General features: G+C 69.9%; 58 protein-coding genes and 1 riboswitch (2 of these 59 cut by a window edge). Of the genes, 26 read left to right on the top strand and 32 right to left on the bottom strand.

What is annotated here, in order from left to right; translation table 11 throughout:
* Together QSK26_RS35135 and QSK26_RS35130 are read right to left on the bottom strand one after the other, a co-directional pair.
* Positions 1–587, bottom strand: partial view of an IS3 family transposase gene (locus QSK26_RS35135; protein ID WP_285779647.1) — the 5' portion only. Its footprint begins 373 nt before the window's first position; 587 of the gene's 960 nt are visible here — the first part of the coding sequence; it begins with the start codon at positions 585–587; the stop codon falls past the left edge of the window.
* Positions 535–861 carry a transposase gene (locus QSK26_RS35130; protein ID WP_285779646.1) on the bottom strand — a complete coding sequence of 109 codons (327 nt, stop codon included), beginning with the start codon at positions 859–861 and terminating at the stop codon, positions 535–537. The genes QSK26_RS35135 and QSK26_RS35130 overlap by 53 nt, the downstream gene beginning before the upstream one ends.
* Positions 862–1010: 149 nt before the next feature.
* On the opposite strand from QSK26_RS35130, the gene QSK26_RS35125 reads away from it, so the two are divergent.
* The 5 genes from QSK26_RS35125 (at position 1011) to QSK26_RS35105 (ending at position 8465) form a co-directional block, all read left to right on the top strand.
* Positions 1011–2447 carry an HNH endonuclease gene (locus tag QSK26_RS35125; RefSeq protein WP_502888783.1) on the top strand — a complete coding sequence of 479 codons (1437 nt, stop codon included), beginning with the start codon at positions 1011–1013 and terminating at the stop codon, positions 2445–2447.
* A gap of 152 nt (positions 2448–2599) precedes the next feature.
* Positions 2600–4828 carry a serine/threonine-protein kinase gene (locus QSK26_RS35120; protein ID WP_285779644.1) on the top strand — a complete coding sequence of 743 codons (2229 nt, stop codon included), beginning with the start codon at positions 2600–2602 and terminating at the stop codon, positions 4826–4828.
* A gap of 351 nt (positions 4829–5179) precedes the next feature.
* Positions 5180–6427, top strand: coding sequence for an aminotransferase class III-fold pyridoxal phosphate-dependent enzyme (locus tag QSK26_RS35115; RefSeq protein ID WP_285779643.1), 1248 nt, complete (start codon positions 5180–5182; stop codon positions 6425–6427).
* Between the two features lie 260 nt (positions 6428–6687).
* On the top strand, positions 6688–7812 hold the full coding sequence (locus QSK26_RS35110; protein WP_285779642.1) for a sensor histidine kinase: 1125 nt from the start codon (positions 6688–6690) through the stop codon (positions 7810–7812).
* Positions 7809–8465, top strand: a complete 657-nt coding sequence (locus QSK26_RS35105; protein ID WP_285779641.1) for a response regulator — start codon at positions 7809–7811, stop codon at positions 8463–8465. The genes QSK26_RS35110 and QSK26_RS35105 overlap by 4 nt, the downstream gene beginning before the upstream one ends.
* Here the strand turns inward: QSK26_RS35105 and QSK26_RS35100 are convergent.
* The gene (locus tag QSK26_RS35100) at positions 8438–9064 is read right to left on the bottom strand and encodes a DUF2306 domain-containing protein (protein ID WP_285779640.1); all 627 of its coding nucleotides are present in this window, start codon (positions 9062–9064) and stop codon (positions 8438–8440) included. The genes QSK26_RS35105 and QSK26_RS35100 overlap by 28 nt on opposite strands.
* A gap of 163 nt (positions 9065–9227) precedes the next feature.
* On the opposite strand from QSK26_RS35100, the gene QSK26_RS35095 reads away from it, so the two are divergent.
* Complete coding sequence (locus tag QSK26_RS35095; RefSeq protein ID WP_285779639.1) at positions 9228–10214, top strand: NAD(P)-dependent alcohol dehydrogenase; 987 nt, start codon at positions 9228–9230, stop codon at positions 10212–10214.
* Between the two features lie 102 nt (positions 10215–10316).
* Here QSK26_RS35095 and QSK26_RS35090 read toward each other — a convergent pair whose 3' ends face one another.
* The 3 genes from QSK26_RS35090 to QSK26_RS35080 form a co-directional block, all read right to left on the bottom strand.
* Positions 10317–11045 (bottom strand): TylF/MycF/NovP-related O-methyltransferase, encoded by a 729-nt coding sequence (locus QSK26_RS35090; RefSeq protein WP_285779638.1) that lies wholly within the window; start codon positions 11043–11045, stop codon positions 10317–10319.
* A gap of 158 nt (positions 11046–11203) precedes the next feature.
* Complete coding sequence (locus tag QSK26_RS35085; protein WP_285779637.1) at positions 11204–12103, bottom strand: CHRD domain-containing protein; 900 nt, start codon at positions 12101–12103, stop codon at positions 11204–11206.
* A gap of 86 nt (positions 12104–12189) precedes the next feature.
* Complete coding sequence (locus tag QSK26_RS35080) at positions 12190–13575, bottom strand: FAD-binding oxidoreductase (RefSeq protein ID WP_285779636.1); 1386 nt, start codon at positions 13573–13575, stop codon at positions 12190–12192.
* A gap of 153 nt (positions 13576–13728) precedes the next feature.
* Here QSK26_RS35080 and QSK26_RS35075 point away from each other — a divergent pair, with 153 nt between their 5' ends.
* A complete protein-coding gene (locus tag QSK26_RS35075; RefSeq protein ID WP_285779635.1) occupies positions 13729–14841 on the top strand; it encodes a helix-turn-helix transcriptional regulator in 1113 nt (370 codons plus the stop codon).
* Between the two features lie 121 nt (positions 14842–14962).
* Entirely contained in the window at positions 14963–18034 is a 3072-nt protein-coding gene (locus QSK26_RS35070) for a DEAD/DEAH box helicase (RefSeq protein ID WP_285779634.1), read from the top strand.
* A gap of 48 nt (positions 18035–18082) precedes the next feature.
* On the opposite strand, the gene QSK26_RS35065 is transcribed toward QSK26_RS35070, so the two are convergent.
* Together QSK26_RS35065 and QSK26_RS35060 are read right to left on the bottom strand one after the other, a co-directional pair.
* Positions 18083–18823 (bottom strand): ABC transporter permease, encoded by a 741-nt coding sequence (locus tag QSK26_RS35065; protein WP_285779633.1) that lies wholly within the window; start codon positions 18821–18823, stop codon positions 18083–18085.
* Positions 18820–19710 (bottom strand): ATP-binding cassette domain-containing protein, encoded by an 891-nt coding sequence (locus QSK26_RS35060; protein ID WP_285779632.1) that lies wholly within the window; start codon positions 19708–19710, stop codon positions 18820–18822. Before QSK26_RS35060 ends, QSK26_RS35065 begins: the two co-directional genes overlap by 4 nt.
* A 119-nt stretch (positions 19711–19829) precedes the next feature.
* On the opposite strand from QSK26_RS35060, the gene QSK26_RS35055 reads away from it, so the two are divergent.
* A complete protein-coding gene (locus QSK26_RS35055; protein ID WP_285779631.1) occupies positions 19830–20009 on the top strand; it encodes a hypothetical protein in 180 nt (59 codons plus the stop codon).
* A 72-nt stretch (positions 20010–20081) separates the two neighbouring features.
* Here the strand turns inward: QSK26_RS35055 and QSK26_RS35050 are convergent, their stop codons facing one another.
* Positions 20082–20828, bottom strand: coding sequence for a hypothetical protein (locus QSK26_RS35050; RefSeq protein WP_285779630.1), 747 nt, complete (start codon positions 20826–20828; stop codon positions 20082–20084).
* A 217-nt stretch (positions 20829–21045) separates the two neighbouring features.
* Between QSK26_RS35050 and QSK26_RS35045 the strand changes: the two genes are divergently transcribed.
* The 4 genes from QSK26_RS35045 to QSK26_RS35030 are packed head-to-tail and all read left to right on the top strand — an operon-like array spanning position 21046 to position 24454.
* The gene (locus QSK26_RS35045) at positions 21046–22131 is read left to right on the top strand and encodes a serine hydrolase domain-containing protein (RefSeq protein WP_285779629.1); all 1086 of its coding nucleotides are present in this window, start codon (positions 21046–21048) and stop codon (positions 22129–22131) included.
* Positions 22132–22141: 10 nt separating this feature from the next.
* A complete protein-coding gene (locus QSK26_RS35040; RefSeq protein WP_285779628.1) occupies positions 22142–22720 on the top strand; it encodes a hypothetical protein in 579 nt (192 codons plus the stop codon).
* A 7-nt stretch (positions 22721–22727) separates the two neighbouring features.
* Entirely contained in the window at positions 22728–23399 is a 672-nt protein-coding gene (locus QSK26_RS35035) for a response regulator transcription factor (protein WP_285779627.1), read from the top strand.
* A complete protein-coding gene (locus QSK26_RS35030) occupies positions 23396–24454 on the top strand; it encodes a HAMP domain-containing sensor histidine kinase (protein ID WP_285779626.1) in 1059 nt (352 codons plus the stop codon). Before QSK26_RS35035 ends, QSK26_RS35030 begins: the two co-directional genes overlap by 4 nt.
* Positions 24455–24768: 314 nt before the next feature.
* Here QSK26_RS35030 and QSK26_RS35025 read toward each other — a convergent pair whose 3' ends face one another.
* The 3 genes from QSK26_RS35025 to QSK26_RS35015 all read right to left on the bottom strand — a co-directional run bounded on the left by QSK26_RS35025 (position 24769) and on the right by QSK26_RS35015 (position 27033).
* The gene (locus tag QSK26_RS35025) at positions 24769–24978 is read right to left on the bottom strand and encodes a DUF397 domain-containing protein (RefSeq protein ID WP_285779625.1); all 210 of its coding nucleotides are present in this window, start codon (positions 24976–24978) and stop codon (positions 24769–24771) included.
* Positions 24979–25096: 118 nt separating this feature from the next.
* Positions 25097–25960, bottom strand: a complete 864-nt coding sequence (locus tag QSK26_RS35020; RefSeq protein ID WP_285779688.1) for a helix-turn-helix domain-containing protein — start codon at positions 25958–25960, stop codon at positions 25097–25099.
* A gap of 755 nt (positions 25961–26715) precedes the next feature.
* On the bottom strand, positions 26716–27033 hold the full coding sequence (locus tag QSK26_RS35015; RefSeq protein WP_285779624.1) for a type II toxin-antitoxin system Phd/YefM family antitoxin: 318 nt from the start codon (positions 27031–27033) through the stop codon (positions 26716–26718).
* Positions 27034–27122: 89 nt separating this feature from the next.
* On the opposite strand from QSK26_RS35015, the gene QSK26_RS35010 reads away from it, so the two are divergent.
* The 4 genes from QSK26_RS35010 (at position 27123) to pgi (ending at position 30878) form a co-directional block, all read left to right on the top strand.
* Complete coding sequence (locus QSK26_RS35010) at positions 27123–28037, top strand: hypothetical protein (protein ID WP_285779623.1); 915 nt, start codon at positions 27123–27125, stop codon at positions 28035–28037.
* Between the two features lie 105 nt (positions 28038–28142).
* Positions 28143–28490 (top strand): PadR family transcriptional regulator, encoded by a 348-nt coding sequence (locus tag QSK26_RS35005; RefSeq protein ID WP_502888781.1) that lies wholly within the window; start codon positions 28143–28145, stop codon positions 28488–28490.
* Complete coding sequence (locus QSK26_RS35000; RefSeq protein WP_285779622.1) at positions 28487–29101, top strand: HAAS signaling domain-containing protein; 615 nt, start codon at positions 28487–28489, stop codon at positions 29099–29101. Before QSK26_RS35005 ends, QSK26_RS35000 begins: the two co-directional genes overlap by 4 nt.
* 142 nt (positions 29102–29243) lie before the next feature.
* Positions 29244–30878, top strand: a complete 1635-nt coding sequence (gene pgi, locus QSK26_RS34995) for a glucose-6-phosphate isomerase (protein ID WP_285779621.1) — start codon at positions 29244–29246, stop codon at positions 30876–30878.
* A gap of 83 nt (positions 30879–30961) precedes the next feature.
* Here pgi and QSK26_RS34990 read toward each other — a convergent pair whose 3' ends face one another.
* The 9 genes from QSK26_RS34990 to QSK26_RS34950 form a co-directional block, all read right to left on the bottom strand.
* A complete protein-coding gene (locus QSK26_RS34990; protein WP_285779620.1) occupies positions 30962–32452 on the bottom strand; it encodes a sensor histidine kinase in 1491 nt (496 codons plus the stop codon).
* A gap of 328 nt (positions 32453–32780) precedes the next feature.
* Positions 32781–33803, bottom strand: coding sequence for a serine hydrolase domain-containing protein (locus tag QSK26_RS34985; protein ID WP_285779619.1), 1023 nt, complete (start codon positions 33801–33803; stop codon positions 32781–32783).
* Positions 33796–34695: an N-acetylmuramic acid 6-phosphate etherase gene (gene murQ, locus QSK26_RS34980; protein ID WP_285779618.1), complete on the bottom strand. Its 900-nt coding sequence runs from the start codon at positions 34693–34695 to the stop codon at positions 33796–33798. The genes QSK26_RS34985 and murQ overlap by 8 nt, the downstream gene beginning before the upstream one ends.
* 45 nt (positions 34696–34740) lie before the next feature.
* Positions 34741–35583: a GNAT family N-acetyltransferase gene (locus tag QSK26_RS34975; RefSeq protein ID WP_285779617.1), complete on the bottom strand. Its 843-nt coding sequence runs from the start codon at positions 35581–35583 to the stop codon at positions 34741–34743.
* 16 nt (positions 35584–35599) lie between these two features.
* Complete coding sequence (locus tag QSK26_RS34970) at positions 35600–36604, bottom strand: ABC transporter ATP-binding protein (RefSeq protein WP_285779616.1); 1005 nt, start codon at positions 36602–36604, stop codon at positions 35600–35602.
* Complete coding sequence (locus tag QSK26_RS34965) at positions 36601–37605, bottom strand: ABC transporter ATP-binding protein (RefSeq protein WP_285779615.1); 1005 nt, start codon at positions 37603–37605, stop codon at positions 36601–36603. Before QSK26_RS34965 ends, QSK26_RS34970 begins: the two co-directional genes overlap by 4 nt.
* A gap of 4 nt (positions 37606–37609) precedes the next feature.
* The gene (locus QSK26_RS34960) at positions 37610–38518 is read right to left on the bottom strand and encodes an ABC transporter permease (protein WP_285779614.1); all 909 of its coding nucleotides are present in this window, start codon (positions 38516–38518) and stop codon (positions 37610–37612) included.
* Positions 38515–39528: an ABC transporter permease gene (locus QSK26_RS34955; RefSeq protein WP_285779613.1), complete on the bottom strand. Its 1014-nt coding sequence runs from the start codon at positions 39526–39528 to the stop codon at positions 38515–38517. The genes QSK26_RS34960 and QSK26_RS34955 overlap by 4 nt, the downstream gene beginning before the upstream one ends.
* A complete protein-coding gene (locus tag QSK26_RS34950) occupies positions 39525–41330 on the bottom strand; it encodes an ABC transporter substrate-binding protein (RefSeq protein WP_285779612.1) in 1806 nt (601 codons plus the stop codon). The genes QSK26_RS34955 and QSK26_RS34950 overlap by 4 nt, the downstream gene beginning before the upstream one ends.
* A gap of 266 nt (positions 41331–41596) precedes the next feature.
* Here QSK26_RS34950 and QSK26_RS34945 point away from each other — a divergent pair, with 266 nt between their 5' ends.
* Positions 41597–42076, top strand: a complete 480-nt coding sequence (locus tag QSK26_RS34945) for a hypothetical protein (RefSeq protein ID WP_285779611.1) — start codon at positions 41597–41599, stop codon at positions 42074–42076.
* A gap of 4 nt (positions 42077–42080) precedes the next feature.
* Here the strand turns inward: QSK26_RS34945 and QSK26_RS34940 are convergent, their stop codons facing one another.
* The 11 genes from QSK26_RS34940 to QSK26_RS34890 all read right to left on the bottom strand — a co-directional run bounded on the left by QSK26_RS34940 (position 42081) and on the right by QSK26_RS34890 (position 48331).
* Positions 42081–42764, bottom strand: a complete 684-nt coding sequence (locus QSK26_RS34940; RefSeq protein WP_285779610.1) for a TenA family protein — start codon at positions 42762–42764, stop codon at positions 42081–42083.
* Positions 42755–42850: riboswitch (TPP riboswitch) on the bottom strand. It overlaps the preceding gene by 10 nt.
* A 9-nt stretch (positions 42851–42859) precedes the next feature.
* Entirely contained in the window at positions 42860–43162 is a 303-nt protein-coding gene (locus tag QSK26_RS34935; protein WP_285779686.1) for a gas vesicle protein K, read from the bottom strand.
* The gene (locus tag QSK26_RS34930) at positions 43083–43385 is read right to left on the bottom strand and encodes a gas vesicle protein (protein WP_285779609.1); all 303 of its coding nucleotides are present in this window, start codon (positions 43383–43385) and stop codon (positions 43083–43085) included. Before QSK26_RS34930 ends, QSK26_RS34935 begins: the two co-directional genes overlap by 80 nt.
* Complete coding sequence (locus tag QSK26_RS34925) at positions 43372–44169, bottom strand: GvpL/GvpF family gas vesicle protein (RefSeq protein ID WP_285779608.1); 798 nt, start codon at positions 44167–44169, stop codon at positions 43372–43374. Before QSK26_RS34925 ends, QSK26_RS34930 begins: the two co-directional genes overlap by 14 nt.
* On the bottom strand, positions 44159–44524 hold the full coding sequence (gvpJ, locus tag QSK26_RS34920; RefSeq protein WP_285779607.1) for a gas vesicle protein GvpJ: 366 nt from the start codon (positions 44522–44524) through the stop codon (positions 44159–44161). The genes QSK26_RS34925 and gvpJ (QSK26_RS34920) overlap by 11 nt, the downstream gene beginning before the upstream one ends.
* 31 nt (positions 44525–44555) lie before the next feature.
* Positions 44556–44927 (bottom strand): gas vesicle protein GvpO, encoded by a 372-nt coding sequence (gvpO, locus tag QSK26_RS34915; RefSeq protein ID WP_285779606.1) that lies wholly within the window; start codon positions 44925–44927, stop codon positions 44556–44558.
* 26 nt (positions 44928–44953) lie between these two features.
* Complete coding sequence (locus QSK26_RS34910; RefSeq protein WP_502888780.1) at positions 44954–45178, bottom strand: gas vesicle protein GvpG; 225 nt, start codon at positions 45176–45178, stop codon at positions 44954–44956.
* Complete coding sequence (locus QSK26_RS34905; protein ID WP_285779604.1) at positions 45178–45963, bottom strand: GvpL/GvpF family gas vesicle protein; 786 nt, start codon at positions 45961–45963, stop codon at positions 45178–45180. Before QSK26_RS34905 ends, QSK26_RS34910 begins: the two co-directional genes overlap by 1 nt.
* Before the next feature lies 1 nt (position 45964).
* Complete coding sequence (gene gvpJ, locus QSK26_RS34900) at positions 45965–46336, bottom strand: gas vesicle protein GvpJ (RefSeq protein WP_285779603.1); 372 nt, start codon at positions 46334–46336, stop codon at positions 45965–45967.
* Positions 46337–46458: 122 nt separating this feature from the next.
* Positions 46459–47856: an SRPBCC family protein gene (locus QSK26_RS34895; protein WP_285779602.1), complete on the bottom strand. Its 1398-nt coding sequence runs from the start codon at positions 47854–47856 to the stop codon at positions 46459–46461.
* Between the two features lie 25 nt (positions 47857–47881).
* Entirely contained in the window at positions 47882–48331 is a 450-nt protein-coding gene (locus tag QSK26_RS34890) for a hypothetical protein (protein WP_285779601.1), read from the bottom strand.
* Positions 48332–48572: 241 nt separating this feature from the next.
* On the opposite strand from QSK26_RS34890, the gene QSK26_RS34885 reads away from it, so the two are divergent.
* From QSK26_RS34885 to QSK26_RS34850, 8 genes are all read left to right on the top strand, one after another.
* Positions 48573–50318 (top strand): MFS transporter, encoded by a 1746-nt coding sequence (locus tag QSK26_RS34885; RefSeq protein WP_285779600.1) that lies wholly within the window; start codon positions 48573–48575, stop codon positions 50316–50318.
* 24 nt (positions 50319–50342) lie between these two features.
* A complete protein-coding gene (locus QSK26_RS34880) occupies positions 50343–50843 on the top strand; it encodes a MarR family winged helix-turn-helix transcriptional regulator (protein ID WP_285779599.1) in 501 nt (166 codons plus the stop codon).
* Between the two features lie 18 nt (positions 50844–50861).
* A complete protein-coding gene (locus QSK26_RS34875; protein ID WP_352244453.1) occupies positions 50862–51227 on the top strand; it encodes an FmdB family zinc ribbon protein in 366 nt (121 codons plus the stop codon).
* A 27-nt stretch (positions 51228–51254) separates the two neighbouring features.
* Positions 51255–51920: an AmiS/UreI family transporter gene (locus tag QSK26_RS34870; protein WP_285779597.1), complete on the top strand. Its 666-nt coding sequence runs from the start codon at positions 51255–51257 to the stop codon at positions 51918–51920.
* A gap of 67 nt (positions 51921–51987) precedes the next feature.
* Positions 51988–53235 carry a formamidase gene (gene fmdA / locus QSK26_RS34865; protein WP_285779596.1) on the top strand — a complete coding sequence of 416 codons (1248 nt, stop codon included), beginning with the start codon at positions 51988–51990 and terminating at the stop codon, positions 53233–53235.
* Positions 53236–53254: 19 nt separating this feature from the next.
* Positions 53255–54193 (top strand): MBL fold metallo-hydrolase, encoded by a 939-nt coding sequence (locus tag QSK26_RS34860; protein ID WP_285779595.1) that lies wholly within the window; start codon positions 53255–53257, stop codon positions 54191–54193.
* A gap of 147 nt (positions 54194–54340) precedes the next feature.
* On the top strand, positions 54341–55537 hold the full coding sequence (locus QSK26_RS34855) for an esterase-like activity of phytase family protein (RefSeq protein ID WP_285779594.1): 1197 nt from the start codon (positions 54341–54343) through the stop codon (positions 55535–55537).
* A gap of 4 nt (positions 55538–55541) precedes the next feature.
* A protein-coding gene (locus QSK26_RS34850) for a class I SAM-dependent methyltransferase (RefSeq protein ID WP_285779593.1) crosses the window boundary here: on the top strand, positions 55542–56253 show its 5' portion. It continues 104 nt past the right edge of the window; 712 of the gene's 816 nt are visible here — the first part of the coding sequence; it begins with the start codon at positions 55542–55544; its stop codon lies off the right edge, out of view.

Genomic DNA, 56253 nt, shown 5'->3' with positions numbered 1-56253 from the left:
GCGGCCATCTGCAACGCCGCGACGGTCAGGGCGGCATCGTGATGGGCCGACATCGCGTAGCCGAGCAGCCGGCGGGAGAACAGATCCTCGACCGTGGCGAGATACAGTTTCCCCTCCTCGGTGGGGATCTCGGTGACGTCCCCGCACCACAGCACATCCGGTGCGACCGCGGTGAACTGGCGTCGGACCAGGTCAGGCGCCACCGGCCGTTTGCCGGCCCTGGTCAGCGACCGGGGTTTCCCGCGCTGGCGGGCGATCAGGCCGAGCTCGGCCATCCGCGCCGCCACAGTGTTGACCGACACCTGCCAGCCGTCATGGTGCAGGTCCCGCCAGATACGCGGAGAGCCGTAAGTCCCCGCCGAAGCGGCGAAGGACGCCGTGATCGCCTCATCCAGCCGGTCCCGGCGCTGCTCACGTGCGGTCGCCAGCCGGCCGCGCCACTTGTAGAACAGTGAGAGACGCCCAACGCCTTGCAGGACAGCGCGTGGGGGACGTCGTACTCGGTCTTCTGGGAAGCGATGAAGGCCGCCACGCTCACCGGCCCGTCGCCTCCTTGACCCAGAGGACCACGGAGCGCTTGAGGACATCGCGCTCCATCTCCAGCTCCGCGCGTTCCTTGGCCCACTCGGCTTTCTGCCTGCGCAGCCGGGCCAGTTCCTCACGCTCGGACTCGGCCAGCTCCCCGCCGGAACCGGCGTCCTGCTCACGGGCCAGGCGGTCCATCTGGACCCAGTTGGCCAAAGTTCCCGCGTTGATCCCCAGGTCCCTGGCGACCTGAGCGATCGACTTACCGGTCTCCCGGACGATGCGCACGGCACCCGCCCGAAACTCTGGATCGAACCGTCGTCTCGTCTCTCCCACGCCCAACCCTTCTTAGGTCAGGTCTCCACGGTACGAGGGGAAAGCCAGTCGTGCGGTACGCGAAGCTCTAAGACGACCAGGCTCCGGCGGCCGCCGGCTGTCGCGTCTACGCCCTACGCCGGAATCGGGCTCACAGCCTGCTCCTGGTGATGGTCAGAGGATGTGAAGCTGCTCGGCGAGCGCACGTGTGCAGCCATGGGGCCATGATCAAGGAATGGATACGGCATGATCTTGGTGGTGTACCCGCAGGTCAGGCATTAGTCCGTGCCCTAGCCGCCGTACCTACTCTCCTGCCTGGCCGGGCAACCGCCGCAGCCGCCAGCCATCGCCCGCGCGGGCCCAGTCGCTCATCACGGTACTCGGGGACTCCGCCATCGATACAGCTGGCCGACATCCACGCGACAGCCAGTCTCCGGACATATCGTGATCATGTGGCTTTATCTGACCTCGATCGCATGATGGTCCTGGCGGCCATCGATGAGTACGACCGACTCGGCCGTGACGCCTTTCTGGAGCGGTACGGCTACCGCGAGGCGCGCGACTACTTCGTCATCCACGACGGGCGTCGCTACGACTCCAAAGCCATCGCCGGCGTGGCACACCGTGAGGTCGGCGGGCGTCCGCTTCGCGCTTCGGAGTTCTCCGGCGGGGCCGCCACGGTCGGCAAGGTCCTTACCCACCTCGGATTTCTCGTCATCCCGCAGCAGGACGTATCACCTGCAAAGGCGTTCCTCGGCAAGATCATGAGTCTCGACACCGCCGTCTCGAACGGCCGGCCCAAACGGCATCAGCCGCTCACCCTGCTGTGGGCCTTCGGCCGAGCCGCGCAGCAAGCGGAACGCCTCGTCCCCTGGGATGTCACCCGGGCAGAGATCAGCGCGCTCATCACGGAGTTCGGCTTGAACGGCGACCGTCCCAACCCCGAGTACCCGGTCCTGAAGCTCACCCACTTCGGACTATGGGCGCTACCGGACGCCCCTGAGCCGCCCCGCTCCAGCGGCAGCGCACCCCTGGGCTGGATGCGCCAGAACCAGCCGATCTCCGGCCTCCGCGACTGGGTGTACGACTTGATCACGGAGGACGAGGCGGTACGGTCTCAGGCGAGCGCGTACCTCTTGAGCACCTACTTTCCCGACGTGGACCACAACAAGCTGCTCACGCGGGTCGGCTTGGGCGACGTCGACGACGAGCCGCTCGCACAGTCCGACGGCGTTCGCACCCCGGGCCGCCGGAAGGCCACGATCAGGAAAATCATCCGGGACGACGCACTCTCACAGCTGATCAAAACCCTGCACGACCACACCTGCCAGATCTGCGGGACCCGGCTGCTGCTCCCCCACCGCCCGTACGCCGAGGGCGCGCACATCCGCCCGCTCGGCAACCCGCACGACGGTCCCGACGTGGCAGGCAACATCCTGTGCCTGTGCCCCAACGACCACGTACTCTTCGACCAAGGCGCGATCACCATCCAGGACGACCTCACAGTGATCAATCAGCTCACCGGCGAGTCAAGAGGGCTCCTGCGCACGATTCCCGGTCACGACATCGATCCCCGGTACCTGGCGTACCACCGAGAGATACGCTGACGCCTTACCCACACGCTCAGCAGGCTCACGAGCTCGGCCACTACGGCACAGGGGCCAACTTCTCCCGTACTACACGCATCGGCTACTCCCATGGCAGCACAGAGAGCGGAGTCCTGGACGGCGGTGCAGGCTCTCTGATCCAATGAGGGGCTATGCTCCTTCCCCTGCGGCCTGAGGATCCCCGGCGGGTGGGCTCGTATGAGCTGGTAGGGCTGCTTGGTCAGGGTGGCCAGGGGGTGGTGTACGCAGGGCGCGGCCCAGGTGGGCAGGTTGCGGTGAAGCTGCTGAATGCCCACTTTGCGGGGGACGCCAGGGCGCGGGAACGGTTCGTGCGAGAGTTGGCGATCGCGGAGAAGGTCGCCGACTTCTGTACCGCCCGGGTTCTTGCGGCGGAAGTCCAGGGAGACAGGCCGTATATCGTCAGCGAGTTGGTGGACGGACCGTCTCTGCACGAACTCGTCCGCGTGGAAGGACCTCGTGCCGGTGCAGTGCTGCATCGGCTGGCCATCGGGACCGCCACAGCTCTGGCCGCGATCCACCAGGCCAGGGTGGTGCATCGCGACTTCAAACCGTCCAACGTGTTGATGAGCGGCGAGGGCCCCCGGGTCATCGACTTCGGCATCGCCAAGGCCCTGGACGGTGTGTCGACCACCACAGGCCAGGCGGGAACGCCTCCCTTCATGGCTCCAGAACAGATCGCCGCAGGAGAGCTGGGTACGTGGACCGACATGTTCGCCTGGGGGGCGACGATTCTGTTCGCTGCGACCGGCACTCCCCCGTTCGGCACTGGTGCGGCGGTGTTGTACCGGATCCTGCATGCCGAGCCCGACGTCAGTGTCCTGGAGGAGCCGCTTCGCGGACTTGTCGCGAGTTGCATGGCCAAGGATCCTCACCGCAGACCCAGTGCGCGACATGTCCTGCTCTGCCTCGTCGGTATCAACGCGGCGCCGGACACCCCGGGTACCGCGGAGGTCAGCGGTGTCGGCGTCCGGCGGGGCCCGAGCCGTCGCAAGGTGCTTGGCCTGGCCGGCGGGGCCCTCGCGCTCGTCGGCGGCGGTCTGATCGCCACGACCCAACTGGGCAGCAAGGGCCAGGGCAACGGAAAGACCTCGACCCCGCTCGCCGACTTGGCAACAGCCCAACCCCTCTGGCAACGCGGAAACGTCCCGATTGTCGCCACGCTCATCGCACACCCCGACGGTGTGCTCTGCCTGGGCTACGAGTCCGTCTCCGGCAGGGCGCGCAATGCCCTCTGGAACTTGGACAGCAAAGGAAGCACCGCCTGGAAGCTACCGCTACCGGACCTCGCCGTCATCCGGTCGAAGGGGGCCGGCGCGGGCGTGGTTCACCAAGGCACCTTCTACTTCGGCGGCTCAGGGAGACCGTACGGCGGCGGCCTGAAGGAGGTACCCACCCAGATCGTCGCCGTGAACCTCGCGCGCGGCACCCAGGCCTGGTCGGTGAAGCTCGACGACCCGACGCGCTATATCGACTCGATCTCCGGCATCAAGAACGGGCGCCTCTACGCCACGAGCACCACGACTGAGTGGGGTCCGCGGCCCGTGCTCTGGGCGGTGGACATCACCTCGCGCCGGCGCGTCTGGTCGTACGAGACCAACTACGAGAAGGAGAACGACAAGGCCGCCGGGTCCAGCACCTTGATCGTGCCGCCCTCCGGGGATCGGGTGTTCCACCTGGCCTCCACGCACGGTGCTGGCCAGGACGCCCAGCTCCAGACGTTCGACGCCGCGCACAGCCACATCGCGGGCTGGAAGGCCTCGCTGCCCGAGGCGCTGGGCAACGTCAGCGACCAGCCCAATCTGTGCGTGGCGGGCAACACCCTCATCTATGCGTCCGACGACCTCATCTGCCTCGACCCCGCGTCCGGTGAGCGCCTGTGGACCAAGGAGCAGCCCGCCGGCAGCTACGACGGGTTCGGCACTCCGGCGGCCAGTGCGGACGGCTCGCTGGTCTACATCACCTCCCGGACCGCGGACACCAACGAATCGGGCAAGAAGGTCATCACGCTGACTCTGCAGGCTCTCGAACCTCGCTCCGGCAAGGAGAGATGGCACTCTTCCGTGGCCGTCGAGATCGGCCCCGAAGAGGAGTTCGGCTCGGTCGATCTCCTGGTCGACGACTCCACGGTGTACGTCCTCGTCGGTAAGACCACAACCCTGGAGTACGACGAGGACTCCTACCGCGACGGGACCGACGACGTCCTCCACCCCTTCGTCTGGGCGGTGGACGCGACCAACGGGAAGTCGCGCTGGAAGTACGTCCCCCCGGACACCTTCGAAGTGGCCGCGGGATTCGGCCGGCTTTACGTCGCCACCGTGGACGGCGTTGTCGCTCTGTCGGCCAGGGGTACAGGTATTTGACCGGTACGATTCGCCGCTGGAGCCGCGCCCTCGCTTTCGATGAACTGCGATAAGTCGTTTCGACACGGAGCAAGGAGTCATCTCGCCGCCGCTCGTCACGAGTGTGATTTCTCCTTGTCTCCTCGGGAGTCACGCGGCCGTGAGCAATGGCATTTCGCCGGCCGACGATAATCGTTCAGCGCACCCCGTGAATGGGTTCACCGTCCATGCGGACAATGCCGATCGCCCGCGGCTCGATCCATCGACTGGCCCAAATCGGCCAATATCTGCTGATAGTGTGACAAGGGCCCCTATGATTTTCGGAGTCGTCCACGGTCGGCCGGCATCTGGCCGACTGGCGAAGGGGTCTCGATGATCATTGCCAACGCGGACGGGTGCGCACCCTACGAGGTGTCCCGGTCCTCCGTCGACGTCGTCCGCGCCGAAGGGGCGTACGTCTACGACGCCGACGATCGTTCCTACCTGGATCTGTCGAACGCGTTCGGTAGCATCATGCTCGGCCACAACGATCCCGCGGTCGTGTCGGCGGTGCTCGCCACGGTGCGGTCCGGCGTTCCCGCCGGCGCCTCGCTGGGGCTGCAGCACCGGCTCGCCGAGCGGATCACCGCCGACCTCGGTGGTGACCTGAAGGTGGCGTTCTTCAAGACCGGAACCGCGGCCACCATGGCGGCCGCGGCGGCCGCCCGCCGGGCCACCGGCCGCCGGCTGATCGTCAGCTGCGGCTATCACGGCTACGACCCGATGTGGGAGTTCACCCCGCCGGGCCGGCCCAACGAGGAAGGCGTCCTGCACGTCTACCACCTGCCCGAACTCCTGGACCAGGCGCTCGCCGAGCACGCGGACGAAGTCGCCGCGGTGATCATTTCGCCGGACTACATCCACGTCTCGCCGGAGTACATCGCCGACCTGTTCGCCCGCTGCAGGCGGGCCGGAGTGGTGACGATCGCCGACGAGGTGAAGCACGGTTATCGGATGCGGCAGGGTGCGTCGATCAACGGTGCGGGCGCCCAGGCCGATGTGTACACGTACGCGAAGGGGATCAGCAACGGCTGGCCGGTGTCCTGCGTCGCGGGCGACGAACGGATCATGGAGCCGCTGGCCGAGTTCGTGTCGACGCTGACCTTCGAGGCGCCCGGGTACGCGGCTGCGGTGGCCACTCTGGACCGACTGGCGGAATTGGACGCACAGGCCCAGTTGCGGATCGACGGTGGGCGCTTCGTCGACCGTGCCGCGGAGCTGCTGCGGGCCCGCGATCTACCGATCGAGCTGGCCGGGACCGGCGCCGCGTTCCAGTTCGTCTGCGCGCCGGAGGTGCAGGAGGTGCTGCTGGAGCAGGCCTTGGCTGAGCGGCTCATCCTCGAACCGTCCGACCAGCAGTATCCGTCCGCCAGCTTCCGCGGCGAGGTCGTCGACGACGCGCTCGGGCGGCTCGATCGCGCGCTCACCGCGATGGTCGCCGAGCGTCCGGACCTCGTCGGTCTCAAGCTCACCGACCTCGACCGGATCAATGCCGCGTTCTCCCAGATGGACGGCCTGCCCGGGCGTCCCGCGGGCTGGAGCCTCCAGGACTGCGTCGACTACGCGACCGAGCAGGTCTGACACCGCCACGGTCCGCCGTCCGACTGGGCGGCGGACCGTGCGCGACTCAGACGCCGGGGCGCCGTCGACACTCTGCCGGATGAGGCCGACGTGACCGTTGTGCCGTCTCCCCGGCCAACTGGAACCGTGGCGGACAGAGCCGTTCGTCGTGGACATCGACGAGGCACTGCTCTTGAACCGGGATATGTCGTACGGAAATGGACGGGCTGCGCTCGCCATCCTGATCGCCCGCCGGGGGTGTGCGGACGTACGATGAACGCGTGCACGGCCTTGTCCGCTCCGTGTGGTACGAGCCCGCTCCCCCCGGCCCGCCTAAGCGGGTGTGGCGCGACTGGGCGCTTGTGGCCGTGCTCGTGCCGGCCGCGCTGCTCGAAGGTCTGCTTCGTGCTGACCTGACCTGGCCGGCTGTCTCGGTGGCGGTCACGATCGCGCTGGTGCCCACGCTGCTGTGGCGCCGGACCCGGCCGCTGGTCGCGGTGACGGCGCCGTTCGCGGTCACGACCGTCGTTCCCTGGTTCACGGATGGGGAGCCGGTCGAGACGTGGACGATGGGGTTCCTGCTCATCGTCGTGTACGCGGTGTTCCGCTGGGGGTCCGGGCGCGAGGCGGTGATCGGGCTGGGTGTCATGACCGGCTCGGTCCTGCTCTCGCTCTGGCTCGGCCGGCTCGCGCCGGCCGACGTGGCGGGCGCGTTCGTCGTGATGTCCGCGGCGGTCGCGCTGGGCGTGGCGCTCCGCTACCGGGCCCGGGCGCGGCTGCGTGAGCTCGACCAGATCAAGCTGCTCGAACGCGAGCAACTGGCCCGGGACCTGCACGACACGGTGGCCCACCACGTCTCGGCCATGGCGATCCGGGCGCAGGCGGGGCTGGCCACGTCGCAGACGCCCGGGGCCGCCACCGACGCGCTGCGGGTGATCGAGGCCGAGGCGTCCCGCGCGCTTGCCGAGATGCGCGCCATGGTGCACCTGCTGCGCCGCGACGGGGCGGCCGAGCTGACGCCCGGCAGGCACCTCACCGACCTGCGGGAACTGGCGAGCCACGGCTACTCCGGCCTGGCGGTCGAGGTGGAGGTCGTCGGCGACCTCGACGGCCTGCCCGCGGCGGTGGAGGCCGCGATCTTCCGCATCGCGCAGGAGTCGGTCACCAACGCCCGGCGGCACGCGCGCAACGCCACCCGCATCGAGGTACGGGCCGAGGCGGACGCCGCGGCGGTCCGGCTGCGGGTGAGCGACGACGGCGAGCCCGTCCCCCGTACCCCGTCCTCCGGGTACGGCATCGTCGGCATGGCCGAGCGGGCCGGCCTGCTGGGCGGTACCTGCCAGGCCGGTCCGGACCCCGGCGGCGGCTGGACCGTCACCGCCGTGCTGCCCCGGGCGGCGTCATGAGCATCCGGGTGGTCGTCGCCGACGACCAGGAGATCGCCCGGACCGGGCTACGGATGATCCTGGACGCGCAGCCCGGCATCGAGGTGGTCGGCGAGGCGGCCGACGGGCGGCGGGCCGTCGAGCTGGCCCGCAGGCTGCGTCCCGAGGTGTGCCTGTTCGACATCCGCATGCCGCGCCTCGACGGCATCGAGGCCACCCGCATCCTCGCCGGACCCGGCGTCGCCGACCCCGTTGCCGTGGTCGTCATCACCACGTTCGACCTCGACGAGTACGTCTACGCCGCCCTGCGGGCCGGAGCCCGGGGGTTCCTGCTCAAGGACGCCGGCCCCGGCATGCTCGCCCAGGCCGTCCGCGCCGCCGCCGGGGGTGACGCGCTCATCGCGCCGAACGTCACCGCCCGGCTGCTGCGCGCCTTCGCCGGCAGCGGACGCGCCGCACCCCCGGCGCAGCCGATCGACCCGCTCACCGAGCGCGAGGAGGAGGTGCTCGCCACCGTGGCGCGCGGCCGGACCAACACCGAGATCGCCGAGGAACTGCACATCTCGCTCAGCACGGTGAAGAGCCACATCGCGAGCCTGATGGCCAAGCTGGGCGTGCGGAACCGGGTGGAGATCGCCATGTGGGCCTACGAGACCGACCGCGTCAGGCGCTGAGCCCGCACCCCCCATTCGGCCACGGCCAGGTTGACCGCCCAGCCGGCTCCCGTCAGCAGCTCCGTGGCGACCTGGCCGGGTGCGCCGACGACCACGCTCGCCAGCGCGAGCAGGACGAGCTGGGTGCCGGCGCCGAGGCCGAGCGCGTACCCGCGGGCCATCCAGGCGCGATGCCGGACGAAGTCCCGGCGCCGGATCGCCACGTACCCCAGCACGATCGAGCCGGCCATCAGCGAGCCGGCCGCGAGCCGGAACCCGGTGAGCAGCGGCCCGTCGTCCCGCGCGGACGAGACAGCCAGCCAGAGCCCGGTGAGCGCCACGACCAGCCCGCACGCCACGAGCAGCCGCCCCGCCGCACGGTGCCGGCCGGGCCTTCTCGCGCGCAGCCCCGGCGCGAACTGCAGCCCTCCCAGCAGCGTGTACGGCGCGGCCGCGAGGGCGTGCAGCAGCACCGGCAGCGGAGGCGCCGGTCCCCCGTCCACGGCCGAGACGGTGAGGGTCGCCGCTCCGGCGGCCAACGGCGCGGCGCCGAGCAGGATCAGTCCGGTGGGCACGAGCCGGCCCGTCAGGCGGTGGCGCGGCGTCGTCACATGAGTCATGACCCCGATGGTGACGGCGGGGAGGGGCCGGTTCATCGGCGCCGCGGCCGGACCGGGATCCGCCGATCGGCGGGCCCGGCCGTCGTACTTTCGGCCGTTCCGCCGCCTCGCCGGCCGTGGCGACACTGGCACTCCCGACGGCACAGCGGAAGAGGAGACTGCGATGAAAGCGTTCGTCCTGCGCTCGTACGGCCCGCCCGAGGCGCTCGCCCTGGAGGATGTCAAGATCCCGGCGCCCGGAGACGGCGAGGTGCTGGTGAAGGTGCGGGCCACCTCGGTCCAGCCCTACGACTGGCACATGATGCGGGGCCAGCCGTACGTCGCCCGGCTGATGGGCGGCGGACCGGGGCTGCGCCGGCCCAAGATCACCGTCCTGGGCGCCGACCTGGCCGGGCAGGTCGAGGCGGTGGGACCGGGCGTGGTGGGGCTGCGGCCCGGCGACGAGGTGTACGCGATGCCGAAGCAGGGGGGCTTCGCCGAGTACGCGTGCGTCGCCGTGGGCGAGCTGGCGCCCAAGCCGGCCGGCCTGTCGTTCGAGCAGGCGGCGGCCGTGCCGCTGGCCGCCGGCACCGCCCTGCTGGCGCTGCGCGACGAAGGCCGGCTCCAGGCCGGGCAGCGGGTCCTGGTCAACGGCGCGTCGGGGGGCGTGGGCACGTTCGCCGTGCAGCTCGCCAAGGCGTTCGGCGCGGAGGTGACGGGCGTGTGCGGGCCGCGCAACACCGGTCTGGTCCGCTCGCTGGGCGCGGACGAGGTCATCGACCACACCAAGGAGGACTTCACCCGCGGCGGCCGGCGCTTCGACCTGTTCCTGGACATCGCCGGCAGCCGCCCCATCTCGGCCGGGCTGCGGGTACTGACCCGCGGCGGCACGTACGTCCTGGTCGGCGGGCCGGGTGGGCGTTGGGTGAGCCCGGCGGGCCGGATGTTCCGCACCCTGGCCACCAACCCCTTCGTGCCGCAGCGGATCACCCTGGCGGACGTGATCCGCTGCACCGAGACCCGGAGCAACCTGCTGACCCTCGCCGGGCTCATCGAGGAGGGCCGGGTCCGCCCGGTCATCGACCGCTGCCACCCCTTCCACGAGATCCCCACGGCCATCGCGTACCAGGAACAAGGCCACGCCGCCGGCAAAGTCGTCGTCACCGTGTGAGCCGGTCGATCCATGGCCGTGGGCGCGGTGAGCGACCTCCAGCAGGTCCGGGACCAGGTCCCGGTCGCTGCCGGAAGGCTCACCGCGCCCGAAGGGTCCGGCTCACCAGGTTGAGGCGAGCTTACGGCGGAGCCGTACGGGGAGCAGCGGCGGCGCCTTGGTGTGACGCTCGTCGCCGATCACCTGGAACAGGGCCCGCCGGTCGGTCATCGCCCCCTTGCCGCTCGGCTCCCGGCCGAAGACCGCGACCAGAGCCGTGCGGATGCCCGTGCGCTCGGTCCAGTCGACGAAGGACCGGCACTCGGCCGGATCCTCACCGAAGAACTCGTCGAACAGCAGCAGGCTGCCCCCGCCCAGCAGCGGCGTGAGCCAGTCGAGCGCGCACGTGGTCGCCGACTCCAGGTCCGCGTCGAGGTGCGCGAAGCTGACCTGGCCGACTTCGGTGGCGAGCGCCGGAGTGAGGGAGTCCTCGAAGAATCCCTTGACGATCCGGACACCGCGAAGCCGGGGCACGGGGGTGGCGAAGGTACCGGCGGACAGGTGCTCATAGGACTCCGGCAGGCCCTCGAACGAGTCGCAGGCGTAAATGCGCTTCCGCCACTGCGCCGGATCCCACAGCCGGGACCGGAAGAGCTCATCCCGGATGACCCGGGTGGAATACCCCTTCCAGGTGCCGAACTCGATGATGTGGCCGGGGATCGGCCGTGCCAGCGCGACCGCGAGTTCCAGGACCTGCGCCCTCGACGGATAGGTGACCTTCGACCTGTGCTCCGTCCAGTCGCCCTGGCGCCCGGCGAGCCATTCCCCGTGGATCGCCTGATGATGCGTCATTCCACACTCCATAAAGTGTCACCGCGCGTCTGAGCGAACCCGGGGGTCCCGCCTGAAAGCGCTGTACGAGGCCGTCGTGGCCCGGTCCTCGCGATGGGCATCCGGCCGCGTCTAGAGGCCGTCGTGGCCCGGTCCTCGCGATGGGCATCCGGTCGCGTCTACCAGCCGCCCCGGTAGAGCTGGCCGCGTACGGCGCCGCCGGGGAACTCGGTGGTGTGCAGGTTGGTGTACCAGCCCTTGGGGTTGTTCCTGATGCCGGCGGCGACGTCGGCCGAGGCCCTCCCGGTGCCGGCGATGCCGTTGACGCCGGCCGGAAGGCCGTTCCCGGCCGCGAAGAAGTCCACCACCACCGGGCCGTTCTTGCCCTTGACGCCACGGTGGATGTGGGCGTTGGTCGGGGCTGCGATCTGCTTCCAGGCGGTGGCGAAGTGCACCTGGGTGCCGTCCACCCAGACGAGCCACGCCGCCCGTCCGTTCCTGTCGCCGACCTTCGTGCCCGGCGCCGGCACCTCCTGACGACCGTCGGCCGACGCGGTGATCGTGGCGTGCGACCCGGTGGCCAGCACCGATTCGAGCGACACGGGCCGGATCCGGTGCAGCTGAGCGCGCACCGCGCCGCCGGGGAACTCGCCTGTGTGCAGGTTGGCGTACCAGCCCGAGGGGCTGTTCCTGATCCTTTCGAGCAGCCCGGAGTCCTTGACCGTGACGGTGCCCTTGACGGCGCTGAGACTGGAGGGCAGCGCCGCGCCGAAGAACGGGATCTTGACATCCCCGTTCCGGCCCGCCCTGCCCTGGTGGATGTGGAACGCCGTGGGCGCGGCCACCTTCTGCCAGCGGATGGCGTAGTCGACCTGCTTACCGTGAATGCGGAAGACGGCGAACGCGCTGCCGTTCCGGTCCCCGACCTTCGCCCCGGCGGCGGGCACCTCGTTCTTGCCCGAGAGCGTGGCGGCCAGGTACACGTCGCTGCTCGCCTGCGCCGTGGCGGGCGTGAAGGACGCCGCGACCAGAGCGGTGGCCAGCGCGAGGCCGGAGACGGTGAGGATGCGCTTCGTCATGATTGACCCTTTCGGTTGCCTCGGTGTGCGGCCCATAGCGGTGAGTTCGGGGGCACCCGTGGGGGTGCGCCGGGCGGTGATCGACGTCACACCGAGGGAGCGGGCCGGACCGGGTGGTTGGCCCGGATGACGTCCAGCGGGTCGTAGGTCTTCTTGACCTCCTGCAACCTGCGGTGCACGTCCGCGGACTCGAAGGCGAGTCCTTCCGCACGCCGCTCCGAGAAGTTGCGGTACGAGGTGGCCGCCCGCCAGGGCGCCATGGCCGCGGAAAGGGCGTCGAGGGAGGCGTGCACGGCGGCGGCGGAAGCGGCGTCGAAGGTGATCCCGCCGGAGAACAGGGCGAAGGCGGCGTCCAGCGAGGACACCGCGCCGCCCTCGCGCGCGCCCGGGGCGAGCGCGCCGCCGAGGTGCCGCGCCTCTATCGTCAGCAGCGGCACGTCGACGCCGGGGCCGGCCGCCGACAGCAGCGCGGCCAGGGCCTCGTCGGGAAGCCCGGTGACCTGGAACCCGTCACCCGTCGCCGGAGTGGGACCGGGCGGGTCGAGGTGGAGCTTGGCCAGCTCGGTGACCGGCGTGGGCGCGAAGGTGTCGATCTCCGGACCGAGTTCGCGCAGCGGCGCGAGCAGTTCGCCGGCCTCGCGCCCGTCCAGTTGCGCGACCGCTTCGACCGCGACCAGGGAGCGCCCGCGGAACGGCTGCGGAATCTCCTCCAGCGGCGGGAAGCGGAGCAGCCGGCCGAGCGAGGTGACCGTGTCAGGAACGGTCGCCGTCCAGTCGCGCCACCGTGACAGCACGGCCTCCGCCCGCTCCAGCGGCCAGTACATCGCCCCCGCGTGCACCTCGGTGATGGGGAACAGGGCGAACTCCAGCTCGGTCACCACCCCGAAAGCGCCGCCACCGCCGCGGACAGCCCAGAACAGCTCCGGCTCGTGCTCGGCGTCCACGCGCAGAATGCGGCCGTCGGCGGTCACCACGGTGGCGGCCGTCACATGGTTGGCCGCCAGCCCGTGCGAGCGGGCGAACCACGACAGGCCGCCGCCCAGGGTGTAACCGACCACTCCCACGTCGGCCGCGGAGCCGCTCAGACCGGCCAGGCCGTACTTGGCGGCGGCCTCGGTGACCTGCGCCCACACCGCGCCGGCGCCCACGAGCGCCCGCCGGCGTCCGGCGTCGATGTGCACCTGCGACATCCGGGACGTCCGCAGGAGGATCGTGTCGTCCAGCGGGCCGAGCGGGGCGGCGTTGTGCCCGCTGGCCTGCGGGGCCACCCGCAGCCCCGACTTCCTGGCCACGTCGAGCGTGGCGGCCACATCGGCGGCGGACCTGGCCAGCACCACGGCGGCCGGGCGCTGGTCCACGGCCAGTTGCCAGGCTGACCGCCCGGCGTCCCAGCCCGGATCGCCGGGCAGGATCAGCGCACCATCGAGATGCCGCGCCAGGTACACCACATTATCGGGATAGGTGACAGGCACCGTAATTGTCCTCGTTTGATCGGTTTCGTCGTACCGATCCAGCGTGCCGGGGGACACGATTCGCCCCCATCCCACGCATAAGGGTGTTTCTGTCCTCCCACCCCCCGCAAATGAGGGATGCGGCACGTGAGACCACATGGGATCCTGGAAGGCATGAGGAAGGGGGGCCGGGCGGCGCCGGTGTTCGAGGTCGCGGGTACGGGGGTCGAGGTGTTCGCGGCGGCGGCACGCAAGCTGCGCAGGGCGGTGCCCTACGACGCGGGGGCGTGGTTCGGTACCGATCCGGCCACCGTGCTGCCGACCACGCCGATGCGGGTGGAGAACATCGAGCCGGTGCACTGCGAGTCCTACTGGCACCGCGAGTACCACATGGAGGACGTGCTGACGTTCCGGGACGTGGCACGCTCCACCGGCGCGGCGGGCACGCTACGCCAAGCCACCGGCGGAAGCCCCGGCCGCAGCGCCCGCTACCAGGAGTTCATGCGTCCGCAGGGCTACGCCGACAACCTGCGCGCCGCCTTCCGCATAGGCGAGAGCGCATGGGGCGTGGTGGACCTGTTCCGCTTCGCCGACCGCCCGCCCTTCGACGAGCGCGACCTGCGGCACATCGCCGCGCTGGCCCCCGGCATCGCGCTGAGCCTGGCGGGCCTGGCCGTCACCAGCGGGCGCGGAAAACCGGGCGAGGCCGCCGAACCACCGGGGACCGCCCTGTTCGACGATGACGACCGGGTCACCCTCGCCGACGCGCACGCGGAGCGCTGGTTCACCGAGTTGTGCGGCTCCCCTTTGGACAACCCCGCGACCTCGCTGCGGACGGCGGCCGTCTACTCGGTGGTGGCCCGCGCCCGCGCCGTCGCCGCCGAACGGGAGTCCGGCCCAGCCGTCGTACGGCTCCGCGGCGACAACGGACGCTGGTTCAGCATCCACGCCTCGGTGTTGTACGACCGGCGGAGACAACCCGGCCCGGTCTCGGTGGTGATCGAGCCGGCGACCTCAGGCCAGATCGTCCCCCTCATCGTGGAGGCATACTCGCTGACGCCACGCGAGCGCGAGGTCACCGAATGCGTGGCGCGCGGGCACAACACGTCGGAGATCGCCACCCGACTCCATCTGTCCCCGCACACCGTCCGCGACCACCTCAAAGCGATCTTCACCAAGGTCGACGTCGGCAGCCGCGGCGAACTCGTGGCCAAACTCTTCGGCGACCATTACAACCCCCGCATGCACGCCCCAGACGCCGAACTCGTACACGTCTACCGCTCCTGAACTCGCCCGCGCGGTCCAGCGCCGGATCTCAGCGACCCGGCGATGTTGCGCTGTCGTGTCAAAACCAGAGGCATTGACGTTCGTATATCGCCGTGGCCGACCACGTCCTATAGTCGCCGAGGTGAGCGATCTTCAGCCGGGCATCTACCAACATCTGATTACTCGTGAGGTGGACTCACGGCTGCGAGCGATATCCAATCGCGAACTCGTCGACCGGCGGTCACTTGACATCGCCGACTCCCACGAGACACTGGCCCGGCACCTGGGCGCGCTCACCCGTCGTGCGCTGCGTGCCGTCCGTGGTGAGAACGAAGCTGTACGGCTGGCCAGGCAGGTGGAGATCGTCAACCGGGTCACCGACCTGCTCGGCGACCTCGTGCCCGACGCCGCCTCACCCGAGGAGCTCGTGGAAGCCTCGGAGGAACTGCTGGGCATAGCCAGGGGTCGGGACGCGGCCGACCGGGTGCGGTTTCCCGTGCGGCCGGTCATCCCTCTCACCGCTAGCGCACTGCTGGTCAACGGTAGAGCACAGCCAGAAATCGGCCATGAGCTGAAACGCGAGTTGGCCTCCGCTGATCATGTGGACCTGCTGTGCGCGTTCGTGAAATGGAACGGCGTTCGAGTTCTCGCGGAGGCGATTGAGGAGTTCCTGACGCGTGGTGGCCGGCTGCGGGTGGTGACCACCACGTATATCGGCGCCACCGACCGTCTTGCGCTGGACCGGCTGGCGGCTATGGGCGCCGAGATCCGCGTTTCCTACGACACCCGAACGACCCGGTTGCACGCCAAGGCATGGCTGTTCCATCGGGCCAACGGTTTGTCCACCGCCTACGTCGGCTCCTCCAACCTGTCGCAAACCGCCCTCAGTCACGGGCTTGAATGGAACGTACGACTGGCCCAAGCCGAGCAGCCTCACCTGATCGACACGTTCTCCGCCACGTTCGACGACTACTGGGGCGATCCGTCGTTCGAGCCCTACGATCCGGCGAAGGATGCCGAGCGGCTCGACCGCGCTCTGTCCGCCGAGCGGACCGGGGGCCGCGCGGTTGTCCTCGACTTCGCACACGTCGATGTCCGCCCCTACTCCTACCAACGCGAGATCCTCGACGAACTCGACGCCGAACGGCAGATCCACGACCGGTGGCAGAACCTGGTCGTCATGGCCACCGGCACCGGCAAGACCGTGGTCGCCGCGCTGGACTACCGGCGGCTGCGCAAGGCCGGGCAGGCAGAGTCGCTGCTGTTCGTCGCCCATCGTGCGGAGATCCTTCGACAGAGCTTGCTCACCTTCCGACAGGTGATGCGGGACGAGACGTTCGGCGAGCTGTATGTCGACGGGTTGCGCCCGGAGCGCTGGCGGCACGTGTTCGCCTCGATCCAGTCGCTGCACGCCAACCCGTTGCCGGAGCCGGACAGGTTCGACATGGTGATCGTGGACGAGTTCCACCATGCCGAGGCCTCGACATACCGGCGTCTGCTGTCAGCCGTGCAGCCCAAGGTACTCCTCGGGCTGACCGCGACACCCGAACGCGCCGACGGCCAGGACATCAAGCACTGGTTCGGCGGCCGAACCGCCGCCGAGCTGCGCCTGTGGGAGGCGCTGGAGCGGGGGCTGCTGGCTCCGTTCCAGTATTTCGGCGTCCACGACGGCACCGACCTGCGCCAGGTCGGCTGGCGCCGGGGTCAGGGCTATGACACCGGCCAGCTCTCCAACATCTACACGGGCAACGACCGTCGCGTCGCCGTGGTGCTGGAGACGCTGCAGCGCAAGATCGGCGATGTAGGGCGAATGCGGGCCATCGGCTTCTGTGTGAGCATCGACCACGCCCGCTTCATGGCCGACCGGTTCGCCCGAGCCGGCCTGCCCTCGGTGGCCGTCACCTCGCAGAGTCCGGCGAGCGAGCGTTCCCAAGCATTGCGAGACTTGAGGGACCGCCGGATCAACGCGGTGTTCACCGTCGACCTCTTCAATGAGGGCGTCGACGTACCGGAGATCGACACCGTGCTATTTCTGCGCCCCACCGACAGCACCACCGTCTTCCTGCAACAGCTCGGGCGCGGCCTGCGGCTGGCCGACGACAAGCCGTGCCTGACCGTGCTCGACTTCGTCGGCCATCAACACAAGCAGTTCCGCTTCGACCGGCGCTTTCGGGCGCTCACCGGCGCCAGCCGTACTGGAATCGCGCGGGAGATTGAGCAAGGTTTCCCGACCCTGCCCGCCGGTTGCGTAATCGACCTGGACCGTGATGTGCGCCGCCTCGTCCTGGACAACGTCCGACAGGCGCTTAGCTTGAGGTGGCGGGACCTGGCGCATGAGCTTCGCGATCTCGGAGACGTCAGTATGTCCGAGTTCCTGCAGGAGACCGGGCTGGACGTGGAAGATCTCTACCGGCGCCGCCAGGGCTGGGCCGCCCTGCGGCACGCTGCAGGTTTCGACGTCGTGGCCCCCGACGAGAGGCTCGGACGGGCTTTCAGCAGAATGCTGCACATCGACGATGTTGAGCGGCTCGCCTTCTTGACCGAAGTCCTGGCCGGTCGGACGCCGCAGTCCATGCGCGAGCTCCGTCTCATGGCCATGCTCGACGCAATGTTGTGGGGCGGCGACGAGCCCCTCTCCGGCATGGAAGCCCGGTTCGCCCAGCTCTCAGGTGCCCGCGCGGCGGAGCTCCGGGAGTTGGCGGACCTGCTTCGCACAGGTATCCGCCACGTAGCACCGCCCCTGGACCAGGTCGTGCCGTTGCACGTCCATGCCCGCTACAGCAAGAACGAGGTGCTGGCCGCCTTCGGCGTCGACAAGCCCGCGCATATGATGCGCGGGGAGGGGGTTAAGTACATCGAGGAGCACCAGGCGGACCTGTTCTTCGTCACCATCGACAAGTCCGAGGACACCTACTCCCCCACCACGCTCTACCATGATCGGGCGATCAGTGAGGACCTGTTCCAGTGGGAGTCGCAGAGCACGCTACGGTGCTCCGCCGCCACCGCTCGCCGCTACCTATCTGGTGACTCCACGGTTCATCTCCTGATCCGGCAGTCCAAGCGTGATGAAGGATTGGGAGCTCCCCCCTACACCTACGCTGGCCCTATGCGGTATGTCAGCCACGAGGGTGAACGCCCCATCCGCTTCATCTGGCGCCTGGACCACCAACTCCCACCCGAGGTGTTCCACTACGCCAAGATCACCGCAGGATGAGGCGATCACAGCGCCGCTGGAGCTCTTGTGTGGCAGGAGGCCGGCTGCTTACGCGTCGCGGTGCCGCATCAGGGCGGCGCCTGCGGTGATGGCGAGCGCGACCCAGGCGAGGTAGACCGCGAAGCCGCTCCACGGGCCGAGGGAGCCGTTGGCCTGGCCGGACACGATCAGCAGGCCGGCGTTCGTGGTGAAGTGCTCGGCCACGGTTCTGCCCCATTCGCCGGGGAGTTGGTTCGCGATCGTGGGCAGGACCAGGATGAGCGCGATGGCCGACACGATCGCGCCCGGCGTGTGCCTGACCAGGGTGCCCAGTCCGAGGCCGAACAGGCCGCACGCGGTCAGGTAGAGACCGGACCCGAGCGCGGACCGTGCCGCCTCGCCCAGCTCGAACGACGGCGGCTGGGAGATCGCCGCGCCGACGCCGATCGCGCCGGCCGCCGCGACCGTGCAGACGGCCAGCGAGATCGCGACGAACGTCACGATCTTGCCGGTCAGCAGGCTCATGCGTTTGGGGACGGCCATGAGCGAGGTGCGGATGGCGCCGGTGCGGTACTCGCTGGAGATCACCAGAACGCCCAGGGTGGCCATGGACAGCGAGGCGAGCAGCGTACCGGTCAGGCTCAGCATGATCGTTTGATCGCCCGGGATCGGTCCGCCGGACGTGTTCCTGGCCGAGGCGTTGAGGAGGGCGGAGAAGCCCAGCATCAGCGCGGCGGTGACGGTCAGGGTCCACACCGTGGAGCGGACCGAGCGGATCTTGGTCCATTCGGACCTGAGGATGTGCTTCATGAGGTGTACTCCAGGCTGTCCTTGGTGAGCTCCATGTAGGCCGCTTCGAGCGAGGGCCGCACGTACGTCAGCTCCTCCAGCGGGATCCCGGCCCGCGCGGTGATCGTGCCGATCTCGAGCGTGCTCATCCCGGTCACCCGCAGGTGGCCCGGATGCGGCTCGCCCACCTTGATCAGGTCGGCGACCTCGGCCAGCCGCGGCGAGCGCACCCGTACGTACCCCTGCGAGCTGCGCCCGATGAACTCGGTCACGCTGGTGTCGGCGATGAGGCTGCCCCTGCCGATCACGATCAGGTGGTCGGCGGTCTGCGCCATCTCGCTCATGAGGTGGCTGGAGACGAACACCGTGCGCCCCTCGGCCGCGAGCTCCCGCATGAACGTGCGGATCCACAGGATGCCGTCGGGGTCGAGACCGTTGACGGGCTCGTCGAAGAGCAGGATCTCCGGGTCGCCGAGCAGCGCCGCGGCGATGCCCAGCCGCTGCGACATGCCCAGCGAGAACCCGCCGATCCGCCGCCCGGCCACCTCCCGCAGGCCCACCGTCTCCAGCACCTCGTTCACCCGGCTCGCCGGGATGCCGTTGCTGTGGGCGATGGCCAGCAGGTGGTTGCGCGCGCTGCGCCCGCCGTGCACGGCCTTGGCGTCCAGCAGCGCGCCGACCTTGCGCAGGGGGTGCCTCAGCTCGTGGTACGGCCGCCCGTCCACGAGCACAGACCCGCCGGACGGCCGGTCGAGCCCGAGGATCATGCGCATGGTCGTGGACTTCCCCGCCCCGTTGGGACCGAGGAACCCGGTCACCCGACCGGGTTCGACGTCGAACGACAGATCCGCCACCGCGGTCGTGCCGCCGTAGCGCTTGCTCAGTCTCCTTGCTCGGATCGCTGTCATGATCCAAGCGTCCCGCCGCGGGCGGCCGTCCTCATCATGCCTGGGAACTGTTCTCGGACGACGCCTCTGGGAGCCTGGTCCTACTCTCCGGGTGGGACCTGTGCGCGGGCGAGTCAGGGGTGACGATCGGCGGCGCCACCGCCCTCGCGCACCCGTCCTACGGCCTGCCCGAAGGCGCCCCCGCCGACCTCGTCACCCTCGACGCCCAGACCCCGGCCGAAGCGGTTGTCACCCGCCCGCCCAGGAACCTCGTACTCAAGGGCGGCCGGGTCGACACTAGATCGGGCACACTCATCTGACCGACACCCCAACACCGCCGCGCACAGCCCCGCCGTCCACCCGGCGTGGTCGCGCGGCTGATGGGTGGTGGTTCAGACGCGGCCGGCGCCGATCTTCTTCAGCCACTGGTCGCAGTTCTTGCAGGCGGCGCGTGCCTGCCATTTGCCGTCCTTGGCGTTCCAGGTCTGGGCGTGGAAGAAGAGGGTGCCCGAGGGGAGCTGGGACAGGTCGGTCGTGCCGGAGTCGTGCAGGTAGGCGTTCATGGCGGCCACCTCGCCGCATGCGGCCACCGGCCAGTCCTCGACCTGGACCACGCCGGTGAGGATCGTCTTCATGAGCGGGTGCTTCTCGCTGGTGGTGTATTCGCCGCTGGTGCCCGACCAGAGCTTTCCCGTCTTGGCATGGACGAGGACGGCGATCACGGTGCCGACCTTGACGCCGGCGCCGGCGCCGTACTTCTTGGTCAGTTTGATGGCCTCGGCGGGCGCGCCGGCGATCGTGGAACGCCGGTCCTTCTCCTCCTTCTCCTGCTTGCGTGCCGTCTCCAGCCGGGCCCTCTCGTCCGCGAAGCGCGCCCAGCCGCCGGTGTCGTACTCCTCCAGCCAGGAGACGAACTCCTCCCGTGCCGTGCTCTCGGACTTGCTCCCGACCATGGCGTATTCCAGGAGCGACAGCTTCTTGGAGATGTCCTCCAGGGGGCCTCGCTTGGAGGGGACGTCGGGTAACTGCCTGATGTAGGTCTGGAGTTCGAGCCGGGCGGCGGTGGCCCACTTCTTGAAGTCCGTCTCGGGCACCTGCCGGCGGTAGACGGATGTGCTGGTGAGTGGCTGCTCGGACATGTCGTTCCTCTCCGTCGGCGTGAGCCGGGCGATGGGTCTCGTCGGCTTACCCCCCGGATAAGCGTCACCGCGCCGCGTTCGGCGGCCACGATCTCCGCTCAGTATCCGGGCGGGAATGGAAGACCGATTGCGGATGGATAGCGGGGGCCGAGGGTCGTGGTCCGGCGCGTCGCCTCGTTCACATCACGTTCGCAGCCGGGTTCGTACCTTCGGCCGCATGAACAGATCTTTCGCGGTACTGGCCGTGCTGGCTCTCGTGGCGGCGTGCGGGGCCGGGCCCGGTGTTCCCGACGGACGGACGGCCGGTGCCCGCTGTGACGCCGGGATCGACGAGGCGCTCCGCGAGTGGGAGAAGGCCGGTTTCAGCGGGTCGATCGCCGTCTCGACGCGCGGGGAGTTCGGCTGCCTGGCCGGTTACGGCTGGGCCGACCGGGCCGGCGGCGTCCCGGTGACACCCGAGACGGTGTTCGGCATCGGGTCGGTCACCAAGGCGTTCACCGCGGCCTCGATCTTCGCGCTGGCCGACGCGGGGAAGCTGTCCATCGACGATCGGGCGGGCAGCCTGCTGCCGGATCTGAAGGGCCCGGTCGCGGAGGCGACGATCCGGCAGCTTCTGCTGCACACCAGCGGGCTCAACGGGTCACACGGCCGCGACCACCAACCGCTCGACCGGGACTCCGCCGTGGCGGCCATCGGCGGGCTGAAGCCGGCCTTCCGGCCGGGCACGGGGTACGTGTATTCGAATGCCGGGTACACGCTGCTGGCGCTCATCGTGGACGAGGTGTCGGGCAGCGGGTACCGGGAGTACACGGCGTCGGCGACGTTGCGGCTTCCCGGCGGTGGCGTCGCGGGCGGGTTCTGGAACGGCGAGCCCGCCGCGCCCGGCCCCCGGGCCGTCGGCTACCTCGCGGACGGTGAAACAGCACGGACGGGCGGGTTCGCGGGCCCGCACTGGGCGCTCGACGGCAACGGCGGCCTCGCCATGACCACCCGGGACCTGGCGGCCTGGACGTACGCGCTCTTCTCCGGCCGGGTCGTGTCGCCGGCGTCGACCAGGGTCATCGGCACCCCCGGTCACGACCTGGGCGGGGGCCGGTCGGAGACGCCTGGCTGGGTGGCGTACGACAGGTCGGTCCACGGTATGCCGTTCCTCACCGCCTCGGGCGGGGGCGGCGACGTCGGCCACAACGCCGCCGTCGCCTGGCTGCCCGAGCGGGAACAGGTGATCGCGATCGCGTCGAACGGGCCCAAGGTGTCCGCCGGCGACCTCCTGGCAGGCGGGCCCGGCCATCGCCGCCGGTGAGCCGCCACCCGTGCCGAAGGTCCCGGCCGACGGCACCGATCCGGCCGACGCGGCCGCTATCGTCGGGAGGTACGAACTGGACACGGGAGGCTCGTTCGACGTGACCGTGACCGACGACCGGCCCGTGATCTCCGCGAGCGGCGCCGACGCCGTCGCGGCGCTGTTCCCGCCGCGCGCGGACGTTCCGGCCGCCGGGCTCCGCGCGCACGAGCGGCGCGTGCTCGCACTGCTCGGCGGGCAGACCGACGAGGGGCACAGGGAGCGCGCGGGCATCGAGGCCGGGTTCGGCCCGATCACCGGCGTCACCCTCGGCGGGACCACGAGCGCAGGCGAGACGCGCACCTACGTCACCGTCACCACCCGGAAACGGTCGATCCTCGCGTGGTACTCGCTCAACGAGCAGGGCGGCGTCCAGGCGGCCGAGATACCGACCCGCCCCCCGGCGCTGCCGCTCGTCGCCTCGGGCGGCGGGAGCCACCGGCCGGACGACCCGGCCGGCGTCGGGCCCGAGGTGACGTTGCGCTTCGGCGAAGGCCGGGTCACCGTCTCGGGACCGGCCGGGGAGACGAGCGCCCGGTCGGCCGGGTGACCCCGCCGTGCGCGTCTTACTCCTGGAGGACGACCCGGACCTCGCGGAGGTCGTCGCCCTCGGCCTGCGCAACGAGTCCTACGCGGTCGACGTCGCCGGCACCTGCGCCGACGCCGAGGAACTGCTCAGGACCACCGACTACGACGTCGCCTGCTTCGACCTGGGGTTGCCCGACGGGGACGGGCTGGACCTCGTCCGCCGGCTCGCCGCGGACCCCGGTCTGCGCCGGCCCCGGCGGTCGCTCGTCCTGACCGCCCGTGACGCCGTCGCCGACCGGGTCGCCGGACTCGACGCCGGGGCCGACGACTATCTCGTCAAACCGTTCCACTTCGCGGAGCTGGTCGCCCGGCTCCGCGCCCTGGCCCGGCGGGAGGGCGAGCACGGTTCGACCCTGCGCGTCGGCGAACTGACGCTCGACCTCGCCACCCGCCGAGCCTGCCGGTCCGGCACTCCACTCGATCTCACCGCCAGGGAGTTCTCGTTGCTGCGGTACTTCATGCATCACCCCGGGCAGGTGCTGTCGGCCGAAGAGCTGCTCGAACACGTGTGGGACGCGCACGCCAACCCGTTCACCTCGTCTGTCCGGGTCATCCTCAGCAGGCTGCGCAGGAAGATCGGCGACCCGGCGCTCATCGTCACCGTCACCAACGCCGGCTACCGGCTGACGGACCCGTCGTGACCGACGTCTGGCGGTCGCTGCGCGTACAACTGGCCGCGCTCGGGTTCCTCGCGATCTACGTCCCCGCCTTGCTGCTGTTCGGCGTCATCCTGGCCACCGACAGCGAGACGACCGCGCACGCGATCGGCGACCGGCCGGCCGTGCGGAGCACCTCCGTACAGCGGTCCCCCTGGGCCACCTGGACGATCCTGGCGCTCGCCCCCGCCGCCGCCGGGCTGGCCTGGTGGTGGGCCGGCCGGGCCGTACGCCCGATCGACCGGGTGCGCAGGGTGGCCGAGGACGTCGAGGGCACCGATCTCGGCCTGCGCACCGGCCTCGGCGACGGCCCGGCCGAGGTGGTGGCACTCGCGGCGAGCTTCGACGCGATGCTCGACCGTCTGGAACGCGCCGCGGAGACCCAGCGGCGGCTCATCGAGGAGACCAGCCACGAACTGCGCACCCCGCTGTCGGTCCTCGTGGCGAACACCGACGTCCTCCTCGCCCATCCGTCCCCCACCGTCGAGGTCTACCGCCAGGGGCTGGCCCGCTCGAAGAAGGCGGCCGAGCGCCTCCAGACGACGATCGACGACCTCCTCGTCGAGGCCCGCGGCCGGGCCCGTACGATCGACCGCCGCCCGGCCGACCTGGTGGCCATCGTGCGCGCCGTCCTGGACGACGCCCGCCCGCCCGCGACCGCGAAGGCCATCACCCTGTCCCTCACCGCCCCCCCGGCCGCCACGTGCCCGATCGACGAACCGACCGTACGGCGGGCCGTCGCCAACCTGGTGGACAACGCGATCAGGTACGCGCCGGCCGGCTCGGCGGTCGAGGTCGCCGTCACGGAGACCGCGTCCGAAGCGGCCGTCACCGTGACCGACCACGGCCCCGGCATCCCCCTGGCCGATCAGGAGCGCGTCTTCCAGCGCTTCTGGCGAGGCCGCCCCGACACCCCGGGCACCGGCCTCGGCCTCCCCATCGCCACCCAGGTCGCGACGGCCCACGGCGGCACCCTCACCGTCACCTCCCCCGGCCCCACCGGCGACGGCTGCGCCTTCCACCTCACCCTGCGCCGCTGAACCGCGACGACTCCGCACACCGGCCGATCACCGCCCCTCGACAGCCGGGTGGCATACTCGCGATGGCGGCGATTCGCGGTCCGCGACCATGCGGCGGATCCCGCGGGTGAGCCGAGGCAGTCGAAATCGTCGAAGCGAATGACGACGCGTGGTCGGTCTCGGCGCCCCCGGAGTTTGAGGCTACACCTGCCGACCATGTCGCGAATTCGACACTACGCGGGGTGTGTTTGTACGGGACAAACTGCCAGGCATTGTGGGCGTCTCCGCACGCATATGCCCGGGGCCAATAGCACCCCTGCGTTAGATCGAATGACTCACGGCCAGTCGAATTCCCCTCTTCGCACGCCTACGACAAAGGCGACCCAGTCTGATCGACTGAACTCAAGAACGGCCTCGTCGGGCGAGTTAGAGTCACGCACATAAGCCGATTCAGGGCCGAACGCAACCTCCACACACTCCCCCGTCGTGCTCGCGGAGCTCTTACGCCAGATCAGCTCAGGCGGATCGCCAGGCCCCTGAGTCATCAAGCCGTCCTCCCAGTGTCGGTATCGAGAATAGCCCGGGAGGTCAAGATCGTACAGGGCACTCAAATTGGCAGCAAGCCGTGTAGCCGGCACGCCGACGCGAGAGGGCGGGGCTTCATCACATATCTCTTGCAACGTCGTTGATGAACGAAAGTGATTCGGACGGACTTAATGCCTCCTCCAGAATGGCCTCGAAGTCGGCACGCACATCGGCGATACGTGGATCCTCACCGGTGACCGTCTCGTGGAGTTCACTGCTTTCCAGGTGCAGCACCTCACCCAGCCCCCCGTCGAACTCCAGGAGGGTGAAAGCACCACGAAGCATGCCGACATGCGATCCGGCCTTGAAAGGTACGACCCTGATACTGATCCGCTCGCTCCCCTCGGCGACACTGACCATGTGGCGGAGCTGGGTCGGCATGATAGTGGGATCGCGGCTTATCCCAACGTGTCGGCGGATGACCGCCTCGTCGAGAATAAAGGTTTCACACGGCGGAACCTGTCGCCGCCTCAGGGTCTGCTGACGCATGAGTCGCAGCCTGACCAACTGGCCCAGGGTGACTGGATCCGTTTCAGCGTGCGCAAGGGTCTCGGCGTATTCTTTGGTCTGCAACAGTCCAGGCACGGCCAAAGGCTGGAACTGTCTGATGACAGAGGCACCGGCCTCGTAACCGATATATGTCAGGTAAGCGTCGCTGACGTCTTTCCTGAAATCACTCCACCACCCCTTGGCGCGGGCCCCCTGATTGAGCACGTGGAGTTCTTCCATGACGGGTGGATCGGTCACTTCGTAAAGGCGCCCCAACGCGTCCAGGTCAACCTTGGATATCCCGGTGCGTCCACCCTCTATCCGGATCAGCTTTGACGTGTGCCATTCCAGGCTGCGGGCGACATCGTCCTGGGTCATACGGCGTTGCCGGCGGAGCTCCGTAAGTTTTCTCCGGAGAAGCGCCCCCTGGACAACCGGGCCGTGTTGATCCACCACACTTCGCCTCACCTTCAGTAGTCGCCCATGAGCGTGCCACCTGACATCGCACAAGGTGGCGAGGCGCCCACGGTACCCCACGCACCTGATGGTCCCTTCGGGACCTCGCCTTCGAGGACCAGCGGAGATGTCCACAGAGGCTGCGGCTTGGCACATTGCACAGCGTTTCGTTGCGCTCTGCTAGGATACGCCATGCAAGGTAGCAGTTTGCTACGTTGCACACCCCCTCTTGACGGAGTGTGACGGCTGCACGCCGGATTCCAACGGAGTGGTCAATCTGCGGATGCGGCAACTGTGTGTCGCATGCGAGCAGTCGGAGACTCAGGAGGTCGCTGCGGCAGGAGACGCGACGCGCCCACGTGGCGCCGAACAGATACAGGACAGGTTTTGCCACTCGGGGAGGGAAAGTGTCCAGGGTCCTGTGGGACAGGATGGCATCTGCCGATATCACAGAGATCGGAGACCGTGCCGTCATAGGCAGGCTTTTCAAGAGAGCAGAAGAAGAGCTCTGCTTCCCTCCGCGCAAGGAATGTGCTGACGAGGGGTGGGTCCCCGGCCGCGAAGGCGTTTTGGCGTGGCGGCGACCTGCTGCTTCGGCCTCAGGAGACGCGGACGTCCACGATGAGGCGTCCGACTACTATCTGCTGTATCGCACGCCCACCGACCGGGAGTACCGCGACGCGAACACACACGCGGCATTCCGCGTCATGCGCGTGCTCCATGTCTCGGACTTCACGTCGCTCAGCACATAGTCACGGCCAATCAAGACCGAGGCGCCTTGCCAGGTCCTCCGTTGTTTCGCCCTGCCCCTCGATCTCCGTATCAGCCGACGCGGCATCCCGCCCACTCTCAGCGGCCTCCTGATCGAGGAAACGGGCGATCAACTCCCCTTCCAGCCCTTTGTTGAGTAAAGGAGAGATGAGGGCCACGAACTGGCCATGGCGAGTGATGATCGCGGGCCGGCCGGAATCGTTGATCTCCTGAATTACTTCGGCCGTCCTCTGATTGAGGTCACGCATCTTGTAAATATGCACGTCTCCTCGACTTACTTGAGACTTCTCAGCGGTCACAGGCCATCCCCACAAATGTGTGTACTACATTTGTACTACATGTCCCCCTTCCTATGCGAGCCGATGCCCCAACAAACAAGGATCCGGCCATGACCGCCCCCGTCACCGACCAGGTCACACCGGCGGCGAATGACGTGTCCCACGCTTCCGACCTGCGCATAGCCGCACGGTGGCTCGTAGCGGCCAGCGCTTCGGTGGCGGCCGCATTAGTCGCCGGCGTTCAGTTGCGAAACTTCGCGGATCTCGGCGACGTCGGGCAATGGGCCGTCGCAGTTGGCTTGCTGGCGATACTGACAGCCTTGGCAAGTGTCGTGTGGACACTCTACAGCGCCGCCGCGGTCCTGACCGTGCGACGTCGGAGTATCGGTGAGCTCGCCGAACTAGACCGGCTGGACAACGGCAACTTCCCCGATCACCGCCTGGAAGCACCCAGGTCAGCGCTCGTATCCCACCTGGTGGTCGAGCGCCGCACCAACCTGTTGGGGATGTCACGGGATGCCATCTGGCAACTCAGCAGAGACCACGCAATAGCCCATCAGGCCTCGACACTCCCACAAACAACAGAAATGGTACGTATAGGGACACATGTCTATGACCCCAGAGACCCACTCGACAATACAGCGCTGGCCAATCTCGCCCTGGACCTGGACAGACGTGTCCAGTGTGTCGTGGACGCCGCAGCCTCTTTCGAAACGCAGCAGCGCTACCACCGATTGACGAGACGCATGAAGCTGTTGGGGATACCGTTCGTGGCGAGTGTTCTGATCCTCCTGTGGCTGCAGACACTTACCCCGAAGCTCATGAATGTGAAAACTCCGATCAGTGTTCATATTGTCACGCCCAGGAGTGGCCAGGACCCCTGCGCCGGGAAAGTTCTGGAAGGCGTCGCCGTGGGCGGGACGATGGACGCCCCCATAGTGGTGCTTCACGCACAGGCGGGCTGTTCCGCCAGAAAACTGACTGACACCCAGGAGTTCATCGTCATCCCTCGCATCGGCAAGTAGCCGACGGTTCCATCCGCGCGGTACGTGAGGGCTCTTCCGGCACGTGGCGAACTATATGGCGCCTACTACTATGCGAGACCGACTAGTGGGTGTTACCGTCATGGCATGGCAGACATGACGGCCAAGAGGACGCAGTGGCTGCGGGGAGTGCTTGATCTCGCGGTGCTCGCGCTGCTCGCCGAGAGTGGCGAGGACTACGGATACGCGCTGCTTCAGCGGCTGGACCGGGCGGGGTTGCCCGACATGAAGGCGGGGACGCTCTATCCGCTGCTCAACCGGCTGACCGCCGACGGACTGCTGCGCGCCGAGTGGCGGGCGGGAGAGGGCGGACCGGGGCGGAAGTTCTTCAGCTTGACCGACGAGGGCCGGGAGGCGCTCGCGGTGCAGGGACCCGAATGGGCGGCGTTCGCGCGGACCGCGGTCGCCGTGGTGGAGCGAGGAGTGAAGGCATGACCGTCTTGGACAGGAAGTACCGCGACGACCTCCGGGTGGCGCTGCGACTGCGGGACATCTCCGGCGCGCGGGTCGGCGAGGTGCTCGCCGAGGTCGAAGCGCACGTCGCGGAGACGGGCGAGGATCCCGTGGCGGCGTTCGGCAGCCCGAAGGAGTACGCGGCGAAGGTGTCCGCGCAGCTCGACGTGAAGACCGGCAAGCCGTCGAGGCTGCAGAAGCTCACGGGGACGCTCATCACCGGCCTGCTGACCTACGTCGGTCTCACCCTGCTCCTCGACGGCCTGTCGGCCGATAGGCCCGGCGTGCCCGTCACTCCGGCGTACCTCATCTCGACGGTCGTCTTCCTCGCCCTGAGCGTCCCGGCGGTGATGCTGTCCTTCCGGGCCGCGGTCGCCCTTTCCGGGGGCAGGGTGTGCGGCGTGCTGGCCGCCTGCGCCCTGGCCGGCGCGATGGCGGTCGCCATCTTCCCCAACAGCCTGTTCGACGGCGAGACCGTGCTCTTCGAGGTGTCACGGTGGGTGGCGGTGGGGCTCGGCGCCGCCGCGGTGGCGGGTTCGCTCGGCCTGGTCCGGCACGGCTACCGGCACGGCCGGATCGTCGACCCCCGCTGATCTCGCGGCGCGGCGGAAGCCGTACGGCGGACGCGATGTTGGAAGACGGCGGGGTGCATGTGTGCGTTCTCCTGGGGAGGGACACAATGCACCTCGCAGGACCCGCCTGGCGGCCTTCCGACAGCTAACGGAGGAATTACCGATGCCGACCATTCCGCTTCGTGACCGCGCCTCGTGGAAGGCGCTCGAACAGCATCACGCCGAGATCGGCGGCCGCCATCTGCGCGACCTGTTCGCCGAGGATCCGGGGCGCGGCGAGCGCATGACCGCCGAGGCGGCTGGGTTGTACCTCGACTACTCCAAGAACCGCGTCACCGGCGAGACGTTGCGGCTGCTGACCGAGCTGGCCGGTGAGTCCGAGCTTGAGCAGCGCAGGGACATGATGTTCCGGGGTGAGCCGATCAACACCTCCGAAGGCAGGTCGGTGCTGCACGTCGCCCTGCGGATGCCGAAGAGCGGCTCGCTCGTGGTGGACGGCGTCGACGTCGTCGCACAGGTCCACGAGGTGCTCGACCGGATGGCCGGCTTCGCCAGGCGGGTGCGTTCGGGCGAGTGGAAGGGCCACACCGGCAAGCCGATCAGGAACATCGTCAACATCGGCATCGGCGGTTCCGACCTCGGCCCGGTCATGGCGTACGAGGCGCTGCGCCACTACACCAAGCGCGACCTGACCTTCCGCTTCGTGTCCAACGTGGACTCCACCGACTTCGCCGAGGCGACGCACGACCTGTTCGCCGACGAGACGCTGTTCATCATCTCCTCCAAGACCTTCGGGACCCTGGAGACACTGACCAACGCCCACTCGGCGCGCGACTGGGTCATCGGCCAGCTCGGCACGGACGAGGCGGTCGCGCGGCACTTCGTCGCGGTGTCCACCAACGCCGAGCGCGTCGCGGACTTCGGTATCGACACCGCCAACATGTTCGGCTTCTGGGACTGGGTCGGCGGCCGTTACTCGATGGACTCCGCGATCGGCCTGTCCACGATGCTGGCGATCGGCCCCGAGCACTTCCACGAGATGCTGGCCGGCTTCCACGAGATGGACGAGCACTTCCGCACGGCGCCGCTCGCCGAGAACCTGCCCGTGATCATGGGGCTGCTCACGGTGTGGTACGTCAACTTCTTCGGCGTGCAGAGCGTCGGCGTCATGCCGTACGAGCAGTATCTGAAGCGCTTCCCCGCCTACCTCCAGCAGCTCACCATGGAGTCGAACGGCAAGCACGTCACCCGGGACGGCGACCCGATCGACTACGACACCGGCCCGGTCTACTGGGGCGAGCCCGGCACGAACGGCCAGCACAGCTTCTACCAGCTCATCCACCAGGGCACCCGGCTGATCCCGGTCGACCTGATCGGATTCGGCCACAGCCTCAACCCGCTGCGCGACCACCACGACCTGCTGATGGCCAATGTCTTCGCGCAGGCGCAGGCGCTCGCCTTCGGCAGGACCCGGGAGGAGGTGCAGGCCGAGGGCACCGCCCCGGAGGTCGTCCCGCACCGGGTCATGGAGGGCAACCGCCCCACCAACGTCCTGCTCGCCGACCGCCTCACCCCGCACCTGCTCGGCGTCCTGGTCTCGCTGTACGAGCACATCGTGTTCACCCAGGGCACGATCTGGGGTGTCGACTCCTTCGACCAGTGGGGCGTCGAGCTGGGCAAGGTCCTCGCCGGCCGGATCGCCCCCCAGTTGGAGAGCGACACCGACCCGGACCTCGCGCACGACTCCTCCACCAACGCCCTCATCCGCCGCTACCGCGACATGAAGAGCCGCGCGTGATCACGCCGGCCGCCTGAGCACGCAGGCACGACAACCAACGCTCCACAACCAGGTTCCGAATGCGGGGCTCCGCGTCCTGCCGATCAGGGGGTACGGGCGCCGCGGCCGGAGTCCTGCCGGTCGGCGGGGCGGGGCCCGGGGGTCGATTCCGGACGGTCGGCGGGGCGGGGCCCGGGGGGCGGTTCCGGACGGTCGGCGGGGCGGGGCTCGGCGGTCGATTCCGGACGGTCGGCGGGGGACACGACGGGGTCGAGGGTGAGGTCGGGGAGGGTCAGGGGGAGGCGCAGGACGAAGCGGGCGCCTTGCGGGGAGTCCTCCACGCGGAGGGTGCCGGAGTGGGCGTGCGCGATGTCGCGGGAGATGGGCAGGCCGAGGCCGCTGCCGGCGGGTTCGCGGCGGCGGGCGGCGTCGAGGCGGACGAAGCGTTCGAAGACGCGTTCGCGGTCCGCGGGGGCGATGCCGTCGCCGTCGTCGCTTACCGTGACGACGGCGTGCGCCCCGGCACGCTCGACGGTGACCTCGACCCGGGTGGCGGTGTGCCGCCGGGCGTTGGCCAGCAGGTTGTCCAGGACCCGGATGAGCTGGATCCGGTTGCCCCGCACGTGCACGTCGCGGGCGGCGCGCACGTGGACGGGGACGCCGCCGGACCGGGCCGCCGTCTCCTCCGAGACCAGTGCGCCGAGGTCGATGGAGGTGTGCGTGGTGGAGGCGCCGGCCCGCAGGCGGGCCAGGACGAGCAGGTCGTCCACGATGGCCTCCAGGCGGTCGGTGATCGACAGCCCGTCCTGGATGACCTCGTGCGGATCGACGTCGTCGGGATAGAGGGCGGCCTCCTCCAGCCGGGCGCGCAGGGCGGTGAGCGGGGTTCTCAGCTCGTGCGAGGCGGTGGAGGCGAAGCGGCGCTGCTGTTTCACCGCCTCCTCCAGCCGGGCCAGGGTCCGGTTGGCGGTGCAGGCGAGCATCGCGTACTCGCTGCGGCCGGGCGGCTGGGGCACCCGCAGGCTCAGGTCGCTCACGGTGATCTCGGCCATCGCCTCGCGGATCGCCGCCACGGGACGCAGGGAACGCTTCGCCGCCCGCCAGTTCAGCCAGCCGGCGATGCCCGCGCCCAGCAGGACGCCGGCGGCGGTGAGCAGTTCCAGGCGGTACATGGACAGGATGGGCCGCTGGGCCGCTCCGGCGTAGATGAAGTGCGGCTCGCCGTGCCAGAGGTCGCGGGAGACCAGCGGGGAGATCCGCAGGGCGGTGAGCATGACGCACTCGCCGCGCGGGTCGCACTCGGTGACGTCCCGGATCGCCTCGCCCGGCGGCGGTTTCGTCTCCGACAGCGGCGGCTTACCCCGGGCCGCGGCGCTGGCCGCCACCACCCGGCCGTGGGAGTCGACGAGCTGGACGAGGTCCACGAGCGGGTCGTCCGGCGGGCCCGGTATCCGCAGGCCGGGCTGGACGGTGGCGAGCCAGTTGGCGGCGACCTGCTCCGAGTGCCGGTAGACCGCGGCCTGCGCCCTGTCGATGATGAGGGCGTCGATGCTGACGCCGATGGCGGTGAGGAGGAGTAGAGCGAGACCCGTCACGGCCATCGTGGTGCGCGCCTGAAGCGTGCCAAGGAGAAGCGACCCCCGTCTGCCCCCCACAATCAACTGCCCTTTCGTTACAAAAGCCCAGGTCAGATCTCCTTTGACGGTAATCGCCCGGTAGCCGGCCGGGCAATGAGCGAGCCATAAACGGACCTGGAACAGGCCGGGAGATTACCTTGACATGGGCGTCAGGCCGCGGCGCGTGAGGTGAGGCGCCGCCGGAGCCGTCCGTCGGCGCCGGCCGGCCGGAGGCGGGTGGCCGGAGGCGGGTGGCCGGAGGCGGGTGGCCGGAGGCGGGTGGCCGGGTTGCGGGTGACGAATCCGGTCAGCCGGCGGCGAGCCGCAGGGCCTCTGCGGCGACCGCGTGGCGCAGTTCCCTGATCCCGGGCCGCCCGCGCACCGGGTGCACGTTGTTGGTGAGCAGTACGACGGTGAGCCGGTGGCCGGGGTCCACGAGCAACGACGTCCCGGTGAAGCCCGAATGCCCGAACCCACGGGTCAGCGGACCGGCGACAGCCGGATCCCCGATGCGCACCCCGAGCCCCTGGCGGAACCCGGCGCCGGACACCCCCTGGTCGCGGGTCATCTCGGCAGCCGTGTGCCGGGACAGGACGCCGTCCGCGCCGGCCCGCAGCGCCTCGCCGAAGCGCAGCAGGTCGGCGGCCGTGCCGAACAGGCCCGCGTGCCCGGTGACGCCGCCCAGGCCGTACGCGGTCTCGTCGTGCACCGTTCCCCTGACGCAGCCCGTCCCCGGGCGGCCCGGCCGATGCTCGGTGGCCACGGTCCGCGGCAGCAGGGCCCGGCCGGGGCGGTAGACGGTGTCGGTCAGGCGGAGCGGGCCGGTGATCCGCTCCCGGACGAGGACGTCCAGGGGTTCGTCGCCGGCGATCTCGGCGACCCGCCCGGCGGTGATCAGGCCGACGTCGGAGTAGACGTAGGTCCCCGCCGGATGCCACGCCGGGGTGGACAGGATCGCGTCCCAGTCCGCGGTCCGCCGGGACGCGGGCAGGCCGGAGGTGTGGGTGAGCAGGTGGCGCACGGTGATCTCCGGCCGGTCGCCGTAGTGCCGGGGCAGCCACATGGCCACCGGCTCGTCGAGATCCAGGCGGTCGTCCTCGGCGAGGGACAGCAGGACGACCGTGGTGAACAGCTTGGTGATCGACGCCAGGTCGAAGACGGAGTCGAGGGCGGCCGGCGGCCGGTCCCGGAGCAGCGTCCCGGACGCGTCCGCGAAGCGCACCGCCTCCCCCACCGCGGCCCCGGCGACCTGGCGGCCGTCCACGGCGATCAGCGCGACCGCCGCGGAGGCGACCCCCGGCACGGCGGCGCGCAGGAGGTCGTCAAGCATCCTGCCGCGGCGCGGTGTCGAGCCGGCCGCCCCGCGCGGCGAGCAGCGACCGGGCGCGGTCCGCGTCGACGCCGAACCTGATCATCATGACGGCTGTCTTGACGTCGTGCCCCGCGTCCAGGATCTCGCGGGCCGCCGCGACCTCGGCGCCGGTGATGTCGGCGACGATCCTGGACGCCCGGTCGAGCAGCTTCGCGTTGGTCGCGGACACCTCGATCATGTGGTTGCCGTATGTCCGGCCGCATCGGATCATCGTGATCGTCGAGATCATGTTGAGCACCAGCTTCTGGGCGGTGCCGGCCTTGAGCCGGGTCGATCCGGTCACCACCTCGGGCCCGACGATCACCTCGATGGCGTGGTCCGCCGCCGCCGCCAGCGGCGTGTGCGCGTTGCACGCCAGCCCGGCCGTCAGGGCGCCGCGCCGGCCCGCCTCCTCGACCGCCGCGACGACGTACGGCGCCCGGCCGCTGGCCGAGATGCCCACGACGGCGTCCAGCGGGCCGATCCCCTTGGCCCTGATGACCTCGGCGCCCGCCTCCGCGTCGTCCTCGGCGCCCTCGACCGACCGGACGAGCGCCGCCTCACCGCCCGCGATGACACCCTGTACGAGGTCGGGATCGGTGCCGAAGGTCGGCGGGCACTCGGACGCGTCCAGCACCGCCAGCCGCCCGGACGTGCCCGCGCCCACGTAGAACAGCCGTCCCCCGGCGGTCAGCCGCTCGGCGATGCCGTCCACCGCGGCCGAGATCGCCGGTACGGCGGTCGCCACCGCGGCGGGGACGGCGGCGTCGGCGGCGTTCATCAGCCGGGCGATCTCCTCCGTCGGGAGCGTGTCGATCCGGCTGTACCGGGGGTCGCTCTGTTCGGTGGCGAGAGCGGCAAGTGGATTCATCCTGATTCCTCACGTGTAGAGGGTTTCCATCGAGATGACATGCGGTCAGCGGAGCGGGCGGCGGTAGAGCCAGAAGACGCGTTCGACCTTCGCGGCGGCCACCCGGGCGTAGAAGCGGATCGGGCCCACCCAGCCGATCTGGACCCGGGCCAGCCCGGCCGCGGCCTGCTCGGCGAGGCAGCGCCGGACAAGCAGCCGGCCGACGCCGAGCCCGCGGGCGGCCTCGGCGGTGCCCATCGGGCCGAACCACGACGGCCGGGAGCCCCACGCCGCGAAGCCGATGATCCGGCCTTCGCGCACGGCGTAGTGGCAGCCGGTCGCCTGTTCGGCCTCCCAGGCCCAGGCGTCGTTCCAGTGCGCGCGGACGAACGCGGCGACCTCGTCCCGCTCCCCCGGCGGCGCCGTGCGCAGGGTCACCCCGGCCGGGACCGGGTCGGCGCCGTCGATGCCCGCGGAGGACGCCGTCATGTTCCAGGCGACGCTGTACCGGTCGTAGCCGAGGCTCTCGGCCAGGCAGGCCGCCGGGGTGTAACGCACGTCGATGCCGGGCCAGGCGTAGCAGGGCGGGTGGCCGGCGAACCTCGCCTCGGTGGCGCCGCCGGACCGCAGCCAGTCCTCCGCCGCCACGGCGAGCGCGCGGCCGAGTCCCCGGCCCTGCGCCACCGGGTCCACGGCGAGCAGGTCGATGTGCCCGATCCCGGCCTCCGACAGGGACGCGAACACGACGCCGTCGAGCTCAGCGGTGGCCAGGGCGACCCACCGGCGTCCCTCGGGCGGCCGGGCCAGCCGGTGCACGAGGAACGGCGCCTCGGCCGCGTCCGCCCACAGCGCCGCGCCCGCCACCTCCTCCACCCGGGCGTCCGGCGTCACCGGCCCGATGCCGCTCATGCCGCGCCCGCCGGGCTCATGCCGTCTCCAGCGGGACCACGCTCCGGCGCCGCGGGTGGAAGCAGGCGTGCAACTGGCCGGTGCCGCCGTCGTGCCCGAGTACGGGGGTCTCGGCCTCGCAGCGCGACGTGCTGAACGGGCACCTGCGCGCGAACAGGCAGCCCGCGTCGGCCTTCCCCTCGTCGAGCGCCTCGGTCGGCACGACCCGCTCGGGACCGGGCCGCTCCAGCCCGTGCAGCACCGGCGTCGCCGACAGCAGCGACTGCGTGTACGGGTGCACCGGCTCGTTGATGATCGTCTCGGTCGCCCCCCGCTCGACCACCTGGCCCCGGTAGATCACGTACAACTCGCCCCCGTCGCCGATGTACCGGGCGGTGGCGATGTCGTGCGTGATGAACAGCACGCTCACGCCGAGCCGTTCGCGCAGGTCCTTGAGCAGGGCGAGGACGCCGAGCCGCAGCGACACGTCGATCATCGACACGGCCTCGTCGGCGACCAGCATCTCGGGGTCCATGGTGAGCGCCCGCGCGATCACCACCCGCTGCCGCATGCCGCCGGAGAGCTGGTGCGGATAGCGCGGCAGGACGTACCCCGGGTCGAGCCCGACCAGGGCGAGCAGCTCCTCCGCGCGCACGTCGCCCCACGACCTCGGCCGCCCCGCCTGGCGGGCGCGCAGCCGCAGCGGCGCCTCCAGAGTCTGGTGGATCGTCCGGGTGGGGTTGAGCGCCGAGTAGGGGTCCTGGTGGATGAGCTGGATCCGGCGGAAGTACGGCTGCCGTCGGCGGTGACTCAGGCCGGACATCGGGGTGCCGTCGATGACGATCTCCCCGGAGTCGTAGGTCTCCAGCCCGGCGATGATCCGGCCGAGCGTGGTCTTGCCGCAGCCGGACTCGCCGATGAAGGAGACCGCCCCGCCCTTCCCGATCGTGAAGTCCACCCCGCGCAGGGCCGGGACCTCGCGCCTGCCGAGCACGTTGCCGCGCTGCCTGAACGTCTTGGTGACGGCGGTGCCGGTGATCACACGTATTCCTTCCGCTTCACCGGCGCCAGGGAGTGCCCGGCCGCGTGGCAGGCGACCGTCCTGCCGCCGCAGGTCACCGGCGCGGGCTCCACCGTCTCGCAGATCTCCATGCGCAGGGCGCAGCGCTCCCGGAACACGCACCCGGCGGCCGGCAGCGTGCCGAGCGTCGGCGGCCGTCCGGGCAGCGCCCTGGCCTGTGAGATGTCCCCGGACAGCCGGGGGATCGCCCGGATCAGGCCCTGGGTGTACGGATGTGCGGGCGCGCCCAGCACGTCGGCGATCGGGCCGTGCTCGACGATCCGCCCGCCGTACATCACGGCGAGGGCGTCGGCGACCTCGGCGACCGCGCCGACGTCGTGGGTGATGACGAGCGTGGTGAGCGCCCGTTCCTCGTGCACCTCGCGGATGATGCGCAGGATCGTCGCCTGGGTGATCATGTCGAGGGCGGTGGTGGGCTCGTCGAGGACGACCACCTTGGCGTTGAGCACCAGCGCGAGCATGATGCCCACCCGCTGGCGCATGCCGCCGGACAGCTCGTGCTGGTGGGAGTCGAGCACCCTGGCGCCGTCCAGGCCCATCCTGGCCAGCAGGTCCTTCGCGTCGCGCACCAGCGCCCGCGGGTCGGCCACGTCGTGCGAGCGGCCGAGGTCGAGCAACTGCTTGCCGATCGTCTTCAGCGGGTTGAGGGAGTTCTGGGCGGCCTGGAAGACGTAGCCGACCTTGCGTCCGCGCGCCTGGCGCAGTTCCTCGCCGCGCAGCCGTACGACGTCTCCGAGGCCGTCGATCTCGACGCTTCCGCCGCTGATCCGGCCCGGCGGCTGGACGGCGTTCAGCAGGGAGAGGGCGAGGGTGGACTTGCCCGAGCCGGACTCGCCGACGACGCCGGTGATCGTGCCCGGCGTGAGGGTGAGGTCGACGCCGGACACGGCGGGCAGTTCCCCCATCGGCGTGTTGTAGACGACGGTGAGGTCGCGGATGCGCACTCCTGGCGCGGTCTCCATCGGGCTACTCCTCCCGCAGCCGGGGATTGAAGATCTCGTCCATGGCGTCCACGATGAGCACGATGCCCAGCGTGAGCAGCAGGATCGCGAGCAGGGGGGCGAGCAGGTACGGCAGGGCGGCGGGCGTGGTGAGCGCTCCCCCGCTGAAGACGGCGAGGTTGAGCATCACGCCCCAGTTGTTGGCCTCGAACGGCAGCACGCCGAGGAAGAACAACCCCACCTGGGCGTAGACGGCCCCGGTCACCGCGATCAGCATGTTCATCGCGATGTAGGGGGCCATGCTGGGCAGCAGCTCCCGCCCGACGATGTGCCTGGTCGGCAGGCCGAGCCCGCGCGCCGCCTCGATGAACCCGCGTTCCCGCAGGGAGAGCGTCTGGGACCGTACGGCACGGGCCACGCCGCCCCAGCCGAGTAGGCCGAGCACCAGGCCCATCTCCAGCGGGCTGGTGAACTTCCACACGGTGGACAGCACGAGCAGCAGCGGCAGGCCGGGGATGGCGAGGTTCAGGTCGGTGAGCCGCATGAGCGCGGTGTCCCACCGGCCGCGCCGGAACCCGGCGAACAACCCGATGGCGGTACCGAGGGCGACCGTGATGAAGGCGGTGGCGAGGCCGGTGAGCAGCACGTACCGCGCCCCGGTGACGACCAGGGCGAGCACGTCGGTGCCTTCGAAGTCGGTGCCGAACGGGTGTGCCAGGCTGGGCGGCGCGTAGAGGGCGTTGTCGTCCCGCGGCAGGTTGGCCGGGTAGAGCAGCGGGCCGAAGGCGCCCATCAGGGCGAACAGCGCGACGATGCCGACGCCCGCCATCCGGCTCGGCTTGCGGCGCAGCACCCGCCAGACGCCGCGCCAGAAGTTGCGCCGCAGCGTGGCCCGGCTGGTCCCGGCCACCTCCGGCAGCACGGTCACGGTCATGCCGTACCTCCGCTCCTGACCCGCGGGTCGATCACCGTGTACAGCAGGTCGGCGACGATGTTGGCGACGACGATGCCCACCGTGATGATCAGGAAGGTGCCGCCCATCAGCGCGTAGTCGCGGGAGCTGATGCTGTTGACGAGCAGCAGGCCGAGGCCGGGATAGTTGAAGATCTCCTCGATGAAGATCGAACCGCCGAAGAGCATGCCGATCGACAGGGCGAGGATGGTGAACAGCGGCAGGATCGCGTTGCGGGCGAGATAGCGGAACACGATGCCGCGTTTGAGCCCGCGCAGTTCGGCGGCGAGGATGAAGTCGTCGCCGAGCACGGCCACCACGTTCGACTTCATCGCCAGGATCCAGCCCCCGTAGCTGGCCAGCGTGTACGTCACGACGGGCAGCACGGCGTGGTAGAGCAGCGAGCCGATGTACCCGGGGTTGAGGCCGGGCACGTAGTCGACGTCCACCGGCCCGCCGGAGGGCAGGATGGGCCACAGCGTCGCGAAGATCGCGGTGAGCAGCAGCCCGATGACGTACACCGGGATGCCGTGCAGCAGCGAGCCGGACAACGCGAGCAGGTCGCCGAGCTTGCCGGAGCGCCTGATCGCCGCGTAGACGCCCATGGTCACGCCGAGCAGGAAGCTGAGCAGGGTGCCGGCCAGCACGGGCAGCACGGTCCAGCTCGCCGCCGCGCCGATCAGGTGCGTCACCTGGACGCCGGGCGTGCTGAGCGACTGCCCGAGGTCGCCGTGCAGCAGCGAGCCCATGTAGCCGACGTACTGGTCCCACAGGGTGCCCTTCGGCAGGAACCCGTACAGCACGGCGGTGGCCCGCTCGGCCTGCTGCGGCGACATGCCCTTCTGCAACAGGCTCTCGTACATGCCCTGGACGGGGTCGCCGGGGATCTCCCTGATGATGAAGAAGCTGACCGTGGCGACGACCCAGATCATGACCACGCCCCGGGCCAGGTGGCCCGCCACGCGCCGGGTGATCGCGGCTCCTCGCGTCATGCCTGCCTCTTCCTGATCATGCCGAGTTGCATCCACACGCCCGACGACAGCCGCAGCGCCTCGCTGTCGTTCGGCGGGAACCCGGTGTAGCGGGACGTGTTGACAAACTGGGTGTTGACGTAGTCCCAGAGCTGGACGACGGGCAGTTGCTGGTTCGTCACCTCGGCGAGCGTGCCGATGATCTGCTTCTGCCTGGCGGGGGACGCGAAGTTCAGGTCACCGGTCAGCTGACCGGGATCGACTCTGGCGCCGCCGGCCTGCACGGTCTGCGGCCCGCCCATCCAGTTGCCCTCGGTGCCCGGCGCCACGTGCTTCAGCCGCCCGCCGAACAACTGCCACCCGTTGGCCTGACCGTAGATCCGCTGGTAGATGTTGTACGGCGAGGGCCCGAGGCCGATCAGCCAGAACCCGATGTCGTACTTCCCCTGCGCCAGCTCGCTCAGGTAGAGGGTGTAGTCGGCCGTGGTGACCACGCTCGCGTCGATCCCGTGGTCGCCGAGCTGGCTGGTGATCGACTTGGCCGCCGAGACCCAGTCGGAGAACGACGCGGGGACGTGGATCTCCACTTTCCACGGCTTCCCGTCGGGCAGCGCCCACCGGCCGCCGCGCCGGGTCATCCCGGCCGCCTTCAGCTCCGCCGCCGCCTTCGCCGGGTCGAGCCGGTAGGGGTTGAGCGCGTCGAACCCGCCGCCCAGCCACGCCTTCGCCGCCCTCGCGTGGATGCCCGACGTGGTCACCGCCGGCGTACCGCCCTCCGGCGAGGCGATCCTGGTCACCTGCCGCCGGTCGATCAGGTAGGCCAGCGCCCGCCGCACGTGCACGTTGTCGTACGGCTTGTGCGCCTGGTTGAACGCGAGGGACGTGACGACCGGCGAGTAACCGCTGATCACCCCGCTGCCGCTCACCTGGCGGATCCGGTCCATGACGGCGGCGGGCACCGAGGTGAAGGGGGCGTTGTCGAGCTGGCCGGAGATCAGGTAGTTCCAGATCTGCTCGTTGCCGGTGTAGTTGAGGACCTTGACCTTGTCCGGCCCGATGACCTTGTTGTTGTAGAAGTAGGGGTTCCGCTTCAGCAGGGCGGCCCCCGGGTTGACCCGTTCCAGCACGAACGGGCCGGCCGAGACGTCCTGCTTCGGGGCGAAGGCGATGACCTTGTCCGCGAGGCCGGTGATCGACGCCCTGGCCCGGTCGGCGGCGGGGCCGGAGGAGTACTGCGCGACCTTCAGCGTCTGCCAGAAGTTCCCCGGCAGCAGCCGCCCGTAGACGTGCGCGGGCACGACGACGGTCGAGAGCAGGTTGCTGAGGAACATGCTGCTCTTGTTGGCGCCCTGCGTGATCTCGACGGTCGCCGGGTCCACGATCCGCACGTCGGCCGCCGCGCCCGCCGCCGCGGGGTCGAGGGCGTAGGCGGTGCCGCCCTGGGTGTAGGCGAGCCCGATCGACACCTTGACGTCCTCGCTGGTCACCGGCCTGCCGTCGGACCACCTCGCGTTCGGCTGGAGGTGGATGACGACCTGCGACTGATCCGGGGTCTCCGTCCAGCTCCTGGCGATGGCCGGGTAGAACACGTTGGGATCGGTCGGGTCGTTCTTCGGCCAGGCCAGCTCCATCCCGTTGTACCCGGCGAAGACCGACCCCACCGGATTGAAGGGGTTGATCGGCGCGCTGGCGTTGATCTGCTTGCTGCCGTCGATGGTGGTGAAGATGCCTCCAGGCCCGGCGCCGTCCACCTGCCCGGCGCCTCCGCACGCGGAGGCCGTGACGATCGACGCCAGAGCCGCCATCGTCGCGAGTCGCTTCATGGGCCGCTCCTGGTTCCCGACTGTCCAGGACAATACGGGCGCTCCGCGGCATCGTCAATTTTTTCCGTCTATACGGGCCTATATGAAAGTATTTTTTACCTAGCCCCTTCTAGCTGGGAAGACGTGGACATGCGCCTCTTTCACCCTCTTCCCCGCGGCTTCACAAGTGATGCCATATCCGGCTTTCTCGGGCCTTGACCTGTGGCAAGATGATCAGTTCGCAGCCGCCCGGTCAGCGGACGGCGGCCGATGAAGGGACAGAGTGAGTGCTCACGCCCACGAAGAAGCTCATCCTCGCCACGGCGATCTCCGTCGGAGGCGTCCTCGTCCTCCCCACGCAGGCGCTGGCAGCCGCGTACACCCCCGAAGGCGTGTGCGGCAAGGGCTTCGCGCGCGTCTCCGACAGCAAGCGCGTCGTCAAGACGCCTTCCGGTGACGTGTTCGGCCACGTCTACCTGCTCTACAACCGCCGCACCGGATACAACTGCGTCACCACGATCAAGACCTCGTACGTCGGCACCGCCACGTACACGGACGCCACCCTGACCACCCAGACCAAGCGCCTCCGCGACGAACCGGTGAGCACGTCGAGCAAGACCGACGCCCGCCGTTACAAGTACTACGCGGGCCCCGTGAAGCTGCACGCCAAGGGCTTCTGCGTCAAGTACTCGGGCACCATCCGGGACACCAGGAAGGACGCCACCACCGCCACCGGTGGCCGCGCAACCTGGGGCAACTGCGGCTGACCGGTCACAGCCACTCGGCGGTGGGCCATTCCTCCCGCCGCCAGGCGCTGTCCCAGAACATCCACTCGTACTCGGTGGCGCGGAGGAAGGCCGCGGTCATCGCCTCGCGCACCCCCGCGTCCTCGGCGGCTAGGCGGTCGGCGATGCCCTTGACCCGCTCCACCGACTCGGCGAAGCCCGGGGCGGCGTAGGTGGAGATCCACGCACGGTAGGGATGGTCCTCGACGCCCGCCGTACGCTCCAGCAGCGCCGCCCCGACGTCCTGGTAGACCCAGAAGCACGGCAGCACCGCGGCCACCAGCACCGGGTACGGCGCGGCCAGCGCGGTGGCCTGGAGGAAGGAGGAGTAGCCCAGGCAGGTCGGCGACGTGGTGACGCCCTCGACCTCGGCGGCGGACAGGCCGTACTCCTCGATGTACCCGGCGTGCAGGGTGCGCTCGGCGACGAGCGCGGTGTGCGCGCTCTGCGCGAAGAACGCCGCGTCCCCCGGATCGGCCGCCCGCGCCGAGGCCGTCGCCAGCGCCTTGGAGAACGCCACGAGGTAACGCCCGTCCTGCACCATGTAGAACGCGAACCGGTCCCGGGACAGCGTGCCCGCGCCCAGCTCGGTGTTGAACGGATGCTCGTGGATGGCCCGCACCAGCTTGCCCGCCCGTGCCCACACCCGCTCGGAGAAAGCCTCGTCCAAGGCGACGTCCCTTCGCTAGTCCGAACTAGATCAGGTTCGACGGGTGTGATCTCAGCCCGGCCGTCCGGGCACCCCGCGTCGCGATCACCGTAGCATCACATGAGCGTGCCGAGCGGACCCAGGTCGAGGTTGAGGTCCTCGGGGCTGAGGTCGAACTTCTCACACAGTTCGGACATGGCCTCCTCCAGGCGCATCAGCGTGAGGCCCAGGGTCTCGACCTGGTCCTCGGTCAGGTCGCCCTGTTCCATCCGCCGGATGCACTGGCGTTCCACCAGCTGGCGTACGAGCTCCACGAGGGTGAGCACGAGCCGGGACAGGTCACGCTCCACCGCCTCGCGGTCGGTCTCGATGCGCAGCCGGTTCGGCCGGGCCTCCGGCACCGGGTGCGCGTTCTCCATGGGGTTCACCTCCGGGTTCGCTGTCGAAGTCGCGTACCGACGTGATCAGGGCGCGCAGGGAGATCCGGACCAGGTCGATGTCGGCGATGGACAGGACGAGGTCCCCGGTGACGACGACCCCGCCGGCCAGCAGCCGGTCCAGCAGGTCCACCAGCGCCACCCGTTCGGCGGGCAGGCGGCCCTGCCGGGCGAGTTCGGGGCCACGCCGTTCATGCTCGGTCACCGCTGGTCCCCGGTTCGGCCGGCTCGGCGAGGGCGGTGAAGGAGTAGGGCGCCCACGGTCCGGTGAGCTCCACCTCGATCCCCTTCTCCCGCAGCCCGTCGAGGACCCGGGCGAACTCCTCGCCCCGGTCGTGGTCGACCAGGTAAGCGCCGTTCAGCACCATCATCTCCGCGCGGCCGGACAGTTGCGGATCCTGCATCCGGTGCCGCCGGCCGGCGACCGCGACCGAGCTGAGCACGTCGTGGATGCGCTCCGCGTGCGCGGCGGCCTGACGCCACAGGTCGTCGCGGGTGCGCAGGCTGGCCTGCCGCCGCCTGAGATACCGCTTCCCCGGGCTGTCGTCCCCCTCCGCGCCCTCCGGCTCGGCGGCCGACAGCTCGGCGGTGTCCACATACGCCTTCACCCCCCACTCCTCCCGGCCCGCGACGTTGGACAGCACCTCGGCGAAGTCGTCCCGCCGGGCCCGCAGCAGCTCCCTGACCTGCTCGTCGTCGGTGTAGACGGTGACTAGGCGCACCGGGGCCGCCGGCACGACCTCGGCCACCGCCTCCACCACGCGGTGGTGGGCGCGGGCGGTCTCGCCGAGCCAGTCGAGGTCCTCCATCTGCCGGCGCAGCGGCTCCTCGCCGAACTCCGCCAGCGGCACGGTGCTCACGTAGGCGACCAGGCCGGCGTCCTCGACCGCGCGCACCGGCCGCCCGGCCACGCCGACGAGGCCCTTCGGGCAGTAGGAGGCGGGATCGCACGTCACCGCGTACAGGTAGGTTCCGTCGTCAGCGGCCATCGTCGTCGTCCACCTCCACCGCTTCGACCTCCTCGGGTTCCAGCGATCGGCGGGTGGCGAGTCCCTCCTCCACCGCGTCGAGACGCTCGCGGAGCCTGCGGTTCTCCTCCAGCAGGTTCTGGCTCTTCCCGGTGAGCCACGGGTCGTGCTCCCACCAGTCGATGCCCAGCTCGCGGGCCGTGTCGACGGAGGCGATGAGCAGCCGCAGCTTGATCGTCAGCAGCTCGATGTCCAGGAGGTTCACCCGGATGTCACCGGCGATCACGATCCCCCGGTCCAGCACGCGTTCCAGGATGTCGCCGAGGTTCGCCGGCTCCCGCCCCTGGGACGGTGCCGAAGTGGCGGACTGGCGCACTATGGCACCCGTTCGTACCGGTTCGCTCATGTCACGACGCCCCGCTTCCGCGCCGGTATCTGCTGATCCGCCGGTAGGAGAGCAGGTCGCCCCCCATGTCCAGCTCGGCCTCGTACAGCGCCAATATGTCGCCGGAGGACGGGATGCGACGGTCCTCGACGACCTCGACGTCCACCACCCAGCCGTCCTCCACCGGCTTCACCAGCGTCACCCCCTCGGGGTCCCTGCCGGTCAGCTCGCGGATCAGACGCAGCCCCGTACTGCCCGCCGTCGCCGCCGACAGCGGGCGGGGGCGCCGGGCGGGCCGGCCGGTCCTCTTCGCGCTCTCCTGGAGGAAGTCGTCGACCAGCCCTCCCGATCGCCTGGGACCGCGTTCCTCCGGGCCCCTGCTCCTGTCAGGCACGCGGGGTCACCTCCTGATCCGCGCCGCTACCGGGACATCATCCGCTGGAGGACCTGCTCCATCTGGGTGGCGTGCTCCTCCTCGGAGATGAGACCGGCTTCCCTCGCCTCGTCTATCTCCTCCAACCGGCGCCGGACCGCCGCCGGGTCGCGCAACGCGTGCTCGGCCTGCTCCTGGATCAGCTCTCCGAGCCGGATCACCCCCATGACCGGGGCGAACGGCAGGCCGAGAATGGAACTGATCAAACCCATCAGTCCTCAACCTCCCCCTGGTTCATCACGAAGTCGTAGGCCGCCATCGGGCCGCGCAGGCTGAACTCGACCCGGCCGGACCACTCGTCGGCGAACTCCGCCACCACCTGCTCCAGCTCGTCCTGCCGATCGACCTCGATCAGGACGGCCGCGTGCACCGCGTCCCGCTCGTGCGAGGGATCCCGGATGACGACGAGTTCGCAGACGCCGGCGAGTTCCTCCACCATCGTCTGCGTGTCGGCCTCGCGCTTGTCGCCGATCGCCTGGTTGATCAGCTCGCCGAGCCGGATGCGCTCGTCGCGGGTGGCGTCCTCCGGCCTGCCGCGGATCGTCTGGCTCAGCCGCCCGGCCTCCGGATCCTCCGCCAGCACCTCGCGCAGGATGACCTGCTCCACGTAACGGCCCTTGACGACATACTGCGCGCGGCCCTCCAGATCCTCCAGCGCGGAGCGGAACTCGTCGTGGAACGGTTCGAGCAGTTCCGCCACGACCGCGTCCGCATTCGTCATCACCGCGCCGAACCGGATCGGCAGCACCGGCACCTCGGCGGCCGTGGCGTCCAGCAGCCGCTCGTGCGCGACCAGGTCGCCGGGCGTGCCGAGCGGGCGGTCCAGGCCGACGTCGCTCACCAGCGCGGCGATCTCGCCGTGCCGGACCAGCGTCACCCGGGCGGGCGGATCCCCCACCCCGGTGGCGTCGGAGGACACCTCGACGTCCTCGGGGAGGATGCCGTAGATGTACGAACCGGTGCTCTGCCGGACCGTTTCCGAAGTCTCGGCCGTCATGTCAGCGCCCCTCTCGCCGTCGCCGCTGGCCTCGCACCCTGTCCTGCGGTTCGCCGACCATCTCGCGCAGCTTGTCGCCGGCGGCCTCCAGGACCCCCTGGGTGACACCCCTGCTCTTGTCGGTGATCGCGCCGTGGGTCAGGTCCTCCACCATCTCGGGCAGCCCCTGGCCCTGGGTCTGGGTCAGATCCAGCCGGTTGGCGGCCTCGGCGAAGCGCAGGTACGTGTCCACGCTGGCCACGACCACCCGCGCGTTGATGGTGAGAATCTCGATGCCGATCAGCGAGACGCTGACGTAGGCGTCGATGACGAGCCCCTTGTCCAGGATCGTGTCGATGACGTCCGCCAGGCCGCTGCCGCTCCCGGTGCTCATCGGGGATGCCGACTTGCTCACTGCTGGTGGTTGCACCGTGCTGTCCTCCTCGCATGTTCACGGGCCCTGCTCAGTGCCCCTGTTCACCGGCCCTGGTTCCCGACCCTGGTTCCCGGCCCGGCTCAGCCGCGCCGGATGCCCGCCCTGCGGCGGGGCCTGTCCTCCGGCGTACGACGGTCCTCCGGAGTGCGGCGGTCCTCCGGGCTACGGCGCTCCTCCGGGGTCCGGCGGCGCCGTACCGGCCGGTCGCCGGGCTCGCGCGCCGAGCGCCGCGGGGCGGCCTCGGACCGGCGGCGTGCCCTCGGCTCGCCGGGCTCCTCTTCCTCTTCCTCTTCCTCTTCGGACTCGGCCCCGGCCCGCTCGTACCGCGGCTCCTCCTCGGCCCGCTCGTACTGCGGCTCCTCCTCGGCCTCTTCGCCCTCTTCGCCCTCTTCAGCCTCTTCAGCCTCTTCGGCTTCTTCGCCCGCTTCGCCCTCGGGCTCTTCGTAGCCCTCTTCGCGCTCTTCCTCGCCCTCGGCGACCAGCTGACCGTCGTGGATCTCGCCGCGCCAGCCGTTCTCGGCCATCTCGTCGGGCTTGAGCATCGTCCGGGTCATCACGTGCCGCCCGAAGAGCTTGAGCTCCAGGCGGGCCCGGCGGCCCTGCGCACGCCAGATGTTGCCGGTGCGCTCGAACATGCCCTGCGGGTGGTACTCCAGGATGAGGACCACCCGGGTGAGCGTCGGGGTGAGCGCGTGGAAGCTCACGGCGCCGTCGACGTACCCCTTGGCCCCCTTGGAACGCCAGATGATCCGCTCGTCGGGCACCTGCTCGATGATCTCCGACTCCCACGCCCGGTGCGACCAGAAGACCTGGGCCTTCCAGTTCAGCTTCTCGGGGGCCGCCTGCTCGACGTGCTCGACCTTCTTCAGGAAGCTCGGGAAGTCCTCGAACTGCGTCCACTGGTTGTAGACCACCTCCAGCGGGGCGCCGATGTCGAGCGTCTCCACGATGTTGACGAGCTTGCCGCCCTTCTTGGCCGTCCCCTGCTTGCCGGTGAGTTTGCCGACGGCTCTCTTCATGAGTCCTCCGAGGGCTCCCTTGACGGCGGCCCCCTTCCAGGACCCGCCTCCGCCTGATCCGAGCGCGCCCAGCAACCCGCCGCCACCGCCCTCGGCGACGTCGGCCAACCGGCCGGACACTCCTTCGAGCTTGTTCGTCATCGACAACAGCGCCCGCTCCGCCAGCGCCCCGGCGAAATTCTGCAACTCCCGGGTGAGCCGGCCGGTGATCTGGTCCTTCAAAGGACCGGCCACGGTGTCCTTCACGGTGCCTTTGACGGTGTCCTTCACGGTGTCCTTCACGGTGTCCTTGACGGTGTCCTTGATGGTGTCCTTGACGGTGTCCCGCACCGTGTCCTTCACCGTGCCTTTCACGGTGTTCCTCACGGTGCCCTGCACGCCGCCCGTCACCGTCTCTCTCACGGTCTTCGTCGCAGCGCCTGTCACGGTGTCCCGTACGGCGTTCTTCACGTCCTTCACCTCCTGGCATCCATGTCCATCGGGTTCATCTGCGCCTGCGGACCGGGCTGTCGGACCGCTGCTGCCGTGCCGCGGGCTCCCGGCGCGGCCGTTCCCGGCGGGGACGCTCCTCGGGCTCCTCCTCGAAGTCCTCGTCGTACTCCTCTTCGAGGTCCTCCTCGTCGTAGGGCTCCTCCTCGTAGGACTCCTCATCCTCGGGAGCGGCCCGCTTGCCCGGTGAGCGCAGCGACTCGGCCCGGTCGTGCAGCTTGTTGCTGAGCGAGTCGATCTGCCTGCTCGTCGCCGCCACGGCGGCGGCCTTGCCGATCTCCAGCAGATCGCCGCGAATGCGGCCCGTGAGATTCCCCAGCTCCGAAGTGGCGCCGAGCCCCTTGAGCTTCTCCGACAACAGGCCGCCCTCGCCGCGCGACCTGCGTCGGCGCCCGATGAGGTATCCGGCGGCGACCGCCAGCGCCACCCGGGTCCGATCTTTCATCGTTATCGCTCCTCACCCCGGCCCGCCTCGACCCGCGAAGCGTCCGCAAGTCCTTCCGTAGTGGAGGGAGTCCCTGAGCTCCCGTACATCAAGCCCCCCAGTGCCCTCAAGAAGGACAAAGAAACAGAAAGTATGCAAAAACGGTCACAGTTTGCGGTTCGACCTCCTCTGCCCCGCCATGTCGGCCATCCCGGTCATATAGTTAGTTGATGTCAAGTAACTGATCTGTGGGGGATGGCAGATGGGGGCCGAAGGCACAGCGGGGCGCGGGAGAGGCCGGGCGCGGATCAGCCCCGGCCACCCCCGCTACAAGTGGGTGGCCCTGTCGAACACGACGCTGGGCATGCTGATCGCGACGATCAACAGCTCGATCGTGCTGATCTCGCTGCCCGCGATCTTCAACGGCATCCGGCTCGACCCCCTCCAGCCGGGCAACGTCAGCTACCTGCTGTGGATGCTGATGGGATACATGCTGGTCACCGCCGTACTGGTGGTGAGCCTCGGCCGCCTCGGCGACATGTACGGCCGGACCAGGATCTACAACGCCGGGTTCCTCATCTTCACCGTGGTCTCCGTGCTGCTCTCCCTCGACCCGTTCGGCGGCGGCGCGGGGGCGCTCTGGCTGATCCTGTGGCGGGTGGTCCAGGCGATCGGCGGCTCGATGCTGATGGCCAACTCGGCGGCGATCATCACGGACGCCTTCCCGGCCAGGCAGCGCGGCATGGCGCTCGGCGTCAACATCGTGGCCGGCATCGCGGGCTCCTTCATCGGCCTGGTGCTCGGCGGCCTGCTCGCCGAGTGGAACTGGCGGTCGATCTTCTGGATCAACGTGCCCATCGGCATCGCCGGCACCATCTGGGCCTACCGCTCCCTGCACGACACCGGCATCCGCACCCCGTCCAGGATCGACTGGTGGGGCAACATCACCTTCGCCGTCGGCCTGACCGCGCTGCTCGCCGGCATCACGTACGGCATCCAGCCGTACGGCGGGCACACCATGGGCTGGACGAACCCCTGGGTCCTCGCCGGTCTGGTCGGCGGCGTCGCCGTGCTCGCGATCTTCTGCCTGATCGAGAGCAGGATCGCGGAGCCGATGTTCCCGCTGCGGCTGTTCCGGAACGTCGTCTTCGCCGGGAACAACGCGGCCACCCTGCTCGGCTCGATCGCGCGCGGCGGCCTCCAGTTCATGCTGATCATCTGGCTGCAGGGCATCTGGCTGCCGCTGCACGGCTTCGACTACGTGGACACGCCGCTGTGGGCCGGCATCTACCTGATCCCGCTGACCATCGGCTTCCTCGCCGCCGGGCCGCTGGCCGGCCACCTGTCGGACCGGCTGGGCGCGCGGATGTTCGCCGCCGCCGGCCTCGTGCTCATGGCGGTGTCCTTCCTCGGGCTGTTGCTGCTGCCGACCGACTTCGGCTACGGCTGGTTCGCCTTCCTGATCTTCCTCAATGGCCTGAGCGGCGGCCTGTACGCGGCGCCGAACACGTCCCTGATCATGTCCAGCGTGCCTTCCGAGGCGCGCGGGGCCGCCTCCGGCATGCGGGCCACCTTCCAGAACGCCGGCATGGTGCTGTCGATCGGCGTGTTCTTCTCGCTGATGGTGGCCGGGCTCGCCGGGTCGCTGCCGCAGACGCTCAGCACCGGGCTCACCGCCCAGGGCGTGCCCGCCGCGTCCGCGCAGGCGATCGCCGGGCTGCCGCCGGTGGGCACCCTGTTCGCCGCGTTCCTCGGCTATAACCCGATCCAGCAGTTGCTCGGCCCGCACACGCTGAGCCGGCTCCCCGCGGCCAACGCGGCGACCCTGACCGGGCGGGAGTTCTTCCCCCACCTCATCTCCGGGCCGTTCCACAGCGGCCTGGTGGTGGTCTTCTGGCTGGCGATCGTGATGTCCCTGGTCGCCGCGGTCGCCACTCTCGTCCGCGGGCGCGGCGCTACGATGCGGCGACCGGATAGCGTGGAGGCGGATCCCGCGCGCGTGGGGTGATCAGGTGAGGAGCCGGAGGAGATCATGACCGAGCGTGCCGGGCAGCGGACCCGGGAGCCGTCGGAAGGGCTCGACCACGCGGCGATCGGCCGACTCCGCCTGGTGATCACCAGGTTGCACCGCCAGATGGTCCAGGCGTCCAGCGAGCAGGACCTCACCATGGCCCAGCTCTCCGCGCTGGCCAGGATCGACCAGTACGGCCCGCTCCGGCTGAGCGAGCTGGCCGCGCTGGAGGGCGTCGCGGCCCCGTCGATGATCCGCACCATCGCCCCGCTGAAGGAGGCCGGCCTGGTCGGCAAGGAGCCCGACCTGCACGACGGCAGATCGTTCCAGCTCACGGCCACCGCGGCCGGCCGGGACACGCTCAACCGCGTACGGCGCGAGCGGTCCGCCCTGCTCACCCGGCGCCTCGACCTGCTCACCCCGGACCAGCGGGAGATCCTCTACGCCGCCGTCCCGGTGCTCGAACTCCTCGTCGGCGAGACCGTCCCCCCGCTAAGCGACGAGCGGAGCGACCGCCGCTGACGGCCAAATCTGCGGCAAATGTCGCTGGAGCAGCGCAAAAGGCATAGTTGCTTAGCTTTGCCGCTCTTTATGGTCGAGAGGGAAGGTCACGCTTTCCTTCCGCTGGGGGGTGCCGGGGTGACGTACGAGTACCGCTGCCCGGGGTGCGGGTGTTTCGAGGTGCGACTGCCGATCGGGACCGCGCCCGAGAGCCGGGACTGCCCGGCCTGCCGCCGTCCCGCCCGCCGCGTCTTCTCCGCGCCGCACCTCGCCCGGACGTCCCCGGGCACGGCGGCGGCGCGGGAGCGGGAGGAGCGCAGCCGGGAGGCGCCCGACGTGGTCGGCCCGCCGCCCGTCAGGAAGCGGCGACCGCATCCGGCGGCGGCCCGCCTGCCCCGGCCCTGACGCCCACGGCACGAGGGGGTGCCCCAGATGGGATCCGTCGGACTGCTCTACGTCGGCGCGGTGCTCTTCATCAACGGCCTGATGCTCCTCGGCAGGGTCGAACCCCGCGCGGCGGCCCTACTCAACCTCTTCGTGGGCGTCCTCCAGATGATCACACCCACCGTGATCATCGTCTCCAACCCCGGGAACACCGCGCAGATCCTCGGCGCCTCCGGGCTCTACCTCTTCGCCTTCACCTATCTCTACGTCGGGATCAACCTGCTCACCGGGATCGACAGCACCGGCGTCGGCTACTTCTCGCTGTTCGTGTCGATCATGGCGATCGGCTACTCGTACGCGAACTTCCGCATCCTGCGCGACCCCGGGCTCGGCGTCATCTGGCTCTACTGGTCCTTCCTGTGGTTCCTCTTCTTCGTGCTGCTGGGACTCAAGCAGGCGTGGATCACCCACTACACCGGCTGGGTGACGGCCATCGAGGGCTGGGTCACCGGGGCGATCCCGGCGTTCATGATGCTCACCGGGACGTGGGTGCGGACCGGCGTGATCGCGACCTTCCTCGGCATCTTCGGCCTGGTGGCGTTCGTCGCCCTGTGGCAGCTCACCCAGGCGCCCATCCCCGTCGCCCGGGAGCCCGAGCCCGCGACCGGGGACGCGACCGGGGACGCGAGAAGGGAGCAGCGCCACTGGACCTAGTCCCGGCACACCCGAGGTCAACCCCGGGGCCACCACCCGAGGTCACCACCCGAGAAAGGCCATCGTCATGCCGAACCTGATCTTCAGCATCGACCAGTCGAAGTCCATGCGCGACCAGAAGGTGCCGGGGCACAACCGCTGGCACCCCGACATCCCGGTGGCCGACATGGTGCGGCCCGGGGACGAGTTCCGGCTGGAGTGCCGGGACTGGACGGACTCCCAGATCGGGAACAACGACTCGGCCAACGACGTGCGGGACATCGACCTCTCGCTGCCGCACATGCTGAGCGGGCCCATCGGGGTGGAGGGCGCCGAGCCCGGCGACCTGCTGATCGTCGACATCCTCGACATCGGCCCGGTCCCCCAGCAGGTGGGGGACGCGGCCGGGCAGGGCTGGGGCTACACCGGCGTCTTCGCCAGGGAGAACGGCGGCGGCTTCCTGACCGACCACTTCCCGGACTCCTACAAGGCCGTCTGGGACTTCCACGGCCAGGTCGCCACCTCCCGCCACCTGCCGGGCGTCCGGTTCACCGGCATCACCCACCCCGGCCTGTTCGGCACCGCGCCGTCGGCCGAACTGCTCGACCGGTGGAACCGCCGCGAGCAGGCGCTCATCGACACCGACCCGGACCGGGTCCCGCCGCTCGGCCTGCCGCCGCTGCCGGAGAACGCCGTCACCGGCACCGCCGACGGCGAACTCGCCCGGCGGATCGCCGCCGAGGGCGCCCGTACCGTCCCCGGCCGGGAGAACGGCGGCAACCAGGACATCAAGAACTTCACCCGCGGCGCCCGGGTCTTCTACCCCGTCTTCGTCAAGGACGCCAAGCTGTCCGGCGGCGACCTGCACTTCAGCCAGGGCGACGGCGAGATCACCTTCTGCGGGGCGATCGAGATGGGCGGTTTCATCGACTTCCACGTGGACCTGATCAAGGGCGGCATGGAGAAGTACGGTGTCACCACCAACCCGATCTTCATGCCGGGCAACGTGGAGCCGCGCTACTCCGAGTTCCTGTCCTTCATCGGGCTCTCCGTCGACCACGAGACCGACACGAACCACTACCTGGACGCGACCGTCGCCTACCGCAGGGCGTGCCTGAACGCGGTCGAGTACCTGAAGAAGTGGGGCTACACCGGAGAGCAGGCTTACCTGCTGCTCGGCAGCGCGCCGATCGAGGGCAGGGTCAGCGGCATCGTGGACATCCCGAACGCGTGCTGCTCGCTCTACCTGCCCACCGCGATCTTCGACTTCGACATCCGCCCGAACGCGGACGGGCCGGTCAGCCGGGACCGCGGGCGGTGCGCGGTGACGAGCTGAGCCGTTCCATACTTGCCGCATGAGTTCCACACGCCATGACCACGCGCTTCCCCCGGCCAGGGTGGAGGAGGTGAGCGAGGGCGTCTTCGCCTACATCCAGCCCGACGGAAGCTGGTGGATCAACAACACCGGGTTCCTGACCGGGTCCCGCGGTGTGATCAGCGTGGACTCCTGCTCCACCGAGCGGCGCACCCTGGCCTACCGGGAGGCGATCGCGATGGTGACCGACCGGCCGGTGACCACGCTGGTCAACACCCACCACCACGGGGACCACACGTTCGGCAACTACGCCTTCCACGGGGCCACCATCGTCGGCCACGAGGGGACCAGGGAGATGATCCTGGCCGAGGGCATCCCGGAGTACCGGCACCTCGCGTGGACCGAGGTGGACTGGGGGGCGATCGAGGCGTGCCAGCCGTTCCTCACCTACCGTGACGGCGTCACGTTGTACGCCGACGACCTGCGCTGCGAGGTCCGGCACGTGGGCGTGCCCGCGCACACCACCAACGACTCGATCGTCTGGCTGCCGGAGCGTTCGCTGCTGTTCTCCGGCGACCTCGTGTTCAACGGGGGCACGCCGTTCGTGCTGATGGGCTCGGTCGCGGGTTCCATCGAGGCGCTGGAGGGGCTGAAGGAGCTGGGCGCCGAGACGATCGTGCCAGGTCACGGCGGGGTCTGCGGCCCGGAGATGATCGACGTCGTGCTCGGCTACCTGCGGTTCGTCCAGCGTACGGCGGAGGCCGCGAGGGCCGCCGGTCTCACCCCGCTGGAGGCGGGCCGCGAGACCGACCTGGGCGAGTACGCCGGGCTGCTGGACCGCGAGCGCATCGTCGGCAACCTGCACCGCGCCTACGCCGAGCTCGACGGGCTGCCGCCGGGGGCGCCCATCGACCTGTCCGCCGCGATCATGGACATGATGGCCTACAACGGCGGCAAGCCGCTCACCTGCCTGGCCTGAGTGCTCGCCTCGGGGTGACCCTCGTGTCAGGTGGTGCCAGTGGGGCGGATGTTCGTCATGTCCGGTTCATCTTTCGGTAAACGGATATATAAGGTTTTTAGGTATTTTGGGCATCCTTTCCTGGTATATGCCTGAAAGGCACCATTAATGCGATTCATTCCTGTCGCTGTGGCCGCCTCCGCGGTCGCGGCGCTCGCCTTGGCCGCGGTCGTCCCCGCCTCGGCCGCTACCTCGGCCACAGCTTCGGCCACAGCTTCGGGCACTGCTTCGGGCACCGCTTCGGGCGTCGCGGCCCACGCGGGCAAGGCCCGGGTGACCGGTGACGTGACGTTGCCCGCGCCGGCCCTCGCCGACTTCGAGCCCAAGCTCATCAAGGACGACCACGGGATCAAGCTCGGCGGCGTGGGCAGCGGCCTGTACCCGGCCGGCCGCGCCGGCGAGTACTGGATGGTCACCGACCGCGGGCCCAACGGCCTGCCGGAGATCGACGGCGAGGCCCGCCGCACCTTCCCGGTGCCGGAGTTCACCCCCGCCATCGTCCGGGTCGCCGTGCGGAACGGCAAGGCCGCGATCAAGCAGACGATCACCCTGAAGACCTCCGACGGCAAGCCGATCACCGGCCTGTCCAACCAGGCCGACCACGACGAGAAGCCGTACGGCTGGGACGGCCGCAAGACCCTGCGCTTCAACCCGAACGGCCTGGACACCGAGGACATCGTGGTCGGCCCCACCGGCGACTTCTGGCTGGTCGACGAGTACAGCCCGTCGCTGGTCAGGGTCCGCCCCGACGGCCGCGTGCTGGCCCGCTACGTGCCCGAGGGCCTTGAGCTGGAAGGCGCCGGCTACCCGGTGCGCGAGACGCTGCCCCGCATCTTCCTGTCCCGGCAGCAGAACCGCGGCTTCGAGGGTCTCGGCATCTCGGGCGACACGCTCTACGTCGCGCTGCAGAGCCCGCTGGCGAACCCCGACCTGGCCACCGGCACGTCCTCCAAGGTCACCCGCATCCTCACGGTGGACGTCCGGACCGGCAAGCCGACCGGTGAATACGCCTACTCCTTCGAGGACGCCTTCGCGTTCGACCCGAAGAGCAAGAGCCAGAACGACATGAAGATCTCCTCTGTCGTCGGCCTCGGCAACGGCCGGATCCTGGTGGAGGAGCGCACCGACAACGTCGCCCGCCTCTACACCGCCGACCTGCGTGGCGCCACCAACCTGCTCGGCACCAAGTACGACCTCCCGAGCACGGACCCGAGCCTGGAGTCCGTCCTCCGCTCCACCGTCAAGCCGCTGCATCTCTCAAGGCGAGGGCGTATGGGATGCCGCGGCGCGGGCTGCCTACCATGAGGGAATGACCGCCGAGAAGGTCCATCTGACCGGCGAGAAGGCGACGCTCCTCGCCACGTTGTACGGCAGGGCGCTGGACAGCCTGGCGAAGCAGCCGATCCTCGGCGACCCTTTCGCGATCCACGCGGCCCGGCGGCTGGACTACGACCTGCGCCGGACGAGGGTCTCACCGACCCATGCGGCGGTCATCGCGTTGCGGGCGAAGCAGCTGGACCTGTGGACGGCGGAGTTCGTCGCCGCGCATCCGGAGGCGGTGGTGCTGCATCTCGCCTGCGGGCTGGACAGCCGGGTGCACCGGCTCGACCCGCCGCCCACGGTCGAGTGGTACGACGTGGACTATCCGGAGGTGATCGAGCTGCGGGAGCGCATCTACCCGGGGCGGGACGCCTACCGGATGATCGCCGCGTCGGTCACCGATCCGGGCTGGCTGCGGGAGGTGCGCGGCAACCGTCCCGCGCTGGTGGTCGCCGAAGGGCTGACCATGTACCTGCGCGAACAGGACGGCCTGGACCTCTTCCGCCGGTTGACCGGCCACTTCCCGGAAGGCGAGCTGGCCTTCGACGCCTACACCCGCCTGGGCGTCCGGCTGCAACGGTTCAACGCGGCCGTCCGCGCGGCGGGCGCCACCCTGTACTGGGGGTTCGACGACCCGGCGGCGCTCGAACGTGCCGTCCCCGGGGTGCGGCTCGTGGCGGAGGTCGGCCTCCTGGACGTGC

This window comes from Microtetraspora sp. NBRC 13810 (assembly GCF_030268685.1).
Lineage (GTDB): Bacteria > Actinomycetota > Actinomycetes > Streptosporangiales > Streptosporangiaceae > BSRQ01.
This window is presented reverse-complemented; position numbering and strand designations above follow the sequence as displayed.

Coding starts and splice junctions, on each gene's coding strand:
- QSK26_RS35125 (WP_502888783.1), top strand. CDS start 1,011: ATGGTCAGAGGATGTGAAGCTGCTCGGCGAGCGCACGTGTGCAGCCAT.
- QSK26_RS35120 (WP_285779644.1), top strand. CDS start 2,600: ATGCTCCTTCCCCTGCGGCCTGAGGATCCCCGGCGGGTGGGCTCGTAT.
- QSK26_RS35115 (WP_285779643.1), top strand. CDS start 5,180: ATGATCATTGCCAACGCGGACGGGTGCGCACCCTACGAGGTGTCCCGG.
- QSK26_RS35105 (WP_285779641.1), top strand. CDS start 7,809: ATGAGCATCCGGGTGGTCGTCGCCGACGACCAGGAGATCGCCCGGACC.
- QSK26_RS35100 (WP_285779640.1), bottom strand. CDS start 9,064: ATGACTCATGTGACGACGCCGCGCCACCGCCTGACGGGCCGGCTCGTG.
- QSK26_RS35095 (WP_285779639.1), top strand. CDS start 9,228: ATGAAAGCGTTCGTCCTGCGCTCGTACGGCCCGCCCGAGGCGCTCGCC.
- QSK26_RS35090 (WP_285779638.1), bottom strand. CDS start 11,045: ATGACGCATCATCAGGCGATCCACGGGGAATGGCTCGCCGGGCGCCAG.
- QSK26_RS35085 (WP_285779637.1), bottom strand. CDS start 12,103: ATGACGAAGCGCATCCTCACCGTCTCCGGCCTCGCGCTGGCCACCGCT.
- QSK26_RS35075 (WP_285779635.1), top strand. CDS start 13,729: ATGAGGAAGGGGGGCCGGGCGGCGCCGGTGTTCGAGGTCGCGGGTACG.
- QSK26_RS35065 (WP_285779633.1), bottom strand. CDS start 18,823: ATGAAGCACATCCTCAGGTCCGAATGGACCAAGATCCGCTCGGTCCGC.
- QSK26_RS35060 (WP_285779632.1), bottom strand. CDS start 19,710: ATGACAGCGATCCGAGCAAGGAGACTGAGCAAGCGCTACGGCGGCACG.
- QSK26_RS35050 (WP_285779630.1), bottom strand. CDS start 20,828: ATGTCCGAGCAGCCACTCACCAGCACATCCGTCTACCGCCGGCAGGTG.
- QSK26_RS35045 (WP_285779629.1), top strand. CDS start 21,046: ATGAACAGATCTTTCGCGGTACTGGCCGTGCTGGCTCTCGTGGCGGCG.
- QSK26_RS35025 (WP_285779625.1), bottom strand. CDS start 24,978: ATGACTCAGGGGCCTGGCGATCCGCCTGAGCTGATCTGGCGTAAGAGC.
- QSK26_RS35010 (WP_285779623.1), top strand. CDS start 27,123: ATGACCGCCCCCGTCACCGACCAGGTCACACCGGCGGCGAATGACGTG.
- QSK26_RS35005 (WP_502888781.1), top strand. CDS start 28,143: ATGGCAGACATGACGGCCAAGAGGACGCAGTGGCTGCGGGGAGTGCTT.
- QSK26_RS35000 (WP_285779622.1), top strand. CDS start 28,487: ATGACCGTCTTGGACAGGAAGTACCGCGACGACCTCCGGGTGGCGCTG.
- pgi (WP_285779621.1), top strand. CDS start 29,244: ATGCCGACCATTCCGCTTCGTGACCGCGCCTCGTGGAAGGCGCTCGAA.
- QSK26_RS34985 (WP_285779619.1), bottom strand. CDS start 33,803: ATGCTTGACGACCTCCTGCGCGCCGCCGTGCCGGGGGTCGCCTCCGCG.
- murQ (WP_285779618.1), bottom strand. CDS start 34,695: ATGAATCCACTTGCCGCTCTCGCCACCGAACAGAGCGACCCCCGGTAC.
- QSK26_RS34975 (WP_285779617.1), bottom strand. CDS start 35,583: ATGAGCGGCATCGGGCCGGTGACGCCGGACGCCCGGGTGGAGGAGGTG.
- QSK26_RS34965 (WP_285779615.1), bottom strand. CDS start 37,605: ATGGAGACCGCGCCAGGAGTGCGCATCCGCGACCTCACCGTCGTCTAC.
- QSK26_RS34960 (WP_285779614.1), bottom strand. CDS start 38,518: ATGACCGTGACCGTGCTGCCGGAGGTGGCCGGGACCAGCCGGGCCACG.
- QSK26_RS34955 (WP_285779613.1), bottom strand. CDS start 39,528: ATGACGCGAGGAGCCGCGATCACCCGGCGCGTGGCGGGCCACCTGGCC.
- QSK26_RS34950 (WP_285779612.1), bottom strand. CDS start 41,330: ATGAAGCGACTCGCGACGATGGCGGCTCTGGCGTCGATCGTCACGGCC.
- QSK26_RS34935 (WP_285779686.1), bottom strand. CDS start 43,162: ATGGAGAACGCGCACCCGGTGCCGGAGGCCCGGCCGAACCGGCTGCGC.
- QSK26_RS34925 (WP_285779608.1), bottom strand. CDS start 44,169: ATGGCCGCTGACGACGGAACCTACCTGTACGCGGTGACGTGCGATCCC.
- QSK26_RS34910 (WP_502888780.1), bottom strand. CDS start 45,178: ATGGGTTTGATCAGTTCCATTCTCGGCCTGCCGTTCGCCCCGGTCATG.
- QSK26_RS34905 (WP_285779604.1), bottom strand. CDS start 45,963: ATGACGGCCGAGACTTCGGAAACGGTCCGGCAGAGCACCGGTTCGTAC.
- gvpJ (WP_285779603.1), bottom strand. CDS start 46,336: ATGAGCACCGGGAGCGGCAGCGGCCTGGCGGACGTCATCGACACGATC.
- QSK26_RS34890 (WP_285779601.1), bottom strand. CDS start 48,331: ATGAAAGATCGGACCCGGGTGGCGCTGGCGGTCGCCGCCGGATACCTC.
- QSK26_RS34885 (WP_285779600.1), top strand. CDS start 48,573: ATGGGGGCCGAAGGCACAGCGGGGCGCGGGAGAGGCCGGGCGCGGATC.
- QSK26_RS34880 (WP_285779599.1), top strand. CDS start 50,343: ATGACCGAGCGTGCCGGGCAGCGGACCCGGGAGCCGTCGGAAGGGCTC.
- QSK26_RS34875 (WP_352244453.1), top strand. CDS start 50,862: ATGTCGCTGGAGCAGCGCAAAAGGCATAGTTGCTTAGCTTTGCCGCTC.
- QSK26_RS34870 (WP_285779597.1), top strand. CDS start 51,255: ATGGGATCCGTCGGACTGCTCTACGTCGGCGCGGTGCTCTTCATCAAC.
- fmdA (WP_285779596.1), top strand. CDS start 51,988: ATGCCGAACCTGATCTTCAGCATCGACCAGTCGAAGTCCATGCGCGAC.
- QSK26_RS34860 (WP_285779595.1), top strand. CDS start 53,255: ATGAGTTCCACACGCCATGACCACGCGCTTCCCCCGGCCAGGGTGGAG.
- QSK26_RS34855 (WP_285779594.1), top strand. CDS start 54,341: ATGCGATTCATTCCTGTCGCTGTGGCCGCCTCCGCGGTCGCGGCGCTC.